The sequence below is a fragment of the Halococcus morrhuae DSM 1307 genome (genome assembly GCF_000336695.1).
In the GTDB taxonomy this organism is placed as follows: Archaea; Halobacteriota; Halobacteria; order Halobacteriales; family Halococcaceae; genus Halococcus; species Halococcus morrhuae.
This window is the reverse complement of the sequence record NZ_AOMC01000096.1, coordinates 1-53,608: the sequence shown is the minus strand read 5'-3', so window position 1 is coordinate 53,608 and position 53,608 is coordinate 1. Positions and strand designations below refer to the sequence as shown.

Annotated in this window: 62 protein-coding genes; 24 read left to right on the top strand and 38 right to left on the bottom strand. The window is 66.4% G+C overall.

What is annotated here, in order from left to right; all coding sequences use genetic code 11:
• Nucleotides 1-4: 4 nt before the first annotated feature.
• The 6 genes from C448_RS07240 to C448_RS07220 all read right to left on the bottom strand — a co-directional run bounded on the left by C448_RS07240 (nt 5) and on the right by C448_RS07220 (nt 3,558).
• Nucleotides 5-568, bottom strand: coding sequence for an NAD(P)/FAD-dependent oxidoreductase (locus C448_RS07240; RefSeq protein ID WP_004053291.1), 564 nt, complete (start codon nt 566-568; stop codon nt 5-7).
• A gap of 153 nt (nt 569-721) precedes the next feature.
• Nucleotides 722-1,006 (bottom strand): type II toxin-antitoxin system RelE family toxin, encoded by a 285-nt coding sequence (locus tag C448_RS07235; protein ID WP_004053290.1) that lies wholly within the window; start codon nt 1,004-1,006, stop codon nt 722-724.
• A complete protein-coding gene (locus C448_RS07230; RefSeq protein ID WP_004053288.1) occupies nt 999-1,283 on the bottom strand; it encodes a ribbon-helix-helix domain-containing protein in 285 nt (94 codons plus the stop codon). The genes C448_RS07235 and C448_RS07230 overlap by 8 nt, the downstream gene beginning before the upstream one ends.
• Nucleotides 1,284-1,686: 403 nt before the next feature.
• Complete coding sequence (locus C448_RS15935; RefSeq protein WP_152415545.1) at nt 1,687-2,346, bottom strand: hypothetical protein; 660 nt, start codon at nt 2,344-2,346, stop codon at nt 1,687-1,689.
• An 85-nt stretch (nt 2,347-2,431) separates the two neighbouring features.
• Nucleotides 2,432-2,737 carry a chorismate mutase gene (locus C448_RS07225; RefSeq protein ID WP_004053286.1) on the bottom strand — a complete coding sequence of 102 codons (306 nt, stop codon included), beginning with the start codon at nt 2,735-2,737 and terminating at the stop codon, nt 2,432-2,434.
• Nucleotides 2,695-3,558 (bottom strand): shikimate kinase, encoded by an 864-nt coding sequence (locus C448_RS07220; protein WP_004053285.1) that lies wholly within the window; start codon nt 3,556-3,558, stop codon nt 2,695-2,697. Before C448_RS07220 ends, C448_RS07225 begins: the two co-directional genes overlap by 43 nt.
• Nucleotides 3,559-3,642: 84 nt before the next feature.
• On the opposite strand from C448_RS07220, the gene C448_RS07215 reads away from it, so the two are divergent.
• Nucleotides 3,643-4,062, top strand: a complete 420-nt coding sequence (locus C448_RS07215) for a DUF5796 family protein (RefSeq protein WP_004053284.1) — start codon at nt 3,643-3,645, stop codon at nt 4,060-4,062.
• Here the strand turns inward: C448_RS07215 and C448_RS07210 are convergent.
• From C448_RS07210 to C448_RS07175, 8 genes are all read right to left on the bottom strand, one after another.
• Nucleotides 4,059-4,421: a hypothetical protein gene (locus C448_RS07210; RefSeq protein ID WP_004053283.1), complete on the bottom strand. Its 363-nt coding sequence runs from the start codon at nt 4,419-4,421 to the stop codon at nt 4,059-4,061. The genes C448_RS07215 and C448_RS07210 overlap by 4 nt on opposite strands.
• Entirely contained in the window at nt 4,421-4,660 is a 240-nt protein-coding gene (locus C448_RS07205) for an amphi-Trp domain-containing protein (RefSeq protein ID WP_004053282.1), read from the bottom strand. The genes C448_RS07210 and C448_RS07205 overlap by 1 nt, the downstream gene beginning before the upstream one ends.
• 80 nt (nt 4,661-4,740) lie before the next feature.
• The gene (locus tag C448_RS07200) at nt 4,741-5,541 is read right to left on the bottom strand and encodes an enoyl-CoA hydratase/isomerase family protein (RefSeq protein ID WP_049916139.1); all 801 of its coding nucleotides are present in this window, start codon (nt 5,539-5,541) and stop codon (nt 4,741-4,743) included.
• Nucleotides 5,542-5,589: 48 nt separating this feature from the next.
• Nucleotides 5,590-6,468 (bottom strand): aminotransferase class IV, encoded by an 879-nt coding sequence (locus tag C448_RS07195; RefSeq protein ID WP_004053280.1) that lies wholly within the window; start codon nt 6,466-6,468, stop codon nt 5,590-5,592.
• Entirely contained in the window at nt 6,465-7,046 is a 582-nt protein-coding gene (locus C448_RS07190) for an anthranilate synthase component II (protein WP_004053279.1), read from the bottom strand. Before C448_RS07190 ends, C448_RS07195 begins: the two co-directional genes overlap by 4 nt.
• On the bottom strand, nt 7,043-8,530 hold the full coding sequence (locus C448_RS07185) for an anthranilate synthase component I family protein (RefSeq protein WP_004053277.1): 1,488 nt from the start codon (nt 8,528-8,530) through the stop codon (nt 7,043-7,045). The genes C448_RS07190 and C448_RS07185 overlap by 4 nt, the downstream gene beginning before the upstream one ends.
• Before the next feature lie 75 nt (nt 8,531-8,605).
• Nucleotides 8,606-9,397 carry a helix-hairpin-helix domain-containing protein gene (locus C448_RS07180; protein WP_004053275.1) on the bottom strand — a complete coding sequence of 264 codons (792 nt, stop codon included), beginning with the start codon at nt 9,395-9,397 and terminating at the stop codon, nt 8,606-8,608.
• A 99-nt stretch (nt 9,398-9,496) separates the two neighbouring features.
• On the bottom strand, nt 9,497-10,318 hold the full coding sequence (locus C448_RS07175) for a shikimate dehydrogenase (protein ID WP_004053273.1): 822 nt from the start codon (nt 10,316-10,318) through the stop codon (nt 9,497-9,499).
• A gap of 89 nt (nt 10,319-10,407) precedes the next feature.
• Between C448_RS07175 and C448_RS07170 the strand changes: the two genes are divergently transcribed.
• Genes C448_RS07170 through ftsZ form a run of 3 tightly spaced genes read left to right on the top strand, consistent with a single transcriptional unit; the run spans nt 10,408 to nt 14,267 of the window.
• Nucleotides 10,408-11,754: a sodium:calcium antiporter gene (locus tag C448_RS07170; protein WP_049916150.1), complete on the top strand. Its 1,347-nt coding sequence runs from the start codon at nt 10,408-10,410 to the stop codon at nt 11,752-11,754.
• Nucleotides 11,754-13,115, top strand: a complete 1,362-nt coding sequence (locus C448_RS07165; RefSeq protein WP_004053270.1) for a D-aminoacyl-tRNA deacylase — start codon at nt 11,754-11,756, stop codon at nt 13,113-13,115. The genes C448_RS07170 and C448_RS07165 overlap by 1 nt, the downstream gene beginning before the upstream one ends.
• Before the next feature lie 24 nt (nt 13,116-13,139).
• Nucleotides 13,140-14,267: a cell division protein FtsZ gene (ftsZ, locus tag C448_RS07160; protein ID WP_004053267.1), complete on the top strand. Its 1,128-nt coding sequence runs from the start codon at nt 13,140-13,142 to the stop codon at nt 14,265-14,267.
• A gap of 80 nt (nt 14,268-14,347) precedes the next feature.
• Here the strand turns inward: ftsZ and C448_RS07155 are convergent, their stop codons facing one another.
• Nucleotides 14,348-15,688, bottom strand: coding sequence for a NosD domain-containing protein (locus tag C448_RS07155; RefSeq protein ID WP_004053265.1), 1,341 nt, complete (start codon nt 15,686-15,688; stop codon nt 14,348-14,350).
• A gap of 136 nt (nt 15,689-15,824) precedes the next feature.
• Between C448_RS07155 and C448_RS07150 the strand changes: the two genes are divergently transcribed.
• The 3 genes from C448_RS07150 (at nt 15,825) to C448_RS07140 (ending at nt 17,392) form a co-directional block, all read left to right on the top strand.
• A complete protein-coding gene (locus tag C448_RS07150; protein WP_004053264.1) occupies nt 15,825-15,998 on the top strand; it encodes a protein translocase SEC61 complex subunit gamma in 174 nt (57 codons plus the stop codon).
• Between the two features lies 1 nt (nt 15,999).
• Complete coding sequence (locus C448_RS07145; RefSeq protein WP_004053262.1) at nt 16,000-16,437, top strand: transcription elongation factor Spt5; 438 nt, start codon at nt 16,000-16,002, stop codon at nt 16,435-16,437.
• A 190-nt stretch (nt 16,438-16,627) separates the two neighbouring features.
• Nucleotides 16,628-17,392, top strand: a complete 765-nt coding sequence (locus tag C448_RS07140) for a PHP-associated domain-containing protein (RefSeq protein WP_004053260.1) — start codon at nt 16,628-16,630, stop codon at nt 17,390-17,392.
• Here C448_RS07140 and C448_RS07135 read toward each other — a convergent pair.
• The 3 genes from C448_RS07135 to C448_RS07125 form a co-directional block, all read right to left on the bottom strand.
• On the bottom strand, nt 17,386-18,396 hold the full coding sequence (locus C448_RS07135) for a PGF-CTERM sorting domain-containing protein (protein ID WP_004053253.1): 1,011 nt from the start codon (nt 18,394-18,396) through the stop codon (nt 17,386-17,388). The genes C448_RS07140 and C448_RS07135 overlap by 7 nt on opposite strands.
• A gap of 66 nt (nt 18,397-18,462) precedes the next feature.
• Entirely contained in the window at nt 18,463-18,951 is a 489-nt protein-coding gene (locus tag C448_RS07130) for a metal-dependent hydrolase (protein ID WP_004053252.1), read from the bottom strand.
• Nucleotides 18,952-18,978: 27 nt separating this feature from the next.
• Nucleotides 18,979-19,500, bottom strand: a complete 522-nt coding sequence (locus C448_RS07125; RefSeq protein ID WP_004053250.1) for a CinA family protein — start codon at nt 19,498-19,500, stop codon at nt 18,979-18,981.
• A gap of 84 nt (nt 19,501-19,584) precedes the next feature.
• Between C448_RS07125 and C448_RS07120 the strand changes: the two genes are divergently transcribed.
• Both C448_RS07120 and C448_RS07115 read left to right on the top strand, forming a co-directional pair.
• On the top strand, nt 19,585-20,685 hold the full coding sequence (locus tag C448_RS07120) for a pyridoxal phosphate-dependent aminotransferase (protein ID WP_004053248.1): 1,101 nt from the start codon (nt 19,585-19,587) through the stop codon (nt 20,683-20,685).
• A gap of 82 nt (nt 20,686-20,767) precedes the next feature.
• Nucleotides 20,768-21,361, top strand: coding sequence for a DUF998 domain-containing protein (locus C448_RS07115; RefSeq protein ID WP_004053245.1), 594 nt, complete (start codon nt 20,768-20,770; stop codon nt 21,359-21,361).
• 1 nt (nt 21,362) lies between these two features.
• Here C448_RS07115 and C448_RS07110 read toward each other — a convergent pair whose 3' ends face one another.
• Entirely contained in the window at nt 21,363-21,866 is a 504-nt protein-coding gene (locus tag C448_RS07110) for a gamma carbonic anhydrase family protein (protein WP_004053243.1), read from the bottom strand.
• Nucleotides 21,867-21,967: 101 nt separating this feature from the next.
• Nucleotides 21,968-23,134, bottom strand: coding sequence for an acyl-CoA dehydrogenase family protein (locus C448_RS07105; RefSeq protein WP_004053242.1), 1,167 nt, complete (start codon nt 23,132-23,134; stop codon nt 21,968-21,970).
• Between the two features lie 96 nt (nt 23,135-23,230).
• Between C448_RS07105 and C448_RS07100 the strand changes: the two genes are divergently transcribed.
• Entirely contained in the window at nt 23,231-23,767 is a 537-nt protein-coding gene (locus C448_RS07100) for a GrpB family protein (protein WP_004053239.1), read from the top strand.
• A 334-nt stretch (nt 23,768-24,101) separates the two neighbouring features.
• Nucleotides 24,102-24,509: a hypothetical protein gene (locus tag C448_RS07095; RefSeq protein ID WP_004053237.1), complete on the top strand. Its 408-nt coding sequence runs from the start codon at nt 24,102-24,104 to the stop codon at nt 24,507-24,509.
• A gap of 12 nt (nt 24,510-24,521) precedes the next feature.
• Here C448_RS07095 and C448_RS07090 read toward each other — a convergent pair whose 3' ends face one another.
• Nucleotides 24,522-26,207, bottom strand: a complete 1,686-nt coding sequence (locus C448_RS07090) for a class I adenylate-forming enzyme family protein (RefSeq protein ID WP_455429053.1) — start codon at nt 26,205-26,207, stop codon at nt 24,522-24,524.
• Nucleotides 26,208-26,312: 105 nt separating this feature from the next.
• The gene (locus C448_RS07085) at nt 26,313-27,278 is read right to left on the bottom strand and encodes an MBL fold metallo-hydrolase (protein ID WP_004053233.1); all 966 of its coding nucleotides are present in this window, start codon (nt 27,276-27,278) and stop codon (nt 26,313-26,315) included.
• Between the two features lie 108 nt (nt 27,279-27,386).
• On the opposite strand from C448_RS07085, the gene C448_RS07080 reads away from it, so the two are divergent.
• A complete protein-coding gene (locus C448_RS07080) occupies nt 27,387-29,087 on the top strand; it encodes an acyl-CoA carboxylase subunit beta (protein WP_004053231.1) in 1,701 nt (566 codons plus the stop codon).
• Here C448_RS07080 and C448_RS07075 read toward each other — a convergent pair.
• The 5 genes from C448_RS07075 to C448_RS07055 all read right to left on the bottom strand — a co-directional run bounded on the left by C448_RS07075 (nt 29,084) and on the right by C448_RS07055 (nt 32,586).
• Complete coding sequence (locus C448_RS07075) at nt 29,084-29,497, bottom strand: GIY-YIG nuclease family protein (RefSeq protein WP_004053229.1); 414 nt, start codon at nt 29,495-29,497, stop codon at nt 29,084-29,086. The two genes, C448_RS07080 and C448_RS07075, sit on opposite strands and share 4 nt — an antisense overlap.
• 69 nt (nt 29,498-29,566) lie before the next feature.
• Nucleotides 29,567-30,373 carry an SDR family oxidoreductase gene (locus tag C448_RS07070; protein ID WP_004053228.1) on the bottom strand — a complete coding sequence of 269 codons (807 nt, stop codon included), beginning with the start codon at nt 30,371-30,373 and terminating at the stop codon, nt 29,567-29,569.
• Nucleotides 30,373-31,254: a BKACE family enzyme gene (locus C448_RS07065; RefSeq protein ID WP_004053226.1), complete on the bottom strand. Its 882-nt coding sequence runs from the start codon at nt 31,252-31,254 to the stop codon at nt 30,373-30,375. Before C448_RS07065 ends, C448_RS07070 begins: the two co-directional genes overlap by 1 nt.
• An 11-nt stretch (nt 31,255-31,265) precedes the next feature.
• The gene (locus C448_RS07060) at nt 31,266-32,072 is read right to left on the bottom strand and encodes an enoyl-CoA hydratase/isomerase family protein (RefSeq protein WP_004053224.1); all 807 of its coding nucleotides are present in this window, start codon (nt 32,070-32,072) and stop codon (nt 31,266-31,268) included.
• Between the two features lie 112 nt (nt 32,073-32,184).
• Nucleotides 32,185-32,586, bottom strand: coding sequence for a CBS domain-containing protein (locus C448_RS07055; protein WP_004053222.1), 402 nt, complete (start codon nt 32,584-32,586; stop codon nt 32,185-32,187).
• 126 nt (nt 32,587-32,712) lie between these two features.
• Here C448_RS07055 and C448_RS07050 point away from each other — a divergent pair, with 126 nt between their 5' ends.
• Both C448_RS07050 and C448_RS07045 read left to right on the top strand, forming a co-directional pair.
• Entirely contained in the window at nt 32,713-33,087 is a 375-nt protein-coding gene (locus tag C448_RS07050; protein WP_049916137.1) for a VOC family protein, read from the top strand.
• Between the two features lie 52 nt (nt 33,088-33,139).
• Nucleotides 33,140-34,966: a DEAD/DEAH box helicase gene (locus C448_RS07045; RefSeq protein ID WP_004053219.1), complete on the top strand. Its 1,827-nt coding sequence runs from the start codon at nt 33,140-33,142 to the stop codon at nt 34,964-34,966.
• A gap of 14 nt (nt 34,967-34,980) precedes the next feature.
• On the opposite strand, the gene C448_RS07040 is transcribed toward C448_RS07045, so the two are convergent.
• Together C448_RS07040 and C448_RS07035 are read right to left on the bottom strand one after the other, a co-directional pair.
• Nucleotides 34,981-35,160 carry a hypothetical protein gene (locus tag C448_RS07040; RefSeq protein WP_049916136.1) on the bottom strand — a complete coding sequence of 60 codons (180 nt, stop codon included), beginning with the start codon at nt 35,158-35,160 and terminating at the stop codon, nt 34,981-34,983.
• Nucleotides 35,160-36,266: an aminotransferase class V-fold PLP-dependent enzyme gene (locus C448_RS07035; protein ID WP_004053217.1), complete on the bottom strand. Its 1,107-nt coding sequence runs from the start codon at nt 36,264-36,266 to the stop codon at nt 35,160-35,162. Before C448_RS07035 ends, C448_RS07040 begins: the two co-directional genes overlap by 1 nt.
• Before the next feature lie 87 nt (nt 36,267-36,353).
• Between C448_RS07035 and C448_RS07030 the strand changes: the two genes are divergently transcribed.
• The 3 genes from C448_RS07030 (at nt 36,354) to polX (ending at nt 39,422) form a co-directional block, all read left to right on the top strand.
• Nucleotides 36,354-37,121 (top strand): creatininase family protein, encoded by a 768-nt coding sequence (locus C448_RS07030; RefSeq protein ID WP_004053214.1) that lies wholly within the window; start codon nt 36,354-36,356, stop codon nt 37,119-37,121.
• A 133-nt stretch (nt 37,122-37,254) separates the two neighbouring features.
• On the top strand, nt 37,255-37,686 hold the full coding sequence (locus C448_RS07025) for a DUF5788 family protein (RefSeq protein ID WP_004053212.1): 432 nt from the start codon (nt 37,255-37,257) through the stop codon (nt 37,684-37,686).
• Entirely contained in the window at nt 37,683-39,422 is a 1,740-nt protein-coding gene (polX, locus tag C448_RS07020; RefSeq protein ID WP_004053210.1) for a DNA polymerase/3'-5' exonuclease PolX, read from the top strand. The genes C448_RS07025 and polX overlap by 4 nt, the downstream gene beginning before the upstream one ends.
• On the opposite strand, the gene C448_RS07015 is transcribed toward polX, so the two are convergent.
• The 5 genes from C448_RS07015 to C448_RS06995 form a co-directional block, all read right to left on the bottom strand.
• Complete coding sequence (locus C448_RS07015) at nt 39,423-39,827, bottom strand: rhodanese-like domain-containing protein (protein WP_004053208.1); 405 nt, start codon at nt 39,825-39,827, stop codon at nt 39,423-39,425. It abuts the gene before it with no gap.
• A 40-nt stretch (nt 39,828-39,867) separates the two neighbouring features.
• Nucleotides 39,868-40,410, bottom strand: coding sequence for an NUDIX hydrolase (locus C448_RS07010; RefSeq protein WP_004053206.1), 543 nt, complete (start codon nt 40,408-40,410; stop codon nt 39,868-39,870).
• A gap of 64 nt (nt 40,411-40,474) precedes the next feature.
• Complete coding sequence (locus C448_RS07005; RefSeq protein ID WP_004053205.1) at nt 40,475-42,220, bottom strand: Rieske (2Fe-2S) protein; 1,746 nt, start codon at nt 42,218-42,220, stop codon at nt 40,475-40,477.
• A 388-nt stretch (nt 42,221-42,608) separates the two neighbouring features.
• Nucleotides 42,609-43,004, bottom strand: a complete 396-nt coding sequence (locus C448_RS07000; RefSeq protein ID WP_004053204.1) for an OsmC family protein — start codon at nt 43,002-43,004, stop codon at nt 42,609-42,611.
• 66 nt (nt 43,005-43,070) lie between these two features.
• On the bottom strand, nt 43,071-43,781 hold the full coding sequence (locus C448_RS06995; protein ID WP_004053202.1) for a metal-dependent hydrolase: 711 nt from the start codon (nt 43,779-43,781) through the stop codon (nt 43,071-43,073).
• 110 nt (nt 43,782-43,891) lie between these two features.
• Here C448_RS06995 and C448_RS06990 point away from each other — a divergent pair, with 110 nt between their 5' ends.
• Nucleotides 43,892-44,659 carry a fumarylacetoacetate hydrolase family protein gene (locus tag C448_RS06990; protein ID WP_004053200.1) on the top strand — a complete coding sequence of 256 codons (768 nt, stop codon included), beginning with the start codon at nt 43,892-43,894 and terminating at the stop codon, nt 44,657-44,659.
• Here the strand turns inward: C448_RS06990 and C448_RS06985 are convergent.
• Nucleotides 44,646-45,113: a hypothetical protein gene (locus C448_RS06985; protein WP_004053199.1), complete on the bottom strand. Its 468-nt coding sequence runs from the start codon at nt 45,111-45,113 to the stop codon at nt 44,646-44,648. The two genes, C448_RS06990 and C448_RS06985, sit on opposite strands and share 14 nt — an antisense overlap.
• A gap of 178 nt (nt 45,114-45,291) precedes the next feature.
• Between C448_RS06985 and hisC the strand changes: the two genes are divergently transcribed.
• The 6 genes from hisC to C448_RS06955 all read left to right on the top strand — a co-directional run bounded on the left by hisC (nt 45,292) and on the right by C448_RS06955 (nt 50,549).
• On the top strand, nt 45,292-46,380 hold the full coding sequence (gene hisC / locus C448_RS06980; RefSeq protein WP_004053197.1) for a histidinol-phosphate transaminase: 1,089 nt from the start codon (nt 45,292-45,294) through the stop codon (nt 46,378-46,380).
• A 2-nt stretch (nt 46,381-46,382) separates the two neighbouring features.
• Nucleotides 46,383-46,898: an adenylate kinase family protein gene (locus C448_RS06975; RefSeq protein ID WP_004053194.1), complete on the top strand. Its 516-nt coding sequence runs from the start codon at nt 46,383-46,385 to the stop codon at nt 46,896-46,898.
• Between the two features lie 10 nt (nt 46,899-46,908).
• Complete coding sequence (locus C448_RS06970; protein WP_004053192.1) at nt 46,909-47,526, top strand: CDP-alcohol phosphatidyltransferase family protein; 618 nt, start codon at nt 46,909-46,911, stop codon at nt 47,524-47,526.
• A gap of 42 nt (nt 47,527-47,568) precedes the next feature.
• Entirely contained in the window at nt 47,569-48,093 is a 525-nt protein-coding gene (locus C448_RS06965; RefSeq protein ID WP_004053190.1) for a multiprotein bridging factor aMBF1, read from the top strand.
• Between the two features lie 51 nt (nt 48,094-48,144).
• A complete protein-coding gene (tpiA, locus tag C448_RS06960; RefSeq protein WP_004053189.1) occupies nt 48,145-48,792 on the top strand; it encodes a triose-phosphate isomerase in 648 nt (215 codons plus the stop codon).
• A gap of 86 nt (nt 48,793-48,878) precedes the next feature.
• Nucleotides 48,879-50,549, top strand: a complete 1,671-nt coding sequence (locus C448_RS06955) for an acyl-CoA synthetase (protein WP_004053187.1) — start codon at nt 48,879-48,881, stop codon at nt 50,547-50,549.
• Nucleotides 50,550-50,555: 6 nt separating this feature from the next.
• On the opposite strand, the gene C448_RS06950 is transcribed toward C448_RS06955, so the two are convergent.
• The 3 genes from C448_RS06950 to dinB all read right to left on the bottom strand — a co-directional run bounded on the left by C448_RS06950 (nt 50,556) and on the right by dinB (nt 53,134).
• The gene (locus tag C448_RS06950; RefSeq protein WP_004053185.1) at nt 50,556-51,179 is read right to left on the bottom strand and encodes a uracil-DNA glycosylase family protein; all 624 of its coding nucleotides are present in this window, start codon (nt 51,177-51,179) and stop codon (nt 50,556-50,558) included.
• 65 nt (nt 51,180-51,244) lie between these two features.
• Nucleotides 51,245-51,802: a DUF420 domain-containing protein gene (locus C448_RS06945; RefSeq protein ID WP_004053183.1), complete on the bottom strand. Its 558-nt coding sequence runs from the start codon at nt 51,800-51,802 to the stop codon at nt 51,245-51,247.
• A gap of 36 nt (nt 51,803-51,838) precedes the next feature.
• Nucleotides 51,839-53,134, bottom strand: a complete 1,296-nt coding sequence (gene dinB, locus C448_RS06940; RefSeq protein WP_004053181.1) for a DNA polymerase IV — start codon at nt 53,132-53,134, stop codon at nt 51,839-51,841.
• Between the last annotated feature and the right edge of the window lie 474 nt (nt 53,135-53,608).

The window sequence follows — 53,608 nt, the reverse complement described above, 5'->3', positions numbered from 1 at the left end:
TGCCCTACTCGGCGTCGGCCGGTACGTCGAAGTCGTGGAAGTGCTCGCCCTTCTCCTTTGTGAGGATGTTGAGCGCCGCGGCCGCGCCGTCGCCCGCCGAGATGACCGCCTGCCATTCCTCGGCGCGCACCATCGCACCCGTCGCGTAGGCGTCCGTCACCGTCGTCTCCATCGTCACGTCGACGTCGACGACGTCCTCGTCGGTGAAGCCACAGCCCATCTCGTCGGCGAGGTCGCGATCGGCACCCGTCGCCAGGATCACGTAGCTCGCCTCGTGATCACCGTCCTCCGTCGAGACAGTGAATCCGTCGCCGTTTTCCGAGACGTCCGTGACCTCGGTTCCCTGCTGGCGCTCGACGCCGAACTCCTCGATCTGCTCGCGGGCGTCCTCCATGAACGCCGAGCCATCCTTCTCGTCGATGCCTAAGTAGTTGAACAGGTAGGCCTTATGCATCCACGTCTTGTCGGTGTCGAACGCGACCGTATCGAGATCGTTTTTCGCGGTGAACAGCGCCGCGCTGAGCCCGGCCGGTCCGCCACCGACGACTGCGACATCTAACTCTGTCATGCGCTACGGGCTACGACCGCGACCGTGATAAATAGTGGTGGCGGCTGCTCGCGATGTAGGACGATTTCACCGTGACTCGCGCTGTTCGACTTGGTTCAGGTCTCGAACTGGGTTGCGGATTTTGCCGACACTGCCGATTTCCTCGGTGTACGATCAGTCGTCGTCGGCAGTGTATGCCCCATCTCGGCGCTTGATTCGGGCAACCGCCACGCGTTGTTCGTTCCGACGAAACGTCACGGCGAGCCGGAACTCTCCGACACGTATCTTCTTGCGTGGACTGTTCTGGAGTGGCTCACCGTACTCCGGTGGGTCGCGCCACGGCGAGTCGACGATTTCGTCGAGTTTATCGAGTATCCGGTCCTGCTCGTGAGGATCGAGCGCGGTGAGGTCGTCTTGGGCCGTCGGAGCGAGTTCCCACGTCCAGTCACCATCACTCATCGCCGTCCGTCCCGAACTTCTCACGGGCCTCCTCGGCGCTCATCGTCTGCCCCTCGCCGATGTCCTCCTCAGCTTGGAGGAGCGCAACGAGCTCGTCGCGGTCGAACGTGGGGAACTCGGTAGCGTCGCGCAGGGTGTAGCGGATGAACTCGCTTCGGCTGTTGAAGCCGCGTCCCTGCCATGTACCGTCTATTTTGTCGAGGAACGACTGGGTGACTTTGAAATTTACCGTGACTATCTCGTCGTCGCCGTTATCTCCTGTAGCCGCTTCAGACATACGTACGTATTACGTCTGTCTTACCAAAGCCGTTTCGATGGATCTCACTCGAAGGTGCGAGCGCGGTCGGACAGACGACGACCGCCGAACCTCTCTGCGATGAGTTCGATGCCTATTGTGTCCCTGAAGTGAACGCGCTTTTCGAGACGTCGAAAGAGAACTCAACGACATGGTACTTCGAGCGCCAGTGTGACCGCTGGGAGATCGCCGTTGACCGTGGGAGGGGGGAGGGGGGTGGAATACGGGTCCGTGATCTTGAACGCGAAGTGTGCTAATTATTATCACGACTCGCACTGTTCGACCTTGTTGAGTTTGATGAGCAGCCGGAACACCCCCTTCACGTGGTTATCGTCAGTGCCGCAGATCTTATTTCGCGGTTGTTACGTATCTTCACTCTTCTGTATCAGTCATAGAACATTGCGTTCATTTTAGAATCCCATTGTTCAAGACATTTTTCTCCACAGAAGTTGTACTCAAAATCTTCCATCTGGGAAGCGGTAGTATCTATATCGCAACCACAATAATCGCAGGTCGCGTATTTCGCCGCAGCCTTGTACTGTAGGTCACTAAGATGAGGAAGAATAGCACCGTTTGAAACGACAATATTTATAGAATTGTTTGACACTCCGATAAGGCCAACATCCGCTTGTCGAGCAGCAGCAATTCCTCGACTATCGACCATGCTTGTAGGAACTGATAGGTATGAATCATGTTCTGATTGATCGTATATTACTGTTTGTCCTATTCCGTGCTTCATCACGTCGATGTCATTCTTTCCGGTTGACCTTCCCTTGCACTCAATCCCTATTCCATGTGTGAAATCTCCATAGTCTATTGTGAGCGACACATCAACCATTCCAATGAAATTCTCGCCATAGTTTCCCGCTTTGATACCAGAACTACCGTATATTATACTTGGATCGTTTATCGAAGTGGTGTAGTTATCGAAGTCAGCGAAACGGACGGATTCAGTTAGCCAGTTTATCACCTTACCTTCTATTTTATCTTCTCTCAGCCCCTTCTCAAGACTGCCAAACCGATCTGTATCGTTCTTTGAAGACATGCTCCGTAACCAAGAAGTGCAAGAATATGAAATTTGTCCAATCTACGGCTAAGCGCTGATATTCAGGTAGTGCGAATATTGGTTGTTATCTACTCTCGCGCTGTTCGACCTTGTTGAGTTCGATGAGCAGCCGAAACATTGCCTTCACGAGGTTGTCGTCGACGTCGAAGCGCTGGGCGTTCTCGCCGGCTCGGTCCATCACGCGCTGCTCTTGGGATTCGTCGGTCGTCGGCAGCCCCTGTTCGCGTTTGACCTCGGCGATGGCGTCGGCGACGTAGGTGCGCTGGGCGATATGTTCGACGATCTCGCGGTCGATCGTCTGGATCTCCTCGCGCAGCTCGTCGAGGCTCATTCCGTCCGTGCGCCGTCGGTCCGGCTCGTCGTCAGCCATGTATCCCCATCGTACTCGTTCCACGCCTCTTGTACCTTCGTTAGTTGGTCGCGCTCGCCGACCGCGACGTAGCTCGGCCCGGTGCCCGACAGCGAGACGCCCGCAACGTGTTCGAGCGCCACCATCGCCGGCGCGGTCGGGAAGTCGAGCGCCGCACAGAACGCCAGCCCGTTGACCGTCATCGCGCGCTCGTAGCCCCCCGCGAGCGCCTGCTCGGTCGCGACCTCGACAATGGGCGCGACGCGCTCGCAGCGCTCCACGTCGGCGTCGGCGCTGAACGCGCGCTCGTCGGGTGTCCACACCAGCACGTCCCAGTCGACCGTTCCGCGCGCGAGCAGCTCGTCGGCCGTGTTGTCCGTGACGGTGACGCCGCCGAGCATCGAGGCGCTCGCGTCGTCGAACGCACCTGTTACCGTGACACCCACGTCGCGAGCGGCGCGCACGCCGAGTCTGGCGGCGTCCGCGCGCGCGAGCGCACCATCCTCGCCCACTGTCACGCCGAGCGCGTCGCAGGCCGCCAACACCGTAGCGTTGGCTGCGGCGCTCGAACTCTTGAGCCCGGCGGCCATCGGCACCTCGCTCTCGGTTTCGACCCACCCACCCTGGCCGTCGCCGTACTGTTCGACGACGAGTTCGACGCAGCGCTCGATGAGGCGCGTGTCGGCATCGGGCGCGCCGGCGATCGTTCCGGTCACGTCGCCACCACCGGAGAGTTCGACCGTCGCGGTCGTCTCGCGGTCGATGGCGAACGCACTCCCCCTGCCGGTGGCGAGTGCGTTGATCACTGTGCCGGCCGCCGGCGCGCTCGCGCGTCCGTCCATGCCGGCGAGTTCGCCCCGGCGGCCTTACCGATAGCGGTCCGCGCGGAACACGCCGTTTTTGCCGTAGAGACCAGTAGTCACTCCATGAGCTACCACAGCGAGCATTCGCCCGACACGCTGTCGATCGATCTCACGGACGGGGGCATCGCCGTCGAATACACCGACGGCCGTGAGGCGTTCTATCACGGCGTTCCGGCGAAAGTCGAGGAAAGCCATACGACCGCACCGGGAAAGGAGGTCCACGTTCTCGTCACCGATCCCACCGAGACCGAGGGCGTACTCGTCTACGTCAACGATCGGACGACTGTCGACGAGATCATCACCGAGACCGGCGTCGGACGCGTGCTCGTCGACGACGGCGAGGAGACGACCCTCTTTCCGGGCGTGAGCGTGCGCGCCGACGGCCACCGCGTCACCGTCGCGGCCGACCCGGAGACGGCTCGTGGACGCGTGTTCGTCTTCGAGGAAGACGAGCGAAGCGAGCGCAGCGTCGAGATCGTTTAGATACCCGGTACGCCGAGCGCATCGGGCGTGATGAGTCCGAGCGTCGCGAGCAGGTAGACCACAACGAAGACCACGAGCCACGCGACGAAGCCGATACCGGCGGCGGTGATCCAGCCGCCCGGATAGCGCAGATTGATGACGCCGATCCAGACGACGAGCGCGAGCAGCGCGCCGAGGACGGGGATGAAGCCGACGAAGAAGCTCACGATCCCCCACGCGACCGCGCCGAGCAGGGCCGTGAAGGCGGCGTTGCCGTAGCCCACGTCCCGGTCGGCGACGAGGCGCACGCCGGCATAGATGCCGACCGTTCCGAGGAGCAGGCTGACGAGGAAGATGACGAGACTGTCGAGGATCGCCATTATTTCCCCCTCCAGTCCATCTTGATCGTCACCGACTCACGACTCCCTCGGAGGATCGACGAGCGCTCGCGCACCCCGACCTCGAAGCCGAGCGAGTCGCGCGGATGGAGCGTGATCGTCTTGTTGTCGATGTCGATGCGGAACTCCTCGTCGGATTCGAGCTCGTCGGCGATCTCCCGCAGGCGCTCGGCGGCCTCGGCACGGTCGAGTTTCTCTTCACTGATGTTCTTTTCTGCCATACTCTTGATAGTGCTGGATTTCAATTAAGGGTTGTGCCTGAAACGACGGCAGTCGGTACCGAAACCGGTAGTTTCGGCCCCTACTTCCCGACGAACGTTGGGTCATACTCGTCGTCGGCGAACGCGCGTGCGCCCTCCTCGTGATCGTCGGTTTCGAGCAGCGTGCCGAAGATCCGCCGATCGTATTTCCGCCCCTCGCGGAGCCCGGCCTCGACGCTCACGTTGCCCGAATCCTTGATCGCGCGGACGGCGAGCGGCGGCTTGCTGGCGATCGTTTCGACGAAACTCTCGGCCTCGTCGGCGAACGCTTCGTCGTCGTAGACGTGATTGACGATCCCCTCGCTGGCGGCGCGTTCGGCACTGATGTGCTCGCCGGTCATGGCGAGTTCCTTTGCGAACGCGGGCCCCGCAAGCCGCGAGACGTACTGGACGCCGCCGGCACCGGGCAGCAGTCCCAGATCGACCTCCGGGAAGCCCAGCCGACTCGACTCGCTGGCGAGACGGAGATCGCAGGCCAGCGCGAGTTCGAGCCCGCCGCCGAGACAGTAGCCGTCGATTCTCGCCACCACGGGTGCCGAGAACTCGCCGATCGCAGCGCGCAGCCCGTGGGCGTCGAAGGCCGCCGGCGACGCATCGGCGAATCCGGTGACGTCCGCACCGGCACAGAACGCTTTCTCGCCGGCTCCCTCGATCACGACCGTACGCACCGCGACGCCCTCCTCCTCGGCGTCGCGCTCTTCGAGCAGTTCGAGACCGGTCTCGATGTCGGCGCGCATCCGCCCGTTCATCGCATTCAGCGCGTCCGGCCGGTTCAGCGTCAGCGTACCGACGCCACGTTCCTCGTCGAAGGTCACGACCACCGCATCGAGTTCCTCGTGCATGCTGATCCCATTGGTGCTCGGGATGAAGATACTGCCGGTCACACACGATCAATCCTGATACTGTCGGCGCTCGACGTATTCGTCGAACAGGCGCGTCAGGAGCTCCGTGACCGGCCCCGCACCGACCGCGATGCCGTCGGCGCGCTCGATCGGGCGCAGTTCCCACGTCGAGTTGGTGAGGAAGGCCTCGTCGGCGCTGCGGACATCCGCCGGCACGTACTCGCCCGTCTCGACGGGAAAGCGCTCGTCGGCAGCGAGATCGAGGACGACCGAGCGCGTCACGCCCGGCAGCACAGGTTTGTCGAGGCTCGGCGTCTTGAATGTCCCGTCCTCGACGAAGAAGACGTTGCTCGTCGTCCCCTCGACCAAGTGTCCATCCATGTCCCGGAGCAGCGCCTCGTCGGCGCGATACTGCTCGGTCGCTGCGCGTTCGAGTTCGAGGCGCGCGAGAACGCCGCCGAGATAGTTGTGGGTCTTCGCGTCGGCGGGCAGCGCCACGTCGGGCGCGCGGCGCGTCTTGACGATCTGGACCGTCGCTGGCTCCGCCCAGACCGATTCGCCGTCGACGCCACCGCGGGGGAGTTTGCCGATCTGGATGACGACCGTCGGTTCGGTCGCCTCACCTGGCGTGAGCCCGCGCGACTGGACGCCCCGCGAGACGGTCAGTCTGAGGTAGGCCTCGGGGAGTTCGTTCGCCGCGATCGTCTCGCGAGCGCGCTCGTGGAGATCGTCCGGCACGGCGTTGTCGAACCCCAGTCGCTCGGCACTGTCGTGGAGCCGGTTCTCGTGGGCGTCCCACTCGAAGATTTGCCCCCCGTAGACGCGCATCGTCTCGAAGACGGCGTCGCCGTACAGGAAGCCACGATCGCGGACGCTCACCGTGGCCTCGTCCTCGGGTACGAGCTCGCCGTTCACGTGGTATTTCATGACTCTCCTCCGTTCGCGCAGCGCTCGCAGAACGCCCGAACGAGGACCGTACCGCTCTCGGTGAGGATGCTCTCGGGATGGAACTGCACGCCGATATGTGGCTTCTCGGTGTGGCGCACGCCCATCACGATCCGGCGCTCGTCGTCGGTGGCGGCGCAGGCGTCGAGCTCTTCCGGGAGATCGTCGCGCTCGACCGCGAGCGAGTGGTAGCGCCCGGCGACCAGTGGGTTCGGCAGGTCGGCGAAGACCCCGCGACCGTCGTGGCCGATACGCGAGGGCTTGCCGTGGATGACGTCCGGCGCGTGACCGACCGGCGCGCCCGCGGCGGCACAGAGCGCCTGGAGACCGAGACAGACCCCCAGCGTCGGGTAGTCGAGCTCGGCGAACACCGCCATCGAGACGCCCGCCTCTTCCGGCGTGCCGGGGCCCGGCGAGACGACGATCCCGTCGGGGTCGAGCTCGCGGATCCCATCGACCGTGATCGCGTCGTTGCGCCGGACGCACACCCCATCGTGGACGCCGACGTACTGGACGAGGTTGTAGACGAACGAGTCGTAGTTGTCGACGACCAGGATCACTGTTCGACCCCCTCACGGTCCGCGATCGTCACGTCGGCGTCGAGCGCCCGCGAGAGCGCGTCGACGAGACCGCCGGCCTTGGCGAGCGTCTCGTCGTATTCGCGTTCCGGTGTCGAATCGTGGACGATGCCCGCGCCGACGCGCAGCGAGTACGTTCCCTCGCGCCGGACGAGCGTTCTGATGAGGATATTGAACGTCGCGCGCTCGTCGAGCCCGACGATGCCGAGACTCCCGGTGTAGGGGCCGCGGCGCGAGCGCTCGACCTCGTCGATGATCGCCATCGTGCGCGGTTTCGGCGCGCCGGTGATCGTCCCGCCGGGGAAGACGGCCGCGAGAACGGCGGCGAGGGTCGTCTCCTTGCGGAGACGACCCTCGACGAGCGAGACCAGATGCATCACCGACGAGTACCGATCGACACGCCGGTAGTCGCTCACTGACACCGAGCCGTACTCGCAGACCTTGCCGAGATCGTTCCGTTCGAGATCGACGAGCATGGCGTGTTCGGCGCGCTCCTTCTCGTCCGCGAGGAGGTCCGCTTCGAGTTCGCGGTCCGTGGTGTCCGTCTCCCCGCGCGGTCGGGTGCCCGCGATCGGCTCGGTCGTTACGACCTCCCCATCGCGCTCACAGAGGAGTTCGGGGCTCGCGCTCACGAGGTCCACGTCCGGGAACTCGACCAGCGCGGAGTAGGGTGCCGGGTTCACGGTCCGGAGGGCGGCGAAGAGCTCGACGGGATGGACGGTCGCGGGCGCGCTCAGGCGCTGGGAGACGTTCGCCTGGAACGTTTCGCCGTCGCGGATCCGCCCCTTCACCGTCGCGACGCGCTCGGCGAACGCCTCGCGGGAACAGTCGCTCTCGAAGCGGATCGATTCCCCTACCCTCGTCGCTTCTTCGACCGACGAATCACCGTCGTGGACGGCACGAGCCAGCGCGAGTGCGCGCTCGCGACCCACCTCGTACATCTCGTCGATCCTCTCGACACCTCGATCCCCACCGTCGACGCGCGGACAGGCGGTCACGCGGAGGGTCGTCGTCTCACCGCGGGGCCCCTTCCAGGCAGCGAGGCAGTCGTAGAAGCCGACCTGTGCGCGCGGGTACCCTCGATCGTCGATCGTCGTCGCCGGCAGCGATTCGAGCTCGCGGGCGACGTCGTACGAGAGCCAGCCGACGGCACCACAGGGGTAGGGAACGTCACAGCCGGCGCGGCGCAGCTGCTCGTCGGTCAGGTCGTCGATCGCGTCGAACGCACCGTCGCCATCCGCTTCGACGGTCCGGAACGCGCGCGGCTCGACGCCGAAATAGCCCCAGCCCGACTGGCCACCCGTGGTCTCCAGAAAGACGCCGCCCTCGTCGGTTCGTGCACGCCGGTAGGCGGTGAACGGGTCCCGAACCGTGGTCCGCACCTCGACCGGAACGCGGCACGCGCCCGGCGCGTCCCGGACGGCCTCGCGGAACGATTCACGGGACGTGACGACGGTCCGGTCCATTGCATCGAGAACGCGCCCGCACTGTCAACGGTGTTGTGGTTCCGTTCGGCGGATGACCATTCAACACGAAGGGAGTTACTGTCGGCGGGCCTTCGCGCGCTCGCTCCAGCGTTCGATACGGCTTTCGGCGACGTCGATCTCGTCGGCGACCGTTTCGGGGTCAGCGTCGGCGAGATCGGCGACGTTCTCGATGCCGGCCTCGTCGAGCCGCTCGGCGTAGGACGGGCCGATCCCCTTGAGCGCGTCGACGTCGTTGTCGGCGGCGTCGTCGCCCGGATCGGCGTCGGTCGGGCCGGCGGCCTCGGCGTCCTCGGCCGCCGAGATCGACTCGTTGGTCTCCTCGGTGATCGAGCCCGTCGAACCGCTCGCGTCGCTGCCCGCTGCGGCGGCCTCGTCGGCGGTTCCGTCGCCGTCCGCAACGTCGTCGGCTTCCGATTCGTCCTCGGCCTCGTCGCCTATTTCGTCCTCGATTTCCCCGTCGTCGGTCGGGCCGACCGCCTCGCCGGGCTCGGCAGCACCCTCAGAACCGCTCTCATCGGTCATCGAACCGGTCGAGGCGGCCGCATCGCCGCCGGCCGCCGCCGACTCGTCCGCGTCGGCGTCCTCCTCGATGGGGGCGTCGTCGCTCTCGCTGGACGCCGATCCCGTGACTTCACCGGTTTCGGCACCGCCCTCCGCGTCCTCGTCGACGATCGATTCGGTCGAACCGGCGGCGTCGCCGCCGGCGGCTGCCGGCTCGTCGGTGTCGATCCCCTTGATGGCGTCCTCGGAGTCCGTCGTCGGTGTCGTCGGCGAGCGCTCGCGGCGATCCTCCGACCGACCGTCGTCGAGACCGAGCAACGATTTGATGGTATCGAGCAGCGTCATGGCCGCTCCTACCATCCCCGGGGTTAAATATACTGTCGGACGGAAGTCCGAAAAAGGGACGATGCCGGTCACGTTGGCGGTTCGACAGCTCTTCAGTCGTCAGTCCGAGCCACCGTCGTCCGACGCGAGCCGTTCCCGGAGTGCCTCGTTCATTCTCTCTACGGGGGCCGTGCGCCCGGTCCAGCGCTCGAAGGCCGCCACGCCCTGATAGAGCAGCATCCATCCGCCGTCGATCGTCGTCGCCCCCGTAGCGGCGGCCTCACGGAGCAATCGCGTCTCGATCGGCGAATAGACCGCGTCGAGAACGGCGAGATCACCGTGTAGTGCTGCTGGAGCCACGGGTGAGACGTCCTCGTCCATCCCGACGCTCGTGGCGTTGACCAGCACGTCGGCGTCCGCGAGGAGCTCGTCGAGTTCGGCGAGTCCGTGGCCCGTCGCGCCGTCGATCTCGGCGGCGAGTTCGCGGGCGCGCTCGGCGGTCCGGTTGGCGATCGCGACGGTCGTTCCTTCGTCGGCGAGCGCGAACGCCGCCGCACGGCCCGCCCCGCCCGCACCGACGACGACCGCCCGACCGGAGAGCGACACGTCGTGATGGGCGAACGCGCGCTTGACGCCGATCGCGTCGGTGTTGTGGCCAGTTAGTCGTTCTCCGCCGAAATCGAGCGTGTTGACCGCGCCGATCCGCGCCGCGAGCTCGTCCGGCTCGCAGCAGTCGAGCACGTCGCGTTTGAACGGGATCGTGACGTTCAGCCCCCTGATCCCGAGCGCGCGAGCGCCCTCGATGGCCGCCGCGAGATCGGTCGGGTCGGGTTCGAAGGTGACGTACCGTGCGTCGATTCCCAGCTCGCGGTAGGCCGCCTCGTGTAGCGGCGGCGACAGCGAGTGCTCGACCGGCGAGCCGACGAGTCCGAACACCTGCATGGGTATCGATCACGACCCGGGGCGATAAGCGGGCCGATCCGCGCAACCGACAGCAAAAGAGATAGGTGCGTGCCTCGCTCGGTTCGACCATGTTCGACCGTTTACGCCATCCGCTCGTCGCCGTCGCGGCGGCGCTCTTGCTGACCGTCCCGTTCCTCGGGCTGTTCGTCTCACACGGCCTCCATCTCACCCCGGAGCCGCCCGGCGCGAACATCACGCCGGCGATGGCCGTACTCACCGGCGGGGCGGCCATCCTCGGGGCGTCGTTCCTGCTCGCGTGGGCGGCCGAGACGGCCGAAAAGGACGTCCCGACAGCCTTCGCCATCGCCGTGCTGGCGGTGCTCGCGGTCGCGCCCGAGTACGCCGTCGACGCCCTCTACGCCTGGCAGGCCGGCTCCGGCCAGAGCGGGGCGGCACAGCTCGCCATCGCCAACATGACCGGCGCGAACCGCATCCTCATCGGCATCGGCTGGGCGGGCATCGCGCTCTTCACCGTCTATCGCGCCAAGCATCTCGGCGACGAGGCCGTCGAACACCGCTCGGGCTTCCTGGCCGATGTCGTCACGCTCGATCACGGGATCGCCCTCGAAATCGTCTTTCTGCTCGCCGCGACGGCGTTCGCGTTTTTCGTTCCGCTCGGCGGCACCATCGGCATTCTCGACACCGTCGTTCTCCTCGGTCTCTACGTGCTCTACATCGCTATCGTCATCCGTGGCGATGTCGAGGAACCGGAAGAAAACGTCGGCGTGCCGGCGTATTTCCAGGCATATTCGAAGGTTCCTCGCATCGCGGTCGTGCTCTTCCTGTTCGCCTTCTCCGGCGTGCTCATCTACATCGCCGTCCATCCCTTTGCGACGGGGCTCGAACGGCTGGGGCTCCAGTACGGCGTCCCCGAGTTCTTCATGATCCAGTGGCTCGCGCCGCTGGCCAGCGAGAGCCCGGAGCTCATCGTCGTCGCCTATCTCGTCAACAAGGCACGCTCGACGGCCGGGTTCAACGCACTCATCTCCTCGAAGCTCAACCAGTGGACGCTGCTGATCGGGACGCTCGCGATCGTCTTCTCGATCGCCGCCGGCCACATCGGCGGGCTACCGATCGACGAGAAACAGGTCGCCGAGATCTGGATCACGGCCGCGCAGAGCCTGTTCGCCATCGGCATCCTCTCGAACTTCGAGATCTCCGTCCGCGAGGCGATCGGGCTGCTCGTCCTGTTCGCCTCGCAGGTCATCGCCGAGTTCTACGTCATCCAGACGATGAGCGCGCAGGCGGCGAACGAGGTCTCGATCCTCATCCTCCACGGCTACACCGTCGTCTACGTCATCCTCGGCCTCGCGCTGTTCGTTCGCCACCGCGAGAGCCTGCGCGAACTGCTCGGCCGTACAGCGACGAACGCCCGCGAAGCGATCGGCTCCGGCCAGCCGGAGCGTGCCGACTGATGGCGGGCTCGCTCGCCATCGTCGTCAGCCGTGCCGACGCGGCCTCGACGAACATCGCCGCCCGGCTCCGCGAGTGCATCGACTGGGAGCACGATACGGACGATTCCCGTCCCGACGGCGAGGGCGGGGGAACCGTCTATCGCGCACCGGGGATCGAACTGCGCGAGTTCGACGCACTCCACCTCGACCTCGTGAACGTCGCCGACGCGTTCACCGACCCGCGGCTGGTCGTCTTCGCCTCGAAACACGCCGGCGACACCGGGCGATTCCTCACCGCTCACCACACGGGTAACTTCGGGCCCGCCGAGGCCGGTGGTCAGGATGGCAAATTCGCCGAAGCGGCACCGAACGCCCACGCGGTGGTGCTCGACGCGCTCGCCGACTACGCGCCCGTGAACTACGACGTCGGTACGGAGTGTACCCACCATGGGCCCACCGACGTCGGTGCGCCGTCGCTGTTCGTCGAACTGGGGAGTGCCGAGTCGGAGTGGGACGATCCCGAGGGCGCACGCGCGGTCGCCCGCGCCATCCTCGATCTGCGCGAGGTCGCTCCCGAACGCGAGCGCCAGATCGTGGGGTTCGGCGGCGGCCACTACGTCCCGCGCTTCGAGCGCGTCGTTCGCGAGACCGACTGGGCCGTCGGCCACATCGGCGCGGACTGGGCGCTCGACGCGATGGGGACCATCGACGAGGCCGTGATCCGCCGTGCCTTCGAGCGAAGCGGTGCCGAGCGCGCGCTCGTCGAGGGTGAGCGGCCCGCGCTCGAAGAGACGATCGAGGAACTGGGCTACGAACTCGTGAGCGAGACGTGGCTGCGCGAGACCACCGGAATCCCACTCGATATCGTCGCCGACGCCGAGCGATGGCTCACGACCGTCGACGACGGGCTCCGATTCGGCGCACCCGCGGCGGAGCGGTCGATCGAGGCTACCGAGTGCTGGACGCTGCCGAGCGCGCTCCTCGCCGAAGCCGAGGGGATCGACGCCGAAGCCGTGCGCGAGAGCGTCGAGCGCCACGCGTTCGCGTTCGAGACCGACCAATCTGGCACGCGCCTCGGCGAGCGCGCGTTGCTCGACGACGCCGGACGGATGGCAGTCATCGACGCGCTCGTCGCCCTCCTGGACGAGAAATACGATGCGGTCGAGCGGGCGGAGGGGGCGATCGTCGCACACGAGCGGGCGTTCTCGCCGGCGAAGGCTCGGACGCTTGACGTTCCCGAAGGCCCGAAGTTCGGGCAACTCGCCGACGGCGAGCCCGTGGCCGTCGACGGGCGGACCATCGAGCCGGTGGCCGTCCACGAGCGGCGCGAGCGGCGCTTTCCGCTTGACGGCGCTGCGAGCGGAAAGGGGAAAGATAAATAGGCGGCCTCCGCCACTCGAAGACAAATGGATTCGATCATCGAGGATGCCATCGACGAGGCCGAAAACGGCCATGACGAGGACGAGCGGCCAGCGGGCGAGCGCGATGCAGGAGCGATGACCAACGAGGAGCTCGCGGGCGTCGTCGAGGAGCTCAAGACACAGATCACGGTGATCGGCTGTGGCGGGGCCGGCTCGAACACCGTCACGCGGATGGCGAAGGAGGGCATCCACGGCGCGAAGCTCGTCGCGGCCAACACGGACGCCCAGCATCTCGTCGAGCAGGTGCAGGCCGACACGAAGATCCTGATGGGCCGTGACAAGACCGGCGGGCGCGGTGCCGGCTCGGTGCCGAAGATCGGCGAGGAGGCCGCCCGCGAGACGATCGGCGACATCACCGAGACGATCGATGGCTCGGACATGGTGTTCGTCACGGCGGGCCTCGGCGGCGGGACGGGAACGGGCGCGGCCCCGGTCGTCGCACAGGCCGCCCAGGAGGCCGGTGCGCTCACCATCGCCATCGCCACGATTCCCTTCACCGCGGAGGGCGAGCGCCGGCGCGCGAACGCCGACGCCGGGCTCGAACGCCTCAGGGCGGTCTCGGACACCGTCATCGTCGTCCCGAACGACCGCCTGCTCGAATACGCGCCGAACCTCCCGCTCCAGGACGCCTTCACCATCTGTGATCGCGTGCTGATGCGCTCGGTGAAGGGGATGACCGAGCTCATCACCAAACCCGGCCTCGTCAACGTCGACTTCGCCGACGTTCGCACCGTCATGGAGAACGGTGGCGTCGCGATGATCGGGCTCGGCGAATCCGACTCGGAGAACAAGGCGCGCGATTCGATCCAGTCGGCGCTGCGCTCGCCCCTGCTCGACGTGGAGTTCAAGGGTGCCAGCTCGGCGCTCGTCAACGTCGTCGGCGGTCCGGACATGTCGATCGAGGAGGCCGAGGGCGTCGTCGAGGAGCTCTACGACCGGATCGACCCCGACGCGCGCATCATCTGGGGCGCGTCGGTCGACGAGAGCTTCTCTGGGAAGATGGAGACGATGATCGTCGTCACGGGCGTCGACTCGCCGCAGATCTACGGCCGCTCGGATCTCGCCAGCGAGTCCGGCGGGCAGGTCGACTCCGACATCGACTACGTCGAATAACTCGACTCCGCACTGAGGAACCGTCTCTCGTCGTCTGTTCTCCGCGAAAAGCGTCTCACACTACTGTCGATAGCGACCGTTCAGCGACGCCGCCCGAACCGAACGGCGAGCAGACCGGCCACACACAGCGCGAGCAGTCCGACGGCGGGACCGAATCCCGGACCGATGGTCGACGAAGTCGTCGTTCCGTTCGCACTCGTCTCGCTGGCGTTCGCCACGGCCGTCGTCTCCGCGGCGAGAGGCGTCGCCTCGGAATCCGTCGTCGATGCCGCACCTGACGTTGCGCTCTCCGCCGTGGGTGCGGTGGCTGTCGCCGTTGGCGTGGCAGTTGTCGTTGCGGTCGGTGTAGCGGTTTGCATTGCCGTCGGTGTCGCGGTCGCGGTGGCTGCCGTCGCCGTGGCGGTCTGCGGTGCGGTTGCTGTAGCGTTCGACGTCCCGTTCCCCGAGCGACCGAAGATCTCGATCGTCGCGGGATGGGGAACGCCGTCGGCCGAGACGGTGTTTGCCTCGGCGTTCACCGTCGAGCCGTCGAGTTTCGACCACGAGTCGCCGTTGGGACTGCTCCAGAGCGCCAGCGAGGACTCATCCACCCCACTCGCGTCGTCGTAATGAAGTGAGAGCGAGAGGTTCGATCCCTCACCGTAATCGGTGGTTCTGACGGCCGTCCCGACGGCGGTTCGGCCGGAGGGGGCGCTATCGGGTTCGCCCTGCGCGTGCACGCCGACGTTCGTCCCCGAGAGATCGGCCGTCACCGCTCCCATGTCGAGGTTTTTCACTGTGGTCTGTGAATCGGTGCCCGGCTCGTAGCGATCGGAGTAGAAATCCCAGAGCGAGTTCCCCGTCGCCGTGTCGTTCACGAAGCGATTGCCGATGCTCGCGCGCTCGATATGCAGGCCGTACTTGTTGTCGTTCGCGGTGTTGTCGGCGATCGTGTTGTCGCTCGCTTTCCGGAGTTCGATGCCGAGGGCGTTCTCCCGAACGGTGTTCTCCGTCACGGTGGTGTCGTCGGTCGAGAGCAGCGTGATCCCCTCGGTCGCGCCGGTCGCGGTGCTGTCAGCAATCGTTCCGTTGTCGACGTTCCGAAAGAGGATGCCGCGGGTGAATCCCTCCGTGTGCACTCCCCGAACCGTGACGTCCGAGAGTCGATCGGAGCCCGCGACCTCGATGCCGACGCCGGAACTGCCGCCGTCGATCCCGTGACCGTTCCCGTCGAGGGTGACGTGACTCGCCGTGATCCGGAGGCAGTCGCCCGACTCGGCCGAGAGGTTCGACGTGAGCGTGTACGCTCCCGGCGAGTCGATCGTCGTACACGAGTCGATACTGGTGGTCGATTGCGCGCCGGCGATCCCGACCGACGCCGTGGTGCTCCCGAGCGCCACGACGACGAGCAGTACGCCGACTATCGCTCGGCCGTTCGACACGTAATCCCTCCGTCGTCCTGTGATACATTCATGGTCATCGACCGGGTTCCAACGGGACTGTTATCTATCTCTCGCTCTCGTCACGCGGGGCGGTCGGTGTCACAAGATAGAAATTCGTCCGGGGAATACCGGCCGTATGGACATCAAATACGACCTTTCGAGCTACACGCGCGTGTTGAAGCTCGCCAGCACGCCATCGTGGGAGGAGTTTTCGCGCATCGCGCTGATCGCGGGCGCGGGCATCCTCCTCATCGGCATCGTCGGATTTCTGATCTTCACGGTGATGAGTTTCCTCCCGGGGGGTGTCTGAGATGGGGATGTACGCCGTCAAGACGACCGCGAGCCAGGAGCGCACCGTCGCCGACATGATCATGGAGCGCGAGGCCGAGGACATCCACGCCGCGCTCGCGCCCGACTCGCTGACGAGCTACGTGATGGTCGAGGCCGACGATCACGCGATCCTCGAACGCGTGCTCGACGAGATCCCCCACGCCCGCAACCTCGTCCCCGGCGAGTCCTCGATCGCCGAGGTCGAACACTTCCTCTCGCCGAAACCCGACGTCGAGGGGATCGCCGAGAGCGATATCGTCGAGCTCGTCGCCGGCCCGTTCAAGGGCGAGAAGGCACAGGTCCAGCGCATCGACGAGGGGAAGGATCAGGTGACGGTGGAGCTGTACGAAGCGACGGTCCCGATCCCCGTCACCGTTCGTGGCGACCAGATCCGCGTGCTGGACAGCGAGGAGCGCTGAAAGCGTTCCTCAAGCAGTCAGCGCGGCTCCACCGCGCTGAATAGAGCGAGGAATGGTAGCTCCTCGAACTCACAAACGCCGTGACGGATAGTGAGGTGTGCTGACAGCCTTTTCAATATACCTGTCTGATCTTCGAACTCCGACGGACGATCGGAAACCGCTATACGCTAACGATTCTCCCCTTGAATTAGTGACGCCGAACGAGTCGTTTCGCGTCGATCTGCACGTCAAAGTTCTCGACGAGCACGTGGTCCGTCGAGCCAAGCGGTACGGTCTCGATGCGCTGGTCTACGCGCCGCATTTCACTCAGCTCGCCGATATCCGCGCGAAAGCACGCGAATACACCGACGACGAACTGCTGGTGGTGCCGGGCCGCGAACTGTTCACGGGATCGTGGCGCAACCGGCGACACGTCCTCGCGCTCGGACTCGACGAGCCGATCCCGGATTTCGTCACGCTCGCGGGTGCGATGGACGAATGCCGCCGACAGAACGCAGTCGTGCTGGTTCCCCATCCAGAATTCCTCAACGTCAGTCTCGATCGCGCGGCCATCGACCGCTATCGTGAGATCGTCGACGCCGTCGAGATCTACAATCCGAAACACTGGGCCCATCACGACCGCCGCGCGCGCTCGATCACTACCTCACTCTCGCTCCCGACGTTCGGCTCCTCGTACGCCCACCGCAAGCGGACGGTCGGCGAGGTCTGGACCGCGTTCGAGCGGACGATCGACGGGGTAGACGACCTGCTGACGGCGCTTCGCGAGGGAGCCCCCCGGCGCATCGAACACCGAACGGGGGCGATCCATCGCCTGCGGCGCGCCGCGGAGTTCGCCCATCTGGGTTACGAAAACAGCGTGACGAAGTTCGATCGGCTCGTTCTCTCGGGCACCGAGCCGACACATCCCGCACAAGAATACTACGGAGATCGGTTCGACGACGTACGAGTCTACTGATTCCGGCGCAGGAGGACGAACGCGCTCGCGAGAACGGCGACGAGCGCGAGTCCGACCCCGAAGCCCGGTCCGTTGGAACTGCTCGTCGTGTTGGCGGCCGTCTCGGTCGCCGTGGCGGTCGGGGTCGGCGTGGGTGTCGGCGTCTCGACGTCGCCGACCGGGGCGAGAACGCTCGCGTTGTCGATGTTCCCCGCTTCGGCGACGACGCGGTCCTGCTCGATGTTGACGAAGTTCACGCCGTCGGGCTGGCTCCAGTTGCCCTCGAAGCGCCACATCCGGAGGCTGTTCTCGGTCACGTTCGCGCGCGTCACGTTCGCCTCGTCGTAGCCGATGCCGAGCCGGAGCGAGCTATTGCCGCTCGTGGCGACCGCGCCGAGGCGCTGGCCGACTGTCGAGCGGTTGTCGAGCCCGCCCGGTGGCGAGCCGACGCCCGTGAGCGCGACGTCGCTGGCGGTGAACGAGGCGTTGTCCGTCGAGCCGGTCGCGAACCCGCTGCCGGTGACGGTCGTGTTCCCGACGGTGTAGAGACTCCAGCGTCCGTTGTCGGTCGCGGTGACGTTCTTGACGCGTGCGTCGCTCGCGGCGCGCAGGCGGATGCCATGGCGGTCGTTGCCGCTCGCGGTGACGTCCTCGATGCTGCCGTTCGCGACGTCGAGATACTGGACGCCGGTCGTCCAGCCGGTCGTCGAGACGTTTCTGACGGTGACGTTCGAGAGGCTCGTCAGCGAGTTGTTCACCTTCACGCCGACGCTGTCGTTGGCGTTCGCGCCCCCGATCGTGTGGCCGCCACCGTCGAAGGTGACGTCGCTCGAAAGGATCTGGACGCACGTCGACTGGGAACTGTTCGCGATGTCGGCGGTGAGAACGTACTCGCCGTCGTCGGCGATCGTCCGACACGAGTCGATGGGCGTCGGCGCGCTCTGTGCGCTCGCGGTGCCGGCGACGCCCGCCGCGAGCAGCACGAAAACGACCACACAGACGCCGACGGTTCTGCCTGCAGTCATCGTTTCCTGTGATTCGCTCGCCGGTGATACTTGTTCTGCTCTCGGATTACGACCCCTTCACCACATTCAGGCGAGCCCGCTCGCGCGCAGGCCGCTCGCGACGAGTCGGCGGGGGAGATCGTACGCGAGCGCGGCGGCGACGACGAGCTCGAACGCCGTGATGAGCACCATCAGCCCGCCGGCGTAGCGACTCCGTGCCGAGACGCCGACCGGGACGTCGAACTCGGCGCGATCGAGCGGGTAGAGCAGCGCGAGCCCGCGTTTCGACCCGAACAGATCGAGCACGTAGTGGGTGGCGACGCCGATCCAGACGAACTGGAGGTTGCCGAAGTAGTGCGGATAGACGAAGAAGAGCAGGAGGACGGGGAGGTTGTGCAGCGTCTTGCGGTGGGTGCCGAAGGCAGTGTCGACGTCGGGGATGAGCGCGCCGAGGGTCACGGGCACGCCGATGGCGACGGCCGCCCGGACCGTCGCGGCATCGAGCGATGGGTGGGCGAGGCAGGCGAGCCCGACGCTCAGGACGATCGCGTTGAGCACGTGGCCGCGCTTGTTCATTTTCGCTTCACTCGACGCGGGTGTCCCCTAAGTCGCTTCCTGCTCGCGATCGTTGAGCGCCTCGAACACCGCCGTGAGCACGCGCCGGGCGATCTGCTCCTTGACCTCCGTGCGCGTGCCGTCGAAGACGTAGTGTTCGACCCTGCTCGTCGACTCGCCGCTGCCCCACTCGCCGGCGTGGGCGACGCCGATGTAGACCGTCCCCACCGGCTTCTCGTCGGTGCCGCCGTCGGGGCCCGCGATGCCCGTCGTGGCGAGCCCCCAGGTCGCGTCGGCGGTGTCGCGCGCGCCACGGGCCATCTCGCGGGCGACCGGTTCGCTCACCGCGCCGTGGGCATCGAGGCTCTCGCGACTGACGGCCAGTAGCGCGCGCTTGGCCCGCGACGAGTAGGTGACGAGCGACCGATCGAAGTAGTCACTCGATCCGGGAACGTCGGTCAGCAGCGAGCCCACGAGCCCGCCGGTACAGGACTCGGCGACGGCGATCGTCGCGTCGCTCTCCCGGAGCGCGTCGCCGAGCCGTCGTTCGATCGCGTCGTCGGTGGTCATGGCCGATCGGTCGCCCGCCGCGGGCAAAAACCCACCCCTCGTGGGAGCCGAAAGACGGAGTAGGCGGCGACCGTCAAGCAGCCTATGGAGTATCAGACACCGCAGTTCTTCCGGCTGATGCAGTACGCGGCGGCCGCCGAACGGGACGTCGTCGAACTGGTCAGCGGTGGGCCCGACTGGAACGCGCCGCCGGCGATCGGCGAGGGCCTCCACGAGTTCGCCGACCTGGACGGCAACGACTACCAGTACCCGCCGAGCGCGGGGCTCGCGGATCTCCGCGAGGAGATCGCCGCCCGGCGCGGCGTCGCCATCGAGAACGTCGTCGTCACCAACGGGGCCGGCGAGGCGAACTCGCTCGCGCTGGCGGCGGCGCTCGACCGCGACGCGGGCACGGAGGTGCTGCTCACCGATCCGGTCTATCCCTACTATCCCGGCAAGACACAGCTGTTCGGCGGCGTTCCCCGCTACGTCCCGGTCGATGCCGACGGCTCGCTCGATCCCGCCGCCGTCCGCGAGCGCGCGAGCGACGAGACGGCCGCCATCGTCGTCAACACGCCGAACAACCCGACCGGCGCGGTCTACGACGAGGAGACGATGGCCGAACTGGTCGAGATCGCCGCGGCGCACGATGCGATCCTCGTGAGCGACGAGGTGTACGATCACTTCGATTATACGGGGGAGTTCGCGAGTGCGCTTGCGGTCGATTCGCCGCACCGGATCGTGACGAACGCCTTCTCGAAATCGATGGCCATCACGGGCTTTCGCGTCGGCTACGGCGTCTTTCCGGACGAGTTGGTCGATGGGGTGCGCAGCCGCCACATGCTCGTCAACGTCGCCGGCAGCCGACCCGCACAGTACGCCGTTCTCCGCGCGCTCCGCGGGACCGGCCCCGAGTATTACGAGCGCAATCGCGAGCGCCTCGTGCGCCGCATCGACGGCTTCACCGACGCGCTCGACGACACTGGTGCGGAGTACACCGCTCCTGACGGCGGGTTCTACGTGATGGCACGTTTTCCGGAGTTCCCCGGAACGATGAAGAACGCCGAACGGCTCGTCGACGAGGCCGGCGTCGCCGCCATGCCCGGCGAGACTTTCGGCGAGGCGCGCGCCGACTGGTTCCGGTTCGCGCTCGTCTCGCCCGAAATCGAGACGGCGGGCCGCCGACTCGTCGACTTCTTCGGCTGACTGATCGCACTGCGGATCATCGAATGTCGACTTTCGGGCATGACGGTAGGCTGAAGGGACAGCCGGCCGCGATCTCGAACGAATGACGAACTCGTCAGAGCCCACACCGTCCACACGAGCGAACAGGATCGCTGCGGCGTTCGGCATGCTCTCGATCGCCGTCGCGCTCGGGGCGATCACCGTCGCCGTCCTGCTCTCGACGCGCTTTTCGTTCTCGACGAGCGCGCTGTCCGATCTCGGGCGCGCGAGCTGGGCCTCGACAGCCGTGTTCAATTACGGACTGCTCCTCTCGGGCGTGCTCGCACTCCCGTTCGCCGTCGTCCTCGCCAGGAACGCCCGAACGCTGCTCCACGCTGCCGGCAGTCTCGACTTCGCGCTGGCGGCGGTCTGCCTCTCGTTGATCGGCGTCTTCGCGCTGCCCGCCCCCGAGCACGGGCTCGTGGCGGTCGGCTTCTTCCTCGCGTTCACCGTCGCGTTCGTTTTCGACGGCGCGGGTGACGTATACGCCGGCAAACAGACTCGTGGTCTCGCGACGCTCGGGCTGGCGCTCGTCCACGTTCTCGGCTGGGCGGTGTGGCTCGGTGCGGGCACGCCGGGCGGGCTGGCGCTGCCGGAGCTCGTCGGCTCGGCCTGTCTCTCGCTCTGGGTGCTCGCCACGGCGGCGCGGCTGTGGTAGATCAGTCGACGCGCTCGGACGAGCGCTCGTGGCGCTTCGACAACTCGACGTAATGTTCGCCGGCGTGGGTCCACGGCGAGTCCTCGACCTCTTTACGGATTTCGGCGGGCGTCCCGGTGACGAGCGTGTTCGGCGGGATGTCCATCCCTTCGGTGACGACGCTGCCCGCCGCGACGAGACTTTCTTCGCCGATGTGTGCGTCGCCAAGAACGGTCGCGCTCATCCCCACCATCGCGCGCTCGCCGACCGTGGCCGCGTGGACGATGGCCGTGTGGCCGACGGTCGCACCGGGGCCGATCTCGCAACCCTCGTGACAGACCGCGTTGTCCTGGACGTTCGCACCCTCGCGGAGGACGATCGCGCCGGAGTCGCCACGGAGGGTGACGTTCGGCCAGACGCTCGCCTCGGCCTCGATCGTGACGTCGCCGATGACGATTGCCGATTCGTCGACGCGTGCCGACTCGTGGATGGTGGGTTCGGTGCCCTCGAACGAACGGATGACCATGCGATCCGCTGTCGCCGCGGGCGCATAAACCACGAGGGTCGGGAGAGGAAACTACGCGTGTTCGGTCGATTCGGGGACGAAATCGGTCGAACCCCGTGTTCTCAGTACGACCGAGGCAGACCGAGGTGGTGTTCGGCGATGAAGTTCTTCGCCATCTCGTTCGAGACGGGCGCGGTCTGGGTGAGCCGGGAGTTCTGCCAGATGTCGTAGACCTCGTACTCGGGCGTGAACCCGTTGCCGCCGTGGGTCTGGATCGCCTGCGAGGCTGCCTCGGTGGCGAACTCGCTCGTCAACAGTTTGGCCGCGTTGGCCTCCATGCCGCAGTCCTCGCCGTCGTCCCACTTCGCGGCGGCGTCGTAGGTGAGCTGCTGGGCGGCGGTGAGTTTGGCGTAATGTTCGGCCAGCGGGTGCTGGATGGCCTGGTGGGCACCGATCGGCTGGCCGAACACCTCGCGATCGTTGGCGTACTCGACCGCGAGATCGATCGCACGCAGCCCTCCTCCAAGAGCGCTCGCCGCGCCGCCGATGCGCTCGGTGTTGAGGGTATCGAACAGGAGATAGAGTCCGGCGTCCTCGGTCCCGAGAATACGATCCTCGTGGACGCGAAGCCCGTCGATATCGACCTGGTACTGGGTCTCGAACCACGGCACCGTGGTCTCGATTGGTGTGAGCGAGATACCCTCTTGATCGGCCGGTTCCGGAACGAGGAACATCGTGACTCCGTGGGTGGGGTTCGAGGGGTCGAGTGCGGACGTGCGCGCGACGAGCAGCATCTCGTCGGCGTTCTCGACGCCGCTGATGAACGTCTTCTGGCCCGAGAGCACGAATTCGTCTCCATCGCGTTCGGCCTCGGTGTCGATGTTGAGCGTGTTCGTGCCCGCACGCGGTTCGGTCAGCCCCATACAGAAGCGCAGCTCGCCGTTCGCGATCTTCGGGAGATACTCCTCCTTCTGGGCCTCGGTTCCGTGGCGCTCGATGCCGACGCCGCCGAACACGGGTGTGAGGACGAAGATGATCCCGCCCTGTCCGCCGCCCCGTGAGAGCTCCTCGATGACGATGGCCATTTCGAGCATCCCCATCCCCTCGCCGCCGTACTCCTCGGGGATGGCGACGCCGAGCCAGCCGTTGTCCGCGAGGTCCTGCCAGTATTCCTCGGGGAACTGTTTTTCATTTACGCACTCGCGCCAGTATTCGGCATCGTACTCGGCGGCGATCCCCCGCGTCGCCTCCCGGATCATCTCGTGCACGTCGGTCTCGAAGGCGGCCATGCACACTGTGAGCGTCCACCACCCATAGTGGTTGTGCCGCTCATCGAAGGACGACTCGGACGAGCGGCTTATTTTTGCCCTCATGCTCTAAAGCATATGATCGGTCTGGAGCGCGGCAACGTCACGCTCGTCCCCCATCGATCGGAGTGGAAACGAGCGTACGAGGCCGAAGTCGAACGACTCGAATCCATCGCTGGCGATCGACTCCACGGCTACGAACACGTCGGTAGCACCGCCATCGAAGGGATCGCCGCGAAACCCGTCATCGATCTGCTGGCTGTGGTTGACGATCTCTCCGCTGCCCGCGAGTCGCTCGTTCCGCTCCTCGAAGAGTACGGCTACGAGCATCGACCGGGCGACGTTCAGGGACGACTATTCCTGGCGAAGGGGCCGCGCTCGAACCGCACACATTACCTTTCGCTCACCGAGCGGGATAGCGATTTTCACGCCGAAACACTCGCGTTCCGTGACTATCTCCGCGAGAACCCCGACGTCGCGGTGGAGTACGAGTCGCTGAAGCAGAAACTGGCCGAAAACCACCCAAACGATCGGGAGACGTACACCGAACGAAAGGGTCGGTTCGTCGAGCGCGTCCTCGAAGACGCGATGGACGATCCAAACGGGTCTGATTGAATCACGGTTGGCAGTGTGTCGTCGGCCAGTTCTGGCGGTTTTCATCGACCGGATGGACGACTAGCGTTCTTCGATCTCGTCATGTCATGCGAGCACCGACGAGATCAAAAGCCGCCTCGGTTTCGACGATGCATCGGGCCGGGACACCGACCCGATAGACGAAGAGCAGATCGACGCCGTCGGCGACGACAAGGTGATCCTGTAGAACTGAGCGCCACTACGTTCTCATGCCGTTTCGAGGGGCGGACAGCGCACCGTTTTCCGCCCGGCCCAATCGGAATTTTGAGTGCGCACGAGCGAGTAGCGGACGGTATGGCAGAGGGGGAGAAACCACATGACCGAGGCTGACGCCGTTTTGAACGCCGAGACGCGGCGTGCGCTCCGTAACTGGGGCCGGCGGCTCTTCGCGGTCGGCGCAGGGGTACTGACAGCCCTCGTGCTGCTCGTCCCGATCGCCGTGACGGCGGTACGGCCGGCTGGCGTGCTGTTCCATCTCGCCGTCACGCTCGTTTTCAGTCTCGTTTTGCCGGTCATCGCGGCGTACGTAGCCGTGAGGGCCTACGGGCTCACCCACGACGAAGTGATCCGTGTCGGCAAGCGGCTGATCGGCACGGCCGTCGAGGACATCTCGACACTCAGCGATCACCAGGACGTACGCCGGTCGCACACGGACGAGCAAAGCGACGACACGAGCGATCCGACGACACTGGTCACGGACACCGACGACGAGGGTCCACGATAGCTCGCCCGGTGATCAGAACTCCTCGCCGGTCGACCGGAGGGGGTCGTCGAGTCGCTCCGTGGCGTCGGCTTCGAGCTTGTACCGCTGGACCTTGCGCGTCGCGCTCCGGGGGAGTTCGTCGACGAAGAACACCCGTCGGGGATGGGCGTAGCTCGCGACGTGATCGAGCGTGAACTCCCGGAGGGCGTCCTCGTCGAGATCGGTTCTGTCTTCGGCGACGACGAACGCAACCGGTGCCTCACCCTTCACCTCGTGATCGGCGGCGACGACCGCGGCCTCGGCGACGTCGGGGTGGTCGTAGAGGGCCTCTTCCACCTCGGCGGGGTAGACGTTCTCGCCGCCGACGATCAGCATGTCGTCGGCGCGATCGACCATCCAGAAGTAGCCGTCGGCGTCGACGCGCGCGATGTCGTCGGTGTAGAACCAACCCTCGTCGTCGAACACCTGCTCGGTCTTCTCCGGGCGTTCGTAGTAGCCATCGAACACCTGCGGGCCGCGGACGGCGATCTCGCCGGTGACGCGCTCGTCGTCCGCGAAGTCGATCTCGGGATCGACGAACGGGGTGAGGTCGTCGGGCCCGACGAGCGTCTCGCGGGTCGCGGGATCGGCGATCTTGCACTCGATGTTCGGCACCGGCGGGCCGATACAGCCCGCGGCCTTGCGCACCCCGCGCGAGGGTTCGGTCGTGCCCGCTGGAGATGTTTCGGTCATCCCCCAACCCTCGGTCATCGGGACGTCCCAGACCTCCTCGATCTCCCGGCGGGTCGCATCCGCGAGCGGTGCGGCCGCGCAGGTGACACTGTCGAGCGACGAGAGGTCGTACTCGTCGGAATTTTGTCGGTACTCGCGGTGCATCATCGTGTACATCGCCGGGACGCCCGCGAAGTGCGTGATGGCATGCTCGGAGATGGCGTCGAGCATCGGCTGGGCTTCGGGCTGGGGCTGGAGCACCATTTTCGCGCCCGTATAGAGGAAGGTTCCCATGACCGCGTTCAGCGCGTAGATGTGGAACAAGGGGAGGACGAGCAACACCGAATCCTCGGCGTCGACGTTGAGTCCACCTGTATCGTACGATTCGATCGTCGAGAGGAGGTTTTGGTGTGTCAGCAGCACACCCTTCGGCTTCCCGGTCGTCCCGGAGGNGAGTCCACCTGTATCGTACGATTCGATCGTCGAGAGGAGGTTTTGGTGTGTCAGCAGCACACCCTTCGGCTTCCCGGTCGTCCCGGAGGTGTAGGGCTGGCAGGCCACGTCGTCGAACGAGCGCTCCGGCCCCTCGAACTCACTATCCGCCGCATCGAGTTCGTGCGAGAGGTTGACGACGCCGTCATCGGCGACTCCCGGAAGAAACGTCGTCGTCAACCCGGCGGCCGCAGCCAGCTCCGTCGCCTCCTCGGCGAGCAGCGGCGAGGCGATCATCGTGTCGACGTCCGCGTCGTCGAGGACGAACGCGAGCGTCTCGGGATCCATTCGCAGGTTGAGCGGGATCGGCACCGCGCCCGCCCGGATCGTCCCGAAGTAGGCGCTCGGGAACTGGAGCGTGTTGGGGACAAATAGCCCGACGCGCTCGTCCGGTTCGATGCCGTGATCGGTGAGGACGTTCGCAACCCGGTTCGCCTCGTCGTCGAGTTCCGCGAAGGACTGCTCCTTGCCGAAGGCGACGAACGCCGTCTTCTCGCCGTAGCGATGGGCCGCCATCGCCGGGAGGTCGCCCATCCGCCGAAGGGGCCTGCCGTCGTGATACTCCATGGTATGGTACAACAGGTCGAGCGTGGCGTATTAAGTGTTCGTGCGTGAGCGACGTCAGCGGCTATACCGAACGACGCCATCGACGAGCTCCGCCTTGATTCTCCCTCTGGCAGCGAGATGGGTGAGCACCGCGACCGTCTCGGGGAGGAGGTTGGTGGGATCGTCGTCGTCCGTCCGTCGGGTGACGACGTCGGCGGCGGTCCGGGGTTCGTCGAGCGACTCGACCGTGTTGTCGAGCAGTCGGTCGAGGCTCCGGCGATCGCGCTCGATGGTGCGCTCGAATTCGGTGTGAACGGGCCCGTGGCCGGGATAGACGCTATCCGGGTCAAGCGCCGCGAGGCGATCGAGCGCGCCGTAGAACGCCCCGATCGCCCCCTCGACGCCGCGATCGAGCCCCGTGTGGAGGGTGACGGGACGAAACGACTCGATAGCCATGTCGCCGGCGAGAAGCGCGCGCTCGCCGTCGAGTTCGACCGTGAAACAGCAGTGATCGGCCTGATGGCCGGGCGTGTGGAGCACGTCGACCGGCACGCCGCCGATGTCGTACGAGCCGCCGTCTTCGACCCAGACGTCGACCGCGTCCGGCGGGAGGAGGTCGCGGTTGCGTTCGAGCGATTCGACGGCCATCTCGATCGCTCGCTCGTGATCGTCGCCCGTCAGACCGGCGCGTGTCGCGTTCCCCGCGACGACGGCGGCGAGATCGTCGCTGTCGCGCGCGAACCGCTCGCGGACCCCGACGGGCGCGTAGACGGTGGGGTCGGCCGCTGCGATCACGGCGTTGGTCTGGCCGATGTGGTCGATGTGGGGATGGGTGAGGACGAGCTGGTCGATCTCCGCGAGCTCGTAATCGATGGCTGCGAGCGCCTCGCGGAGCTGGCGTTCGCTGTCGTCGCCCGGCATGCCGGCATCGATGAGCGTCGGCCGCTCGCAGTCGACGAGATAGCTCGCGACGTGGCCGGGTGGCCAGTCGACGTCGAACTCGATGCGGTGGACGGCCGTCGCCCGCTCGCGTTGGGCCATTATCCCCGAGAGTCCCGTGGCGCGAATAAACGTGACGCCCGGCTGTGCGGTACGGCAACCACGGATGCGGCGCAGTAGTTTGAAACCATGGGGGTGAGAGACATATGCATGGAGATCGACGTCGGCGAGGAGATCGATGGCGAAACCGCCCGCGCGCTCGCCACCGCGGTCTCGGAGCATCTCGGACGATCGGTCGAACTCGTCGCGGACGGCGAACGGGTCGCCGACGCCGGCGAGGGCGACTGGAACGAGGCCGGCACGGTGATGACCGACCGCGAACAGCGCCTCCGCGACGATATCGAGGGCGTCCTCACGGGCGGACCGGAACGCGGTCACGGGAAGATCGCGGATCTCGGCAAACTGTTCGTCCGCGATCGCCTGGAGATGGTCTTCGATCGGATCGAGTACGAGGACGGCACGTTCGCACGCCACAGCGACGATGACGACCTCGCGGCCGACGGACTGCTGACCGGGGTGGGGCTGATCGACGGTCGCCGGGTGGCCTTCACCGCGAACGATTACACCGTGAAAGCGGGCTCGCTCGGCACTGCGGGCGTCGAGAAGGTCATCCGCATCGAGGAGCGCGCGATGGAGCTCGACATCCCGATGCTCAGGCTGATCGACTCGACCGGCGCGCGCCTCGACGCCGCCGAGCGCGACCCGGGCGACACCCACATGGGGCGCTATCACGGCGGCAAGATGTTCTATAACCAGTGTCGGCTCTCCGGGCAGGTGCCCCAGATCGGCGTGCTCTACGGCCCCGACATCGCCGGCTCCGCGTACACGCCGGTGTTCTGTGATTTCCTGATCATGGTCGAAGGGATCTCGGGCATGGCGATCGCCTCGCCGCGCATCGTCGCGGCGATGACCGGCGAGGAGGTCGACATGCAGTCCCTCGGCGGACCCGAGGTACACGCGACCCGAAGCGGCAGCGCCGATCTCGTCGTTCCGGACGAGCAGGCTGCCGCCGAGACGGCCCGCGATCTCCTCTCGTACCTCCCGCAGAACTACACCGAGAAACCGCCCGAGAGCGCGCCCGTACCGCCGCTGAAGAACCCGAAGGGTCTCGACGGGGTGATTCCGGAAGCGCCGAACGAGGCCTACGACGTCCACGACTCCATCGATCGGCTCGTCGATAGGGAGTCGTTCTTCGAACTCAAGCCCCGGTTCGCGCCCGAGCTCGTGACGGGGCTAGCGCGCATCGACGGTCGACCAATCGGGATCGTAGCGAACCAGCCGAACCGCATCAGCGGGGCGATATTTCCGGATTCCGCGGACAAGGGCGCGGGCTTCGTCTGGACCTGCGACGCGTTCAACATCCCGTTGGTCTATCTCTGCGACACGCCGGGGTTCATGATCGGTTCGCAAGTCGAGCGCGAGGGTGTGCTCCGGAAGGGGCGGAAGTTCATCTACGCGACCGCCAACGCACAGGTGCCCAAATTCTGCGTCATCACCAGAAAGGCCTACGGCGCGGGGATCTACGCGATGTGCGGGCCGGCCTTCGGGGCCGACGCGACGCTCGCGCTCCCGTCCGCCGAGATCTCCGTGATGGGACCCGATGCGGCGGTCCACGCCCTCTTCGGCGAACAGATCGCCGATCTCGACGGGGAGGCGCGCGAGCAGTTCATCGAGAGCGCGAAGGAGGAGTTCGAGAACTACGTCGACATCGAGGCCCAGGCCTCGAACATGGAGGTCGACGAACTGCTCCCCGCCGGCGATCTGCGCGAACAGTTGACCGCCCGCCTCGCCGCGTTCGCCACCAAGCGCCGGGACGAGCGCCCGCGCCACCACGGTACCGTCCTGTTCTAGAGTGCGAACGCACGGTGTGCGCCCCGTATCGCTCGCCACAGCCGTTCGCGATCGAGAGCGAAGGCGAGGTGGGACTCACAGTTACAGTCCGAGGCACCGAACCCCGCGACCGGCTGGCCGGGAAGCGCGTCGGCGACCACGCACTCGATGTCCGCCTCTACCGTCCACGCGACCGCTGCGATGGTCGTTTCGGCGTGGCCGAGCAGGTAGTCGATATGCCAGTGGCGGGTGTCGTTCTCGCCGTCGTCGACCGCGCGGTGGCGCTCGATGCGTGCGAACCCACCCGTGCCGAATGCGCTGCCGGTGTAGGCGTACCAGCCAGGCTCGAAGACGTGTTCGCCGAGCGCGCCGACGGTGATCGTCGTACGCTCGGGCATCGCGACGAGCAGGGTGTACGTTCCGCCGGGCATGATCGGTCGATGGCCGCCGATCGCCTAACGGTCACGGAACTCGCTCGTTGATCGCGGTTCCTGGATCGCTCAGAACGGCGTCGGCGCGAGCAGTTGGCCGCCATCGACGGTGAAATAGCCACCGGTGACGTAGGCAGCTGCGGGACTGGCGAGAAAGAGCACCGTGGGCACGCAGTCAGCGGGCGTGCCGAACCGGTCGGCGGGCACGTCGTCGAGGAACGCGTCGGGCAGTTTGCCGCCGGCGGCCTCGGTGACGCCCTCCGTTTCGACGATCCCCGGTGCGACCGTGTTCGCCCGGATGCCGTGCTCGCTCCACTCGCTCGCAACGGTTTGCATCAGGTTGTGGACGCCGGCTTTGCCCGCGCCGGAGTGGGCGTGATACGGCGCACCCCTGACCGAGTTGGTCGCGCCCATCGAGACGATCGCCCCGCCGCCCTCGTCGATCATGTGCTCGCCCACGGCGAAGGTGCAGTAGGCCGTTCCGTCGAGGATCGTGCCGACGACCGCGCGCCAGCCGCCCGGCGTGAGCGATTCGGTCGGTCCGAGGAAGTTCGCGCCCGCGTTGTTCACCAGAACGTCGATGCTGCCGAGCTCCTTGATCACCGTATCGACCATCGCCGCGACCGCGTCGTACTCGCGGACGTCGACGGTGGTCGCACACGCCTCGACACCTCGCGTTTCGATCTCGTCGGCGACGGGTTCGAGGTGGTCCAGTTCGCGGCTGGCGATGGCCACGTCAGCACCGCAGTCGGCGAGACCGAGCGCGATCGCCCGGCCGATACCGGTCCCGCCGCCAGTCACGAGCGCGACCTCGCCCGCGAGGAAATCGTCGGCGAAGAGTTCCTCGACGGGCGGCGTTGCGCCGAGCCCCGCCATCAGTCCAACCCCATGATGGCGCGTGCCTCGTCGGGCGTCGCCGGCTCGCGACCCACCGAATCGGCGAGCGTGGCCGCGTGTGCGACGAGTTCGGCGTTGGTCGCCATCTCACCGTTCGGCAGGTAGAAGTTGTCCTCCAGGCCGACGCGGACGTTGCCACCCATCGAAAGCGCCGCGGCGACGAGCGGCCACTGATCTCTACTAATTCCGATGACCTGCCAGTTCGCGCTCGCGGGGAGCTGGCGCACCTGATGGGCCAGGTTCTCGACGGTCGCCGGGATCCCGCCGAGCACGCCCATGACGAGGCTGAACTGAAGCGGGTGGGTGAGTTCGCCCTGCTCCAGGAGCGGCCGCGTGTTCCCGATGTGGCCGGTGTCGAAACACTCCAATTCCGGGCGCACACCTGCTTCCTCCATCGCGGTGACGAACCGTCGGATTTCGTCGAAGGGGTTCTCGAACATCATGTCGAAGACGAACGCCTCCCGGTCCGCGGAGTATTTGGCGTAGTTCATCGAGCCCATGTTGAGCGCGGCGATCTCCGGCCCGACCTCTTCGACGTACTCGATGCGCTCCTCCGGCGGCGCGTCGAGCGCGCCCGTCGAGAAGTTGATGATGATGTCGGTGCGATCGCGGACCTCGTCGTGGATCTCTTGGTAGATGTCGGTGTCGAAGGTCGGGCCTCCGCTCTCGGTACGGGCGTGGATGTGCGCGATCGCCGCCCCCGCCTCGCGTGCCGCGGCGGCGTCCCTGGCGATCTCTGCGGGCGTGTAGGGGATCTCTTCACATTGATCTCGGGTGGTGAGAGCGCCCGTGAGCGCCGCCGAGATAATCGTTTTGTCGGGATCGTTGCCTTTGACGGACTCTTGCTCTCGTGTCGTCATGGTTTCTCCATCTATCGGTCGCTCCAGTCGGGTTCCTCGTCCATCAGGAAGGCGTTGATCCCCTCCTCGGTGTCCTCGCTCATGGCGATCAGCGCGATGATCTCGCGCATGTAGGACAGGGCTTCGTCGAAGCCCATGTCGCGCTGGGTGTAGTAGGCCCGCTTGCCCATCTCGATCAGCACCGGCGAGGAAGACGCGAGATCGTCCACCAGTTCGTCGAGCTCGTGCTCGAAATCGCTCTCGGAGACGACGTCCGTTGTCAGCCCCATCTCGTGGGCGCTCGCGGCGTCGATATGTTCGCCGGTGAAGAGGAGCTTCAGCCCGCGCTTTTCCGAGACGGTGCGCATGATCGGCACGAGCGCCTGCGCGGGGAACAGGCCGATATCGACCTCCGGCGTGCCGAACGTGGCTGCCTCGCTCGCGAGCAGCATGTCACACGCCGCGGCGAGCCCCATCCCGCCCGCGAGACAGTAGCCCTCGACGGCCGCCACGGTCAGCGCACGTGTCTCGACCAACTGCCCCATCAGTCGCGACAGCCCTGAGATCCCCTCACGATAGGCCTGTGGCCCCTCGCCGAAGTTCGCGGCCATGCTCTTCAGATCGCCGCCCGAGCAGAAGGTCCCGCCCGCACCGCGGATGACGACCACCCGCGCCGGCCCCTCGTCGGCGACCGCGAGCACGTCGAGCAGCCCCTCGATCACCGCCTCGTTCAGCGCGTTGCGCTCGTCGGGCCGATCGATCGTCGCCCGGATCACCAGACCGTCGTCGCTCTCGTTCACGTCGAGAGCGGTGTTTTCCGCCGCCGTTCGCTCGGTCATACTTCGCCGCCCGTTTCCCCTCTGCAGTCGTTCGTCATCTCACGACCACCATGTCTGTCAGTATCTCACACGAGGATGATAACTGTACGCCCTCGGATGAGTGGTGTCCGGTTCACGCCGGACTCGGCGTCTGGACGTGCGAGAGATACGCCGCGAGATCGGTGGAGGTGATCATCCCGATGAGGCCGTCTTCGTCGCTGACGACCGGCATGTGGTGGAAGCCGTGCTCGGTCATCGTGTCCGCGACATCGCGGATGGGGGCCTGGGCGGTCGTCGTGACGACGTCGGTGGTCATGTAGTCCGAGACCGGCGTTGCGGCCTTCGGGCGACTCTTGGCGACGATATCGACGAAATCGGTTCGCGTGAGGATGCCCCGCAGCTCGCCGTTCTCGACGACCACGACAGAGCCGACGCAGTTGTCGAGCATCAGCTCCGCCGCGTCGGCGACGAGCGTCTCAGGGGCCACGGTATGCAGATCGGTCGACATCACCCGACCGACGAAGAGGTCGTCCATAACGGTTGATCGTGTGGGTACGTGATAAACGTTCACACTGTGGTGACATCCGCCGGGCGGCAGGAGGGGGGAGGAGGCGAAACGAACGACCGGCCGATTTATTCGCGGTGGGGCGCACGGGGAGTCATGGAGCTGCTTCACCCCTGTCTCAACGTTACGGACATGGATCGTGCGGTCGCGTTCTACACCGAAGAGCTCGATTTCTCGGAATCGTGGTCGTTCGAGACGCCCGACGGAGAGACCGAGAACCGCTATCTGGCCGCCGAGAACGGCGTCGAGCTCCAGCTGTCGAAGACCGAGGGTGTGGACGAGCTCGAACAGGGCACCGCCTGGGACCACCTCGCCGTGAGCGTCGAGAGCGTCGATCGAGCCTTCGAGGAGATCGACCACCACGGCGTCGTTCAGGAACCGACCGACGTACAGGCCGCCGGCACGCGGATCGCGTTCGTCCGCGATCCCGACGGGCACGTGATCGAGTTCGTCGAACCGCTCGACGACTGACGTCGGTCGACGAGGCGGAAGTCGTTTGTCCACAGCGGCGCTGGTTTCGGTAGTGACGGACACGAACGCGAGCGAGCAGCCCGAGGACGGGACCGCCATCACCGCCGCCACGTTCCGCGCGGCGCTCGAAGAACTCGAAGAGCCCGTGGCGACCGCGAGCGCGGTGGCGCGCGTCCTCGACTGCAGCCAGACCGACGCAAGCGACGCGCTCGATCGGCTGGCCGAGGCAGGGAAACTCGACCGCCAGGACGTGGGCGACGATCCCGTCGTCTGGTATCCCCGCGAGTTCGCCGATTTCGTCGATCCCGAGCACGTCGTCATCTTTCCCGAACGCCGCGAGCTCGTCGTCGAACGGCCCGAACAGTTCACCCGCGCGCAGCTCACGCAGTTCGCCCACCTCGTCGATTCGGCCGACGAGGCCTACATCTACGAGATCCGTGAGGAGGACGTCTGGTGGGCTCCCTACGACCACATCGACGGGCTCGTCGGGACGATGCGCGACGTGCTGAGCGAACCCGCACCGAAACTCGAAGAGTGGGTCGAGCGCCAGTGGACGCGCGCCAGGAAGTTCGCGCTGACGACCCACCAGGACGGCTACACGGTTCTCGAAGCCGAGAGCCCCGATCTCATGGGCAACGTCGCCCGCCAGAAACTCGACGCGGACCAGCTCCACGGGCCGATCTCCGACACCGAGAGCTGGGTCGTTGAGGGGAAAGAAGGCGCGATCAAGCGCACGCTCTACGACGCCGGCTATCCGGTCCAAGACCAGCGCGAACTCGAAGGCGGCGCGGAGCTCGACATCGATCTCGGCGTCGATCTGCGCGAGTACCAGGAGGACTGGCTCGATCGCTTCCTCGACACCGGGGCTGGCGTGCTCGTCGGCCCGCCGGGCAGCGGGAAGACGATCGCCGCCATCGGCGCGATGGCCGACATCGGCGGCGAGACGCTGATCCTCGCGCCGGGTCGCGAGCTCGCCGGCCAGTGGCACGAACAGCTGCTCACCCACACCTCCCTCGATCCCGAGCAGATCGGCGAGTACCACGGCGGCGAGAAGGAGATTCGACCGGTGACGATCGCCACCTACCGCACTGCGGGGATGGATCGCCATCGCAAACTGTTCGACGAGCGCCGGTGGGGACTCATCGTCTACGACGAGGTTCACCACGTGCCGGCTGCCATCTACCGTCGCAGCGCCGACCTCCAGGCCAAACACCGTCTCGGGCTGTCGGCGACGCCGATTCGGGAGGACGACAAAGAAGGTGAAATATTCACTCTCATCGGTCCGCCGATCGGGACGGACTGGGCGAAACTGTTCGAGGCGGGGTTCGTTGCCGAGCCCGAGGTCGAACTCCGCTACGTGCCGTGGCGCTCTGAGGAGGATCGCACCGAGTACGCGAGCGTCGAGGGCTACGAACGCCGGCAGGTCGCCGGCACGAACCCGGCGAAACTCGACGCGATACGCTCGTTACTCGCCGACCACGCGGACGCAAAGACGCTGATCTTCGTCGAGTGGCTCGATCAGGGACAGGAGTATTCGGATGCGCTCGACATCCCGTTCATCAGCGGCGAGACGCGCTACCCCGAGCGCGAGCGGCTGTTCGACGAGTTCCGGCGCGGCGAGCGAAGTAGACTCCTCGTCTCGCGGGTCGGCGACGAGGGTATCGATCTGCCGAACGCGGAGATCGCCATCGTCGCCTCCGGTCTCGGCGGGTCGCGCCGGCAGGGCTCACAGCGTGCCGGCCGGACGATGCGCCCGTCGGGCAACTCGCAGATGTACGTGCTCGCCACCCGGGGTACTCGCGAGGAGGAGTTCGCCAGAAACCAGCTCCGTCATCTCGCCGGGAAGGGTGTCCGTCTGCACGAGACCGACGCGAGCTGAGCCTCGATATCGATTCAGAACGGGAGATAGCCGAGATACATCCCACCGAAGAGCAGCCCGAACACCACGACGAGCAACAGCAAGATCCCCATCAGATACTGGTAGGCCCCGCCGACCGTCGTCAGCTGTGGAACGTTCATGCGTGAGTCGTTGCGGTCGAACCCTTTAGTGCTACCGTCCTCGGCCGACGACATCAGAGCACCTCGCAGAGCGCGTCGATGTCATCGTCGGTGTTGTAGACGTGGACCGAGACGCGGACGGCCGCCGGCGACGGGATCGACCGGATCGTGACGTCCTCGTCGGCGAGGCGTGAAACGGTGGCTTCGGGATCGTCGGCGGCGATCGTCACCAGCCCAGATTCGTACTCGCGCGGGCTCAGCAGTCGATCGTCGTCGATCCCCTCCTTGAGTCGGTCGGTGAGTCGCTCGATGCGCCCCTCGACCGTGTCGATACCGATCGAATCGATGGCGTCCATCGCTGCCTGGAGCCCGGCGTACGGTGCTGGCGAGGTCGTCCCGATTTCGAGGCGTTTCGCGCCCGCAGAGAATTCGTAGCTGTCACCCTCGGGGTCGGTCACGCTCCGATAGCCGACCCGTTCGGGCACGAGCGCGTCGGTCGCCTCGTCGGCGACGTAGAGAAAGCCGGCACCCCACGGCCCGCAGAGCCACTTGTGGCCGGCACCGACGACGAAATCCGCACCCCACTCGCCGACGTCGACATCGACCTGTCCCGGTGACTGGACGGCATCGACGAGCACGCGCGCGCCGGCGTCGTGAGCGATCTCGGTGAGTTCGGCGACGGGAAAGCGAGTGCCGTAGTTCCATGTGATCGAACTCAGACAGAGCAGGTCGGCATCGGCGAGCAGCTCCGTGGCCTGCTCGCGGTCGATGCGGCCCGCCTCCGTTTCGAGCACCCTGACCTCGATCCCCTGCGTGTCGCGGAGTCGCTGCCACGGCAGCACGCCGGCCGAATGCTCGCAGTCGGTGCGCACCACCACGTCGCCCTCCTGCCAGGGGAGCGCCGTCGCGACGCGACTGATCCCGTCGGCAGTGCTCTGGGTCAGCGCGATCTCGTCGGTGTCGGCACCGAGGAATTCGGCGACGCGCTCACGGGTCTCCGCGAAGGTCTCGAATAGGGCGGGGTAGGAACCCTCGGCTGCGGGGGCGACGTGCTGCTGGCGTTCGATCTCGTCGGTTGCAGCGTCGACGACGCTCGTCGGTGCGGGGCTCGCAGCGCCCGTGTTCAGGTAGGTGACCTCGTCGAGAACCGGGATCTCCTCGCGGAGGTCGAGCGGATCCATGTGCGGAAAAACGCGGGCCCCATAGAAGGATGTTCCCGTTCGTTCCCGATTGAACACCGTTATCCCGCGGCCCGGCGGATTTCGGGTATGTACTTCGCGGATCGGACGTGGCCCGAACTCGACGACATCGAGGAGCGGTCGCTCGCGGTCGTGCCCGTGGGATCGACCGAACAGCACGGCCCGCATCTCCCGCTCGCGACCGACCATCTCATCGCCGAATCGCTCGCCCACGAGGCGACCGACCGGGCCGACGTGCTCTGCACGCCGACGGTGAAAATCGGCGTCAGCCCCCACCATCGCCAGTTCAACGGCACGATGTGGGTCGACCCGCCGGCCTTCAGGGACTACATGGAGAGCCTCGCGCGCAACCTCACCTACCACGGCATCGACCGGATCGTCTTCGTCAACGCCCACGGCGGCAACGTCAGCCACCTCCGAGAGGTCGGTCGTCGTCTGCGCGACGCTGGCGACGCCTACGCCATCGAGTGGATGTGGAACGACTCGATCCCCGAGCTCGTCGACGAACTGTTCGCGACGAACGGCCCCCACGGCGGGCCGAAGGAGACGGCCATGATCCAGCATATCGCGCCCGATCTCGTCCGCGAGGAGGAGTTCGAGACCGCCCGCGACGACGGACTCGTCGACTTCGACGAAGGCGGCATGACGGTCCACGGCGCGCGGACGTTCTACGACTCGATCGACAACACCGACAGCGGCGTTCTCGGCGATCAGACCGACGCCACCGCCGAAAAGGGCGAGCAGCTGTTCGAGGCCGCTGCCGATCAGCTCGTCCAGCTGCTCGACTGGCTCGCCGACCAGCCCCGCGACGCGCTGATGGCCAAGCCACACGTCTGAAACCGGAGACAACGGTGGAGAAGCACCGCCGATTACGATGCGCTATTCGTTTCCTCTCGACCGATTCCCTCCTAGTCTGGGAGCAGCTTGCACGGTCCGCAGGGTCGAAGTGGATTCGGCTCCGAGAGAGGTCATGAAACCGTACGAACGAAAACAGCTCCTCGCACGGGTCGATCGCGAGGGCGCGACCGTCGGAGCCGACATCCCCGACGAGATCACGGTTCAGGGCGAGCGGCTCGCACTCGCCGAGTTCGTCTTCGAGACGCGCTCGCGGGAGTCGGTGCCGGCCGGCGAGCGCGAGACCGTCGAGCAGGCCAAGCGAAATCTCCGGCGCGAGCGCATCGAACGTCGACAGCGCATCGAGGAGGACGACATCAGCCGCGAGCGCGGCGAGGAGCTCGTCGAGAGCATCATCGGCATCGAGCGCGCGCTGCACGCGCTGTCCGATCTCGGGACGGACGACATCGAGCGCGAAGCGACGACGAGCGAGACCGCCGACCGCAAGCGCTGGATGAACTTCCTGAAGCAGGCGCTCGGTCAGGACAGTTCGAGGGCGCGCCGATGAACGACAACGACGCCGTCGCCGACCGGTTCGAGGAGTTCGCCGACCGTCTCGAAGCGACTGGAGTCGAATACAAACCCCAGTCCTATCGCCGTGCGGCCGAGAACGTCCGTGCCCATCCCGAATCGGTCGGATCGCTGGTCGACGACGGGAAAGAGGCCGTCCAGGGGATCGAGGGCGTCGGCGACGCGCTCGCCGCGAAGATCGTCGAGTACGTCGAGACAAGCGAGATCGAGGAGCTGGAGGAGCTACGCGACGAGTTACCCGTGGAGATGGCGGCGCTCACGCGCGTCGAGGGCGTCGGTCCGAAGACCGTCGGCACGCTCTACGAGGAGCTCGGCGTCGAGGATCTGGACGATCTCGAAGCGGCCGCGCGCGAGGGGCGCATCCAGGGGATCGACGGGTTCGGCACGAAGACCGAGGAGAACATCCTGTCGGGGATCGACTTCGCCCGACAGGCCGGCGAGCGCTCGCTGCTCGGCGACGCGCGCCCGCTCGGCGAGGAACTGAGGCACTACATCGGCGAGTCGGAGGCGGTCGCCGACGCCGAGCTCGCGGGATCGCTGCGGCGCTGGCGCGAAACCATCGGCGACGTCGATCTGCTCGTGGCGAGCGACGAACCCGAGACCGTCGTCGAGCGATTTACCGACTGGGACGATCGCGACGAGATCATTGAGGCCGGATCGAGCAAGGCGAGCATCCGATCCGAGGGGATGCGAATCGATCTCCGAGTCGTCGTCCCCGAGGAGTTCGGCAGCGCGCTCCAGTATTTCTCCGGGAGCCGCGATCACAACATCGGTTTCCGCAATCGAGCCATCGAACAGGGGCTGAAGGTCAATGAATACGGCGTCTTCGACGTCTCCAGGGTCGACGACATCGAGGCGGACCAGCGGGTCGGCGAGCGCGTCGCGGGTGACACGGAAGAGGGGATGTACGACGCCGTGGGACTGCCCTGGATCCCGCCCGAGCTCCGCGAGGACGGCGGCGAACTCGCCGCCGCGGCCGACGGCGACCTGCCCGATCTGCTCGCGGAAGAGGACGTTCGCGGCGACCTCCACGTGCACTCGGAGTGGTCCGACGGCGACGACACGATCGGGGAGATGGTCACGACCGCGGCGGAGTTCGGCCACGAGTACCTCGCCATCACCGATCACGCGAGCGGACCGGGGATCGTCGCCGACATGGGTCTCGACGACGCGGCTCTCGAATCACAGCGCGAAGCGATCGAGTCGGCCGCCGAAAACGCCGATATCGAAGTGCTCGCGGGCGTCGAGGCGAACATCGAGGCCGACGGCGGGCTCTCGGTCGGCGAGAGCGTCCTGGAAGAACTCGACGTCGTGGTCGCCTCGCCACACAGCGGGCTCGACGGCGATGGCACCGAACGGATCGTCAGCGCCATCGAGCAGCCCCACGTCGACATCATCGGCCATCCGACGGGGCGGTATCTCAACCGCCGCACCGGGCTCGAACTCGATTTCGAGCGGATCGCCGAGGCGGCCGCCGAACACGGCGTCGCGCTCGAAGTGAACGCAAACCCGCGACGGCTCGATCTCTCGGGCGGTGCAGTCCGGACGGCGATCGAGGCCGGCGCGACGATCGTCATCGACACCGACGCCCACCAGCCGGCGAACTACGACCTGCTACAGTACGGGGTCCACACCGCCCGGCGCGGCTGGGCCGAGACGGGCGACGTGCTCAACGCGCGCGATGACGACGGACTCAGGGAATTCCTGGACTGATCAGAACGGTGCGTCGGTCCCGTTGCCGGATGGGACCGCACCGTCGGCGGCGTTGTCGTCGCTCGTACGATCGGCGGCAGCGCCGTGCTCGGTGGCATCGAGTGGGCCATCCCACGCTTCGAGTCCGCCGTCGAGGCTCTCGACGCGGGCGTCGTCGACGGGTTCGGCCGAGCGCAGGAGCTGGAGGGCCTGGAGGCTGGCCTTGCCGTGCGGGCAGACCGTCACGATGTGCTCGGCGTCGGCGAACTGCTCGACGTGCTGGGGCAGTTCGCCGAACGGGACGTTCTCGCTGTCGGGGATGTGGCCGCGCTCGAAGGCGGCCGGCGACCGGATATCGACGACGCGTACCGGCTCCTCCTCGTCGAGCAGGCCGGCGAGTTCCTCGGGCGTGATTTCGTCGCTCACGGGAGCCCTACCGGTTTCGGGCGAATAAAACCGCCGTTCGTCAGAGCAGTCCTTCCTCACGTGCGAGCAGGAGCCCCTCGATCGTGGCGTCGTTGGCCGGCTCCTCGCGTGCGGTGGCGAGCGCCTCGTCGATCGGTAGCGACGTCACGGTGAGGAATTCGTTGTCGTCGAGATCACGGTCGGTTGGGGTGAGCCCCTCGGCGAAGACGATCGCGCGGCGGTGGCTGAGCACGCCCGTCGCGACCCAGAACTCTTCGAGCAGTGAGACGCCCGCCGCTTCGAGGCCGGTCTCCTCGCGGAGTTCGCGCGCGCCCGCTGTGGTGGCCGATTCGCCGTCCTCGACGATGCCCGCGGGGAGTTCGAGACACTGCTTGCCGATCGCCGGCCGGTACTGATCGACGAAGACGACGTCGTCGCCGTCGCGGGCGACCACCACGACCGCCGCCGGCAGCTCCGCCCAGTAGTATTTCTTCTCCGAGCCGTCGGGCTGTTCGACGCGGTCGTAGCCGCCGGTGTACCAGCCGGTCTCGTACTCGACTTCCGATTCGAGAACCGGCCAGTCGTGATCGGTCTGTTCGGTCATACCCCTGCTGCGGGCGGCGCGCGCTAAACGGTGGCGTTCGGCGGTGAGTTCGCCGGGGCGAGAGCTACTTGACCTCGTGAAGGCGCTCGCCGCGGTGCAGGCGCGTCGCGATCGAGAACGTCTGCTCGGCGGCGCGCCGCGTCGGGAAGTGGGCCGCCATGTAGCGCGCCGTCGCCATCAGCGCCGTCCGTTGCTCGCTCTCCTCGCCGACGACCTCGAAGCGCTCGATGGCCGCCGTCAGACTCTGCAAGGTGTGGAAGTCGGCGTCCTCGCGGAGCAGCCCGCGGCCGAGCGTGCGCTTGAGGTCGTCGGGATCACCGTCGGCATCGAAGTGCTCGCTCACGAGCGTCGCCGCGTGATTCGTGTTGCCCTGCTCGTCGAACGCATCGAGAAGGTCAGCGCGGACGTCAGCGGGCGTGCGGTCGGTCTCGGCGGGGTCGGGCACCGGTGCGCGCGGCGAGTTGAGGAATCGATCGAGATAGACCGACATTGCACCGTCGAAACAGGCCCGATAGAGCTCGGTCGCGTCGGTCTTTTCGGTCGCGCGATGGACCGCGTTGGCGTAGGTGAACGTGTGATGAACGGTGTTCCAGTCGGTGAACTCGTTGTTCGTGGCGAACCAGAGCACGCGGCGCGTGGCTGCGCGCGCGACTGCATCCGCGAGCTGGGTCGTCGTCGCCCCCGCCCTGATGGCGTCGGTCAGCGCGTCGATGATCGCTTCGGCGTCGTCGTCGAGCAGCGTCTCGACGAACCCTTCAGAACGTTCCCACTCCTTGCCCTCGCCGGCGGCCACGAGATCGGGCAGGAGATCGTTTGCATCGGCGCAGAGCCCCGCGATATCGACGGGTTGACGCCACGAGGAGAGTTCTTCCGAGCGTGTGGCATCGGTGATCTGGGCGACCGTCGAAGCGAGCGCGGCGTCTGCGTGCTCCTCCCAGCCGAGGTGTTGGGCCGTCTCGAAGGCCGTGTTGATGAAGTCGAGCGTGTGTCCGGCGTTCATGTAGCGATGGTCGGTCGCGGCCGAAAAGACGATCTCCGCGACGTCTTTGGGCGGGAGCGAGTCGATCGCGGTGAGTAGGCAGCGCTCCGCGCCGTCGGCATCGCGGACCTCGCAGGTGTCACGGAACCAGGATTTGAGTCGTTCCTTCGAGAGATTCTGATTATCGAAGGCGTACTGCTGGAAGCGTGGGGGTTCGCCGGCCGAATCGTCGGCGACCTCGCGGACGCCCGTGAACATCGCGCGGCGCTTGTCCCGGCCGCCGACGTGATCGTAGAGGTTCGCCATGCAGCCGAGGGTTGTGAGGCCGCGTCCCCAACCCATCGCACGATAGCGCGTCCCGAAGTTGACGGCGGTTTCGAGCGGCGTGTAAAATCCCTTGCCCTCTTCGTCGAGACCGATGACTGACTTCGCCATCACGAGCGAGATGTCCTCTTCCAGTCCGTCGGCGAGTCGGTTGCGAAATCGTGTCGCCGGCGGGACGTCGGGTTCGGGGTCGGGATCGAGATACACCTCTCCGTCGTCGATTGCGGTCGGGAAGGTCTGGACGTCGTCGGCGAAGAGGTCGAAGGTGTCGCCCTCTTCCAGTTCGAAACGCGCGTGGTGCCAGTGGCAGGTCAGGATGCCGTCCTCGACCGTCCCGCGCGTGAGCGGGAAGCCCATGTGTGGGCAGCGGTTGTCGACGGCGTAGACTTCGCCCTCGTGGTGGAAGAGCGCGATCGGTCGGCCGTCGCTGCTGACGACCTGCCGACCCTCGTCTTCGAGCTCCGACAGCGATGCGACCTGGACGTACTCGGTGTCTTCGACCGCCATATCTGCGAGTTGGTGACACGCCCACAAAACGATTCCCTGAAACGATGTTTTGTAACTGAATCGACTATTTTGGGTGGCTGATTGATGAGCATTGACTGGATGTGCGTGGCGGCGCGGCCGCCGCGGTGCGGTGGTGCGGTGCCTGGCGGATGAAGGGCGAGGCGCACGAGTGACCGGAGGGAGCGAGTAGCGAACGAAGTGAGCGCGCCGAGGGCTTCTGCGGTGTTGTGCGGTCGGTGGTAGCGTCAGCGTCCGTGCGAACGTAGTGAGCGCGGTTCACCGCGAGCGCCGCAGGCGCGAGCGGGTGTTTTTAGTCCAGGTTTTTGGTCGGGGGTTGAGCGCGCGAGTGAAACGAGCGCGCGATGCCCCCGTCTAAAAACCTGGGTTTCTAGAACGCGCTGCCTTCGACGGAGATGTCGGCGTGGAGCTCCTCGCGCAGCGCCGAGTGGACGTGACAGATGTCCTCGCCGCGCTCGACGAGTTCGTCCTCGTCGCCAGCGATGTCGGCCTCGACGCGGATGTCGAAGCGGATGGCTTCGAGGTCCTCATCGCCGTCGAGATCGCCCTCGGCGTCGATTTCGATCCGACCGAGGTCGTCGTAGTCGCGCTGTTGGGCCCCGACACGGAACGCGGGGATGTAGCAGGAGGCGTAGTCGGCGACGAGCGTCCCGTTCGGTTCGGGGCCTTCCTCCTCGGTGGCGTCGACGGTGAGTTCGAAACCGCCGACGCGGCTGGTCGTGGCGAATCCGTCCTCGGACGTGCTCGTGACGTTGATGTCTGCCATTGCATCGGCCATGCGAGCGCCGGACCCGTAAGTATCCCGGTCGTGCGGGCCGTTCACGAACGGCGATCAGTCGAGCGTGAACGAGCCGTCGTCATCGAGGACGTGGGCCTCGCTGTCGGGGGCGTGCTCGCCGACCGCGTCGACGAACTCCTCGGGGTCGGCTTCGAGCGGCGGCATGGTGTCGTAGTGCATCGGGAAGACGTGCGGGGCCTCTAGCCAGTCGGCGGCGATGGCGGCCTGCCAGATGCCCATCGTGAAGTGGTCGCCGATCGGGAGCGCCACGGCGTCGGGCTGGAGATAGGGCGCGATGACGTCCTTCATCTCGCTCATGAGCCCGGTGTCGCCGGCGTGGTAAAAGGACGTGCCCGTGCCGTCGGGCCCCGGCTGTTCGTCGCTGACGAGATAGCCCGCCGGGTTGCCCAGTTCGTACTCGTAGCCCATGTCGATGCCGCTCGTGTGGTCGGCGCGGTGCATCGTCACGTGGGCGTCGCCACACTCGACTGTGCCGCCGATGTTCATGCCGATCGTGTCGTCGGCACCCATCTCCGCCTCGACGTAGGCGGCGACCTCGACGGGGGCGACCACGGTCGCGTCGGTGAACTCGCCAGCGTGGGCGATGTGGTCCGCGTGGCCGTGCGTGAGCAGGACGTAATCGGGCTGGTCGATCTCCGACGGCTCCATCGCGGTGTGGGGGTTGTCGAAGAAGGGATCGATGAGCAGGCTCGTGTCGCCGACGGTGACGTACCAGGTCGAGTGGCCGTGCCAGGTGAGTTCCATTGCGCCCACCAGTAGTCGCGTCACATACTTAATACTGTAGGCGAGCACGCAGCGCGCGGCGTGCTGCCCGCTGTGTATGAGTTTATCAGGGCGGGCGTCGAGGGGCCGACATGCACCGCGTCAGGTTCCGCGATCCGAACGGCGACGTCCGCACCGGTAGCTGGGACGCGGCCGAGAACCGCATCACCGCCAGCGCCGGCCCAGGGGGTCGTCTCTCCGTCTCGGACGACAGCTACACGCCCGCGGAGGTGGACGTGCTCGCCCCGACCGACCCCTCGAAGATCGTCTGCGTCGGGCTGAACTACCGGGGTCACGCCGAAGAGCAGGACAAGGAGATCCCCGATCGGCCGCTGCTCTTCCTCAAGGGCCCGAACACCGTCGCGAGCCACAACCAGACTGTGGAACTGCTGCCCGACAAGGAACGCATCGACTACGAGGCGGAGCTCGGCGTCGTCATCGATACGCAGTGTCGTAACGTCGCCGAAGCCGACGCGATGGACGTGGTTCGAGGGTTCACCTGCGTCGACGACATCTCGAACCGTGACGACCAGCGTGCCGAGCAGAACTGGGTGCGCGGGAAGGCCTTCGACAACGCCGCGCCGATGGGGCCGCTGCTCGCGAGCCCCGACGAGGTACCCGACGACGCGACGATCGAACTCCGGGTCAACGGCGAGCGCAGACAGCATTCCTCGCGCGAGGAGTTCATCTTCTCGATCCCCGAGCTCATCGAAGAGATCACGACCTACATGACGCTCGAACCGGGCGACGTGATCTCGACGGGGACGCCAGCGGGCGTCGGCCCACTCGCGGACGGCGATCGGGTCGCCGTCGAGATCGAGGGGATCGGCACGCTCTCACATTCGGTCACGATCCCATGACCGACTCGAACCAGCGCCGGAGCGTCGGGCTGACGTAGGCGGCGGCACCGAGTGCGACCAGCGCCATCCCGAGCGGGAAGACGAGCGGATCGATCGACACGCACTCGTTCAGCGAGCCGATGGCTGCGTAGTAGCGATCACCCTGATAGCTGACGACCGCGCCCTCGCGCAGCGCGTCCGTCCGGATCGGGCCGTCGATCTCGCCGTCGCTCGTGGGACCGTTGACCGCCTCGTCGAGCGCGGCGCGCTCGGGCTCCGAGAGGTCGTTCGCGGCGAGCGTGGGGCCGCTGGCCGGCGCGCTCGGCGAACTGACTTCGAGGAGCGGGTTGCCACACAGCCCCAGGTCCTCCTGGAACAGTGCGTAGCCGCCGACGACGGCCGCACCGATGCCGATGGCCAGCAGCACCGCACCGAGAAAGCGCACCGTGAAGGCGATTGTATCCGTGCGATCCATTCGATACGGACTCCTCGCCCGGGTGGATTATGTGCTTTCGGATGCCAGCAATCGAACAGTTACGAAGCGAGTCGGCGACGGCGCGAACGGTCGAGCTAATGATGATCGAACACGTCCGACCGTAGCGAGGCCGCGACCGGGTGAGTACGCTTAAATCCCGTCATCCGTTCGTCCAACCATGCAGCCACGGGACCTCTCCGACCACGCCGTCTATGCGGCGGGCCGGGGGAGTGAGGAGGTCGCCCGCGAGCTGGGACTCGATCCCGCCGAACTGGTGACGCTCTCCTCGAACGAGAACCCACACGGGCCGAGTCCGGCGGCGGCCGCCGCCATCCGCGACGGTGCCGCGACGGTCCACAGCTATCCGAAGAGCGCTCACACGGACCTGACCGAGCGCATCGCCGAGCGCTGGGCGGTCGAATCGGAACAGGTCTGGCTCGCCAACGGCGGCGACGGTGCACTCGATTATCTCTCACGTGCACTGCTCGATCCGGGGGACTCGGTCCTCGTCTCCCGGCCCGGGTTCGCCTACTACGGCATGAGCGCGCGCTATCACCACGGTCGCGTGAACACGTACGAACTGGCACAATCGAACGGGTTCGCACAGACGCCCGAAACCGTGCTCGAATCGTACGACGGCGAGCGCATCGTCTATCTGACGAGCCCGCACAACCCGACTGGGACGACTGCAAGTCTCGACACGATCGAGGAGATCGCCGAGGAGACCGACGACGAAACCCTCACCGTCGTCGACGAGGCCTACGGCGAGTTCGCCGACGTCCCGAGTGCGCTCGCGCTCGTCGAGGGTCAGGACGGGTGGGACGCTCGCGACGACGTCGCCGTGCTCCGGACGTTCTCGAAGGTGTACGGGCTGGCGGGCGTGCGCCTCGGCTACGCTCTGGTGCCCGACGAATGGGCTGAGGCGTACGCACGCGTGAACACCCCGTTCGCGGCCAGCGCGCTCGCCTGCCGGGCCGGCCTCGCCGCGCTCGACGACCACGAGCACGTCGAGGAGACCGTCGAGAGCGTCCGCTGGGCACGCGAGTTCATGAGCGACGAACTCGACGTCGAGACTTACCCGAGCGCGGGTAACTTCGTTCTCGTCGAGGTGGGCGACGCCACCGCGGTCGCAGAGGCAGCCAAGCGTCGCGGCGTCATCGTCCGGGACTGTTCGAGCTTCGGACTCTCCAACTGCATCCGGATCTCCTGTGGCACCGAGACCGAGACCCGGCGCGCGGTGGCAACGATCAACGAGGTGCTCGCGTGAGCATGCGGGTCGTCGTCACCGGGACGCCAGGCACGGGCAAGACGACCGCGACCGAGCGCCTCGATCGCGAGGTAGTACATCTCAACGACCGCATCCGCGCGGAAGGACTGGATTCGGGAACCGACGAGCGCCGCGGGAGCCTCGTCGCCGACATGGACGCGGTCGCGGCGGCTCTCGACGAGCGAGAGAGCCGTGAGATCGAACTCGTCGAGTCACATCTCGCTCACCGGCTGCCGGCCGACCGGGTGGTCGTGCTGCGCTGTCATCCCGACGAGCTCGGTGAGCGCCTCGCCGCCCGTGACGAATCCGACGAAACGATCGCGGAGAACCGGGAGAGCGAGGCGCTCGACGTGATCCTCTCGGAGGCCGTCGAGGAGCACGGGATCGAGAACGTCTACGAGATCGACGCGACCGAGCGCGATCCCGATGACGTCGCGAACGAGATCGAGCGCGTCGTCGCCGGCGAGCGCGAGCCGAGCGCCGGAACGGTGTCGTTTCTCGACGCGGTGTCGCTATGAGTGAGCATCGATGACGCTCGATCAGTACCGCTCGCTCGCCGACCGATTGCTGGAACCGTTCGTCGGTTTGGCTGCCCGCGCGGGGCTGACGCCGAACGGGGTGAGCGCGCTCGCGTTCGTCCTCGCTGGCGCGGCGGCTGTGGCGTACGCCCTCGCGGGCGGCGAGTCGCTGTGGTATCTCGTCGGCGCGGTGCTCGTGGGGCTGAACGGCGCGCTCGATCTGCTCGACGGCGCGCTCGCCCGCCGTCTCGACACCGCCTCACCGGCCGGCGATCTGCTCGATCACGTGCTCGATCGGTACGCCGACATCGTGCTGGTCGTCGGGCTCGCGGTCGGCATCGAGCGGACGCTGTTGGGGATCGTCGCCGTGACGGGCGTGCTCATGACCTCCTATCTCGGCACGCAGGCGCAGGCGGTCGGTCTCGACCGGGTGTACGGAGGGTTGCTCGGCCGCGCGGACCGCCTCGCGCTCATCGGGATCGTGACGGCGATCGCGGCGTTCGTCGCCCCCTCGCTCTTCGACGTGGGACTGGTCGGCTGGCTGCTGGTCGTGCTGGCCGTCGTCGGCCATCTGACCGCGCTGCAGCGCCTCTCACACGCCTGGAACGCGCTCTCGCCGGGGCGATGAGCACGGCGGACGTTTTATACGCGCGGGTAGCCTTCCACCGATATGGTTCAGTGTGAGATGTGCGGTGCGGAGACGTCTTCTCCGACGACGGTCGAGATCGAAGGTGCTGAACTCGACGTCTGCGACGACTGTGCGGACTTCGGCACCGAGGTCGAGCAGCAGTCGACCGGAAGTGCCTCGACGAAATACTCGACCGATTCCTCGTCGGGCGGGTCGGACGGCTCGTCGAGCGCCGACGGGGCGAGCGGTTCGAGCAACACGCGTCGCCACGACATGTTCGACGACATGGAGGAAGTCGTCCAGGACTACGACGAGCGCATCCGGAACGCGCGCGAGGCGGCGGGACTGAGCCAGGACGAGTTGGCCAAGGAGCTCAACGAGAAGGCAAGCCTCATCCGCAAGCTCGAACGCGCCGCGAGCCTGCCGAGCGACAGCGTGCAGGGCAAGCTCGAACGCAAGCTCGACATCACGCTCACGGAGGGCGGTGTCGACGACACCGAGTGGGAGGGTGGTGCCTCGACGGGCGAGTACACCCTCGGCGACGTCGTGCAGCGAAAGGACTCCTGAAAGCGACACCGACCTCGCAACCTATTTGTCCGTCGCGGTGTCCCTCCAACCATGTTCGTTCTGGTCAATCTGAAGGCCTACGCGGCCGACGCGGTCGGGATCGCCACCACGGCGCGCGAGGTCAGCGAGGAATCGGGCGTCCGGATCGCCGTCGCGCCCCAGGCCGCACGGCTCGCGGCAGTCGCCGACACAGGAGTTGAGACGTGGGCACAGCACGTCTCGCCCGTCGAGCACGGCAGTCACACGGGGAGCACGCTCGCCGAGGCGGCGGCGATGGCAGGCGCGGACGGTACCCTGATCAACCACTCCGAGCGCCGGCTCCGCCTCGCGGACATCGACGGGGCGCTCGATGCCGCCGAGCGGGCGGAGCTCGAAACGATCGTCTGTGCGAACAACCCCGCGCAGGTTGGTGCGGCGGCGGCGCTCGGGCCGGACGCGGTGGCGGTCGAACCACCCGAACTCATCGGCGGCGACGTCTCGGTGAGCCAGGCCGATCCCGATATCGTCGAGGACGCGGTCGCGGCTGCCGAGGCCGTCGACGACTCGGTCGACGTGCTCTGCGGTGCGGGCATCTCGTCGGGCGAGGATCTCGACGCGGCGGGCGAACTGGGTGCCGAAGGCGTGTTGCTCGCGAGCGGTGTGGCGAAGGCCGACGATCCGCGTGCAGCGCTCGCGGATCTGGTCGAACCGCTCTCGTAACACCGGCCGTCCGTCGTTTCGCGCCCGCGTAGAGCTGTCAGTTCTGTATGAACATCATTGATGATGGGTGTGGCAGTAATCAGGGTATGGCAACGCACAACTTGCCGGAGTACGGGGCCGCGCGCGAGGAATTTTCTTGGGACGATATCTACGCCGAGGCCGACTGGGACGCGCCGGAGACGTTCAACATCGGCCACGAGGTCTGCGACCGCCATGCCGACGGCTCCGGGCGAGTGGCGCTCCAGTACGTCGGCACCGCCGGCGAGCGCGAGACGCTGACGTTCGACGACCTCGCCGAACGGTCGAGCCGGTTCGCGAACGTGCTCGAATCGGAGGGCATCGAGCGGGGCGACAGGGTGTTCACCTATCTGCCGCGGATCCCGGCCCACTACGTCGCCCTCGTTGGCACACTGAAACGTGGGGCGGTGTTCGGCGGTGTCAACGAACGGTTCGGCCCCGAGGGCATCGCCTACCGGCTCGGCGACTGCGATGCCAGCGCGATCGTGACGACCTCCGAGAACCGCGAGACGGTCGAACGCGCTCTTGAGGACGTTGCGAGCGTGGAGACGGTCATCACGGTCGATCGGGGCGACGGCGTGGCCGACGATGACGTGAATTTCTCCGAGGCGATGGCCGATGCGAGCGCCGAGTACGAGGCGGTCGAAACAGGCGGCGAGGACAACGCCCTGCTCTACTACACGAGCGGCACGACCGGGCTGGCGAAGGGCGTCCTCCACAAACATCGCTGGGTCGCGGGCGTCGCGGCCACCCAGCGCTACGCGGTCGATCTCCAGGACGACGATCTCTACTGGTCGACCGCCGATCTCGGCTGGCTCACGGGGCCGATCAACGCGCTCGGTGCGTGGTTCTGGGGGACGAGCCAGCTCGCCTACGAGGGCGAGTTCGATCCCGACGAATGGGCCGGCGTTCTGGACGAGTTCCCCGTCACGGTGCTCTTTTCGGTGCCGACGGCCTACCGGATGCTCCGGACGAACGAGACCGTTCTTTCGGATGTGGATCTCGATCTGCGCCACGCGCTCTCGATCGGCGAACCGCTCTCGGGCGGCGTCGTCGAGTGGGGAGAGGAGGCGCTCGGCGTGACGATCCTCGACACCTACGGCCAGACCGAGACCGGGAACATGGTGATCAACAACTACCCGACGATGGAGCTCCGACCGGGCAGCATGGGCAAACCCCTGCCCGGCATTGAATCGGCGATCGTCGATCCCGCGACCGGCGAGGTTCTCGACCCGGGCGAAACGGGCGAGATCGCCCACCGCGGCGACTTCCCCTCGTTCTTCGCCGAGTTCTGGGAGAGCCCAGAAAAGACTGCCGACTGTTTCGTCGACGGGCCCGACGGCGAGTGGTATCTCTCGGGTGATCTCGCCCATCTCGACGAGGATGGCTACTTCTGGTTCGAGGGGCGCGCCGACGACGTGATCCTCTCGTCGGGCTACCGGATCGGCCCCTTCGAGGTCGAGAGTTCCCTGGGCGAGCATCCGGCGGTCGCCGAGGCCGCCGTCGTCCCGAAACCCGACAAAGAGCGGGGCAACATCGTTAAGGCCTACGTCGTGCTCACCGACGAGGGAAGCGACTCGGAGGACCTCGCCGAGGAACTGCAAACCCACGTCCGCGAGGAGCTCTCGGCCCACGAGTACCCCCGCGAGGTGGAGTTCGTCGACGAACTGCCGAAGACAGTGACTGGAAAGATCCGGCGGACGGAGCTGCGCGACAGGACGGCCGATCCGACCGAATGAACCCGATCAGCGGACGATATACGGCTCGTCGCCGGGCATGAACCGGCCGAGTTCGGCCTCGCGGCGGTAGTCGGTGGCCAGCAGCGTTTCGAGCGACTCGCGTAGCTGCTCGCCATGGCTGTCGGTCCAGTCCCGTGGATCGGCGATCGGGACGACGAGCCAGCCGCTGCCGCGGAGCTCGGTGGCGTGGAGGTCGGCCATCGCCAGCGGGTGCGGCGGGGTCCGGGCGGTGTAGGTCTGCAGGATCTGCTCGGTCGCGCGCTCGCCGACGGGGAGCAGGACGTGCGCGCCGATGGCGCGGAGTTCGGCGTCGAAGAAACGTTCGCAGTCGGCGTACGACTCCGGCGTCGGTTCGCCAGCACAGAGGTGGAGATAGGAGAGATACAGATCGTCGGGGGTGGGGGCGTCGGCGTCAGGGTCGTCGAGCAACCCTACGTCGGCGAAGACCGAAAGCAGGCGGCGGCCGGCGGCGTTCGTGAACGGAACCTCCGTGTCGAGCCCGCCGTGGACGCCGGGATGGTCGCCGACGAGATGGAACGCTGCGTTCGCGTCGCCGTAGCCGGGCACGAACCGGTCGCAGGGCGGACGCATGCCGAAGGGGTTGCTCGTGCGATCGGTGACGTTTTGCACGGCGGGCGTCCGGCCGCTGCGAACAAATGCGTGCGGATTTCGATCGGCGGCGGGAGCAAAAGCCGTCAGTAGATGACGTACGATAGCAGATAGACGACGATCCCGAGTGCGAACGAGATCATCCACAGCGAGGCCGCGACGCGACCGACACGCGGATGGTTCGTCTCCGAGAGCGCCGCGATCGGTCGGGTGAGCGCGAGCAGGAGGACGTAGTTGAGCAGCGGGATACAGACGATGGCGAGCGAGATGTGGATCGCGAGCACCGGCAGATAGACGAACCGATAGATCGTCTCGGGGCCGGGGAACGGTGCCGGCCCGAGCAGCGAGACGCGGTAGAGATAGAGCACGAGGAAGGTGACGAACAGCACGAGCGAGACCCCCATCAGCTTGCGGTGCCGGGCGACCGCGCCGCGTCTGATCGCCCGCCAGCCGGTCGCGATCGTGCCGACGGCGAGCGCGCTGACGAGGGCGTTCACCGTGGGGATGGCGTCGAGCACCGCCGTCGGTGCCCGGGGGAGGGTTCCGTCGAACAGTCCGAGAACGGCCCCGAAGACGAGTCCGAGCGAGATCAGCGAGAGCACTCCTGTCAGCGCTGGCACGTGGTTACGTGCGCGAAACTCCATGACTCGTGCTTGGATGGTGGCCGGCTTGTAGCTTGTTTATTCTTCCTCGAAATCGTCGAAGTGCGCCTGGCCATCGGTCGGTTCGGTGGGCGACGCCGACCGATCGGCTGCCTCGTCCGTATCTGGTCCCTCGGATCGTTCGGTGCCGCCGTCGGCCCGCCCGCGGGTCGACGATTCGAAGCCATCGAGACTGGCCTGCTCGCCGGTCGCGAAGGCGAGGTTCGACACTCTGACGCCGACCTTTCTCACCGTGGCGTCGTCGAACTCATCCAGGAGATCGAGCGCGACCTCGGAGACGAGATCGGCGTCGGCCACCGGTCCGGGCAGCGAACGCGCGCGGGTGTTGACGTCGAACGGCGGCGTGACGACCTTGATCCCGATGGTGCGATAGAGCGCGTCCTCGCGGTCGGCGCGCTCGGCGACGGCGGTCGCGAGTGCCGCGACGCGTTCGCGCAGTGCGGCCATGTCGTCGGTGGCGTCGGTGAACGCTGACTCGCTCGAAAGGCTCTTCGGGCGACCGACGGGCGTCACCTGGCGGCTGTCGTCGCCGCGGGCGAACGAGCGGATCTCGCGGCCGCGATCGCCGAACTGTTCGTCGAGCTTGCTCGGATCGGCCGCCGCGAGATCGCCAGCCGTCTCGATATCCATCTCGCGAAGTTCGCGAGCGGTGACGGGACCGACGCCGTGAACGTCCTCGACGTCAAGTGGTGCGAAGAACTCGGCCACGTCGCCGGGTTCCACGGTGGTGAGTCCGTCGGGTTTCTCGCTGTCGGCGGCGACCTTCGCGGCGCTCATGTTCGGTGCGACGCCGATACTTGCGACGACGCCCACCTCGGCGGCGATGCGCTCCTTGATGTGGCGGGCGTACCCCTCGGCGAGCGTCCGGCCGTCGACGCGCTGCCACGCGGTTCGCTCGGTGACGTCGAGCGCCGCTTCGTCGATGCTCACCTCGCGGACGACGTCGGCGCAGTCGTGGAGCACGTCCCTCACCTCCTCGCCAACCGTCTCGTAGTAGTCGAGATCGACGGGGAGGTAGTGACCGGCGGGTTCGTCCGCGCTCGTGTCCTCGACGCGCGGGAGTCGGTCGAGCGCCGTCGAGATGGCCTGCGCGCTCTCGATCCCGTGAGCGCGTGCCTCGTAGCTCGCGGTGGCGACCGCACCGTGAGTCTCGCCGGCCTCGTAGCCCATTCCGACGACGACCGGTTCGTCCTGGAGGTCGGGCTTGCGGCGGCGCTCGCAGGCGGCGTAGAAGCAATCCATGTCCACGTGGAACACGATGCGGGGAGCACCGTCGTCGACGCCGGGCAGGCGCTGTCCGCCGCGATCGGCCATACGGAACCCACGCGTGCCACGCCAATGAGGATTGCCAAACGATCGATCGGATACGTCGGATCGACACAAAGTTTATTACGGATACTGTGAAACAATGACATGCGTCAGACAACATGATGACGATCAGACATCCCCTCCGGCGGCTCCGGCGTGCGCTCGCTCTCAGCTACACCCCAGAGGAGAGCAACACCGAACATCTCGACGATTCCTGACGACGAAACGGCACTCGTTCTGCGATTACGGATCCGCAACTCGCCGATCCTCTTGCTGTCGCTCACGGATTGTTCGCGACAGCAAATGGGGACGGAGGGATTTGAACCACGGTCGTTTCGCTCACTTCGCTCGTGGTTCGAGAGAGCGAAGCTCTCTCGTCATCTCGAAAGACGCTTAGTCCCTAGCGAAAGTTATGAAGATCGCGTGAGATAGCGATCTCATGAGCGGAGATCGTCGCAAGGAGATCGTCCGACATCTCAG

What these genes read in the sequence shown, in the direction of transcription:
- C448_RS07085 (WP_004053233.1), bottom strand. Translation starts at nt 27,278, where the DNA reads ATGGCCCAACGCGAGCGGGCGACGGCCGTCCACCGCATCGAGTTCGAC.
- C448_RS06965 (WP_004053190.1), top strand. Translation starts at nt 47,569, where the DNA reads ATGGTTCAGTGTGAGATGTGCGGTGCGGAGACGTCTTCTCCGACGACG.
- C448_RS07095 (WP_004053237.1), top strand. Translation starts at nt 24,102, where the DNA reads ATGACCGAGGCTGACGCCGTTTTGAACGCCGAGACGCGGCGTGCGCTC.
- C448_RS07080 (WP_004053231.1), top strand. Translation starts at nt 27,387, where the DNA reads ATGGAGATCGACGTCGGCGAGGAGATCGATGGCGAAACCGCCCGCGCG.
- C448_RS07115 (WP_004053245.1), top strand. Translation starts at nt 20,768, where the DNA reads ATGACGAACTCGTCAGAGCCCACACCGTCCACACGAGCGAACAGGATC.
- C448_RS07030 (WP_004053214.1), top strand. Translation starts at nt 36,354, where the DNA reads ATGTACTTCGCGGATCGGACGTGGCCCGAACTCGACGACATCGAGGAG.
- C448_RS07060 (WP_004053224.1), bottom strand. Translation starts at nt 32,072, where the DNA reads ATGACCGAGCGAACGGCGGCGGAAAACACCGCTCTCGACGTGAACGAG.
- C448_RS07185 (WP_004053277.1), bottom strand. Translation starts at nt 8,530, where the DNA reads ATGGACCGGACCGTCGTCACGTCCCGTGAATCGTTCCGCGAGGCCGTC.
- C448_RS06975 (WP_004053194.1), top strand. Translation starts at nt 46,383, where the DNA reads ATGCGGGTCGTCGTCACCGGGACGCCAGGCACGGGCAAGACGACCGCG.
- C448_RS07075 (WP_004053229.1), bottom strand. Translation starts at nt 29,497, where the DNA reads ATGCCCGGCGGAACGTACACCCTGCTCGTCGCGATGCCCGAGCGTACG.
- C448_RS07130 (WP_004053252.1), bottom strand. Translation starts at nt 18,951, where the DNA reads ATGAACAAGCGCGGCCACGTGCTCAACGCGATCGTCCTGAGCGTCGGG.
- C448_RS07050 (WP_049916137.1), top strand. Translation starts at nt 32,713, where the DNA reads ATGGAGCTGCTTCACCCCTGTCTCAACGTTACGGACATGGATCGTGCG.
- C448_RS07135 (WP_004053253.1), bottom strand. Translation starts at nt 18,396, where the DNA reads ATGACTGCAGGCAGAACCGTCGGCGTCTGTGTGGTCGTTTTCGTGCTG.
- C448_RS07035 (WP_004053217.1), bottom strand. Translation starts at nt 36,266, where the DNA reads ATGGATCCGCTCGACCTCCGCGAGGAGATCCCGGTTCTCGACGAGGTC.
- C448_RS07100 (WP_004053239.1), top strand. Translation starts at nt 23,231, where the DNA reads ATGATCGGTCTGGAGCGCGGCAACGTCACGCTCGTCCCCCATCGATCG.
- C448_RS07105 (WP_004053242.1), bottom strand. Translation starts at nt 23,134, where the DNA reads ATGGCCGCCTTCGAGACCGACGTGCACGAGATGATCCGGGAGGCGACG.
- C448_RS06955 (WP_004053187.1), top strand. Translation starts at nt 48,879, where the DNA reads ATGGCAACGCACAACTTGCCGGAGTACGGGGCCGCGCGCGAGGAATTT.
- C448_RS07180 (WP_004053275.1), bottom strand. Translation starts at nt 9,397, where the DNA reads ATGACGCTGCTCGATACCATCAAATCGTTGCTCGGTCTCGACGACGGT.
- C448_RS06990 (WP_004053200.1), top strand. Translation starts at nt 43,892, where the DNA reads ATGCACCGCGTCAGGTTCCGCGATCCGAACGGCGACGTCCGCACCGGT.
- C448_RS07205 (WP_004053282.1), bottom strand. Translation starts at nt 4,660, where the DNA reads ATGGCAGAAAAGAACATCAGTGAAGAGAAACTCGACCGTGCCGAGGCC.
- C448_RS07010 (WP_004053206.1), bottom strand. Translation starts at nt 40,410, where the DNA reads ATGACCGAACAGACCGATCACGACTGGCCGGTTCTCGAATCGGAAGTC.
- C448_RS07235 (WP_004053290.1), bottom strand. Translation starts at nt 1,006, where the DNA reads ATGAGTGATGGTGACTGGACGTGGGAACTCGCTCCGACGGCCCAAGAC.
- hisC (WP_004053197.1), top strand. Translation starts at nt 45,292, where the DNA reads ATGCAGCCACGGGACCTCTCCGACCACGCCGTCTATGCGGCGGGCCGG.
- C448_RS07000 (WP_004053204.1), bottom strand. Translation starts at nt 43,004, where the DNA reads ATGGCAGACATCAACGTCACGAGCACGTCCGAGGACGGATTCGCCACG.
- C448_RS07230 (WP_004053288.1), bottom strand. Translation starts at nt 1,283, where the DNA reads ATGTCTGAAGCGGCTACAGGAGATAACGGCGACGACGAGATAGTCACG.
- C448_RS07120 (WP_004053248.1), top strand. Translation starts at nt 19,585, where the DNA reads ATGGAGTATCAGACACCGCAGTTCTTCCGGCTGATGCAGTACGCGGCG.
- dinB (WP_004053181.1), bottom strand. Translation starts at nt 53,134, where the DNA reads ATGGCCGATCGCGGCGGACAGCGCCTGCCCGGCGTCGACGACGGTGCT.
- C448_RS07025 (WP_004053212.1), top strand. Translation starts at nt 37,255, where the DNA reads ATGAAACCGTACGAACGAAAACAGCTCCTCGCACGGGTCGATCGCGAG.
- C448_RS06945 (WP_004053183.1), bottom strand. Translation starts at nt 51,802, where the DNA reads ATGGAGTTTCGCGCACGTAACCACGTGCCAGCGCTGACAGGAGTGCTC.
- C448_RS07175 (WP_004053273.1), bottom strand. Translation starts at nt 10,318, where the DNA reads ATGCAGGTGTTCGGACTCGTCGGCTCGCCGGTCGAGCACTCGCTGTCG.
- C448_RS07065 (WP_004053226.1), bottom strand. Translation starts at nt 31,254, where the DNA reads ATGACGACACGAGAGCAAGAGTCCGTCAAAGGCAACGATCCCGACAAA.
- C448_RS07005 (WP_004053205.1), bottom strand. Translation starts at nt 42,220, where the DNA reads ATGGCGGTCGAAGACACCGAGTACGTCCAGGTCGCATCGCTGTCGGAG.
- C448_RS07240 (WP_004053291.1), bottom strand. Translation starts at nt 568, where the DNA reads ATGACAGAGTTAGATGTCGCAGTCGTCGGTGGCGGACCGGCCGGGCTC.
- C448_RS07165 (WP_004053270.1), top strand. Translation starts at nt 11,754, where the DNA reads ATGGCGGGCTCGCTCGCCATCGTCGTCAGCCGTGCCGACGCGGCCTCG.
- C448_RS15935 (WP_152415545.1), bottom strand. Translation starts at nt 2,346, where the DNA reads ATGTCTTCAAAGAACGATACAGATCGGTTTGGCAGTCTTGAGAAGGGG.
- C448_RS07125 (WP_004053250.1), bottom strand. Translation starts at nt 19,500, where the DNA reads ATGACCACCGACGACGCGATCGAACGACGGCTCGGCGACGCGCTCCGG.
- C448_RS07195 (WP_004053280.1), bottom strand. Translation starts at nt 6,468, where the DNA reads ATGAAATACCACGTGAACGGCGAGCTCGTACCCGAGGACGAGGCCACG.
- C448_RS07150 (WP_004053264.1), top strand. Translation starts at nt 15,825, where the DNA reads ATGGACATCAAATACGACCTTTCGAGCTACACGCGCGTGTTGAAGCTC.
- polX (WP_004053210.1), top strand. Translation starts at nt 37,683, where the DNA reads ATGAACGACAACGACGCCGTCGCCGACCGGTTCGAGGAGTTCGCCGAC.
- C448_RS06970 (WP_004053192.1), top strand. Translation starts at nt 46,909, where the DNA reads ATGACGCTCGATCAGTACCGCTCGCTCGCCGACCGATTGCTGGAACCG.
- C448_RS07055 (WP_004053222.1), bottom strand. Translation starts at nt 32,586, where the DNA reads ATGGACGACCTCTTCGTCGGTCGGGTGATGTCGACCGATCTGCATACC.
- C448_RS06995 (WP_004053202.1), bottom strand. Translation starts at nt 43,781, where the DNA reads ATGGAACTCACCTGGCACGGCCACTCGACCTGGTACGTCACCGTCGGC.
- C448_RS07110 (WP_004053243.1), bottom strand. Translation starts at nt 21,866, where the DNA reads ATGGTCATCCGTTCGTTCGAGGGCACCGAACCCACCATCCACGAGTCG.
- C448_RS07220 (WP_004053285.1), bottom strand. Translation starts at nt 3,558, where the DNA reads ATGGACGGACGCGCGAGCGCGCCGGCGGCCGGCACAGTGATCAACGCA.
- C448_RS07225 (WP_004053286.1), bottom strand. Translation starts at nt 2,737, where the DNA reads ATGGCTGACGACGAGCCGGACCGACGGCGCACGGACGGAATGAGCCTC.
- C448_RS07200 (WP_049916139.1), bottom strand. Translation starts at nt 5,541, where the DNA reads ATGCACGAGGAACTCGATGCGGTGGTCGTGACCTTCGACGAGGAACGT.
- C448_RS07210 (WP_004053283.1), bottom strand. Translation starts at nt 4,421, where the DNA reads ATGGCGATCCTCGACAGTCTCGTCATCTTCCTCGTCAGCCTGCTCCTC.
- C448_RS07145 (WP_004053262.1), top strand. Translation starts at nt 16,000, where the DNA reads ATGGGGATGTACGCCGTCAAGACGACCGCGAGCCAGGAGCGCACCGTC.
- C448_RS07215 (WP_004053284.1), top strand. Translation starts at nt 3,643, where the DNA reads ATGAGCTACCACAGCGAGCATTCGCCCGACACGCTGTCGATCGATCTC.
- C448_RS07070 (WP_004053228.1), bottom strand. Translation starts at nt 30,373, where the DNA reads ATGGCGGGGCTCGGCGCAACGCCGCCCGTCGAGGAACTCTTCGCCGAC.
- tpiA (WP_004053189.1), top strand. Translation starts at nt 48,145, where the DNA reads ATGTTCGTTCTGGTCAATCTGAAGGCCTACGCGGCCGACGCGGTCGGG.
- C448_RS07040 (WP_049916136.1), bottom strand. Translation starts at nt 35,160, where the DNA reads ATGTCGTCGGCCGAGGACGGTAGCACTAAAGGGTTCGACCGCAACGAC.
- C448_RS06985 (WP_004053199.1), bottom strand. Translation starts at nt 45,113, where the DNA reads ATGGATCGCACGGATACAATCGCCTTCACGGTGCGCTTTCTCGGTGCG.
- ftsZ (WP_004053267.1), top strand. Translation starts at nt 13,140, where the DNA reads ATGGATTCGATCATCGAGGATGCCATCGACGAGGCCGAAAACGGCCAT.
- C448_RS07170 (WP_049916150.1), top strand. Translation starts at nt 10,408, where the DNA reads ATGTTCGACCGTTTACGCCATCCGCTCGTCGCCGTCGCGGCGGCGCTC.